The following is a 56248-nucleotide window of genomic DNA, read 5'->3' as shown; positions in this document are numbered from 1 at the left end:
GGAGCGCGGCTTCCTGGTGGCGGCCGGCCTGGAACCGTCGCTGGACTACCTGGAGGGATTCCGGGTCGGGGACGAGGAGATCACGGCATTCGCCCGCGCCCTGCGCCGCCCGGAGAGCGAGCTGGGCTCCCTGTCCGGCCTGCGGTTCGGCGGCGAGGTGCGGGCGGTACCCGAGGGCCGTCTGGTGTTCGCCGGTGAGCCGCTGCTGGAGGTCACCGCGCCGCTGCCGGAGGCCCAGCTCGTCGAGACGTACCTGCTGACGCAGGTCTGCCATCAGACGGCCGTCGCGTCCAAGGCCGCGCGGTGCGTACTCGCCGCCGACGGGCACCCTCTCGTCGACTTCGCGCTGCGGCGCTCCCACGGCCCGGGGGCGGGCTTCCAGGCCGCCCGGCTGGGCGCGCTGGTCGGTTTCGCCGGGACGAGCAACGTGGCGGCGGCGGTCGCTCTGGATGTGCCGGCCTCCGGCACGATGGCCCACTCCTACATCGAGGCCTTCGGCGACGAGGAGGCCGCTTTCAGAGCGTTCGCCCGTGCTCATCCCGGCCCGGTGACCTTCCTCGTCGACACCTTCGACACCGAGACCGGTGTCGAGGTGGCGGCGGACGTGCTGCGGGACATCGGCCCGCCGTCCGGCAGCGGGATCCGGCTGGACAGCGGTGATCTCGGGGCTCTCGCCTTCCGCGCGCGGCGGCGGCTGGACGCGGCCGGCCTGCCCGACGTCCGGATCATCGCCAGTGGTGGCCTCGACGAGTACGCCATGCACGATCTGGTCGCCGGAGGGGCGCCGATCGACGTGTACGCGGTCGGCACCCGGGTCGGTGTGGCAGCGGACGCCCCGTATCTCGACGGGGCGTACAAGCTGGTCTCGTTCGCCGGTCACCCCGTCATGAAATTGTCCGCGTCGAAGGTGACCGCGCCCTGCGCCAAGCAGGTGTTCCGGCGACCGGGGATGCGGGATGTCGTCGGCCTGGCCGAGGAGGAGGAGCCGAAGGGGGCCGAAGGCCTGCTCCGCACGGTCATGCGCGAGGGACGCCGGACCGGTCCGCCGGACCGGCTCGTGGACGCCCGTCGGCGCTTCGAAGCCGACCTCGCGGACCTGCCGCCCGAGGCCGGGGCGATCGTCTCGCCTGCCGCCCCGGTCCCGCTCGTCTCGGACCGCCTCCGGGCTGTGACCGGGCGCGTGCGCGCGGCCATCGAGGCCCGTGGCGCGAAGGCACGGGCGACAGGCCACGGTCGGCATCGGGTGGGCTGAGGTGACGCGCCGTCCGCCGTACGGAGGCGTGAGCGACTACGACGGGTCCTCCCCCGGCGCTTCCGGCGGCCGGGGCACGATTTCGACAGGGCAGTGCGCATGGTGCAGCACCGTATGCCCGACGTGCCCGATGCCCGAGCCCATCTCCATGAGCCGGTGCCGCGCGCCCATCACCAGGAGATCGACCCGGCGCGAGTTCTCGACGAGTGCGGCGGCCGTCCCGCTGTCGGCGTCGACCTCGGTGGACACCGTCAGCGAGGGGTGCGCCCGACGGATCACGTCGGCAAGCGCGTTGGCCCGCGCCTGGCCCTGCCGGGTGACGGCGTCCAATTCCTCGAGCATGGGGACCACGTGCCCCATGGGTGACAAGGGATTCCATGTACTGATCAACAGCAGCGAGGCCCGGCGGGACTCCGCCTCGGACGCTGCTTCCATGACCCAACCGGCGTCCCTCTCGTCCCGCACGGCGGCGGCCACGACCCCCGTGTCCGGACGGTCGAGCTGTCCCCGCACCACGACCACCGGGACAGGGGAACGGGCGGCGAGGGCGAGTCCGACGGAGCCGAGGAGAAGTGCGGGAAAGCCGCCCCGGCCCCTGCTGCCCACGACGACGGTGTCCCCGCTCGCCGCGGCCTCGTGCAGGGCAGCCACGGGGTTCTTGGTGCTGAAATCACGCTCGACCGGCAGGTACGGAAAGCGCTCGTGCACCGTTTCCTCCGCCTCGGCCAGATGAACGCCTCCCACCCTCCGGATGCGCTCCACCGTCTCGAACGAGGCGAAGCGGGCGAGGCGGTCCAGATCTCCCGCATGGACGATCCTGAGCGGGACCCCTCGTCTGTCCGCGGTCCTCGCCGCCCAGAGCGCTGCCGCCCTGGAGGCGGCGGAGCCGTCGATGCCGGCCACGACGGGTCCGAGGGCTGCACCGTGCGCCTGGGCAGATGCCATGGCTCCTCCTTGGATCGCTCCTCCGTCATGGGCAACGCTGCCAGGGGCCGGTGCGCGGGGGCAGGGTCCCACCGGTCCGTGCGAGGACCGAAGGTCCCTCGCCGGCAGGGACGCCCGACGGTCCGGACGGCGGCCCTCGGTTCCACCGGCAGCGGGGCGTCCCGTGGTTCGCACGCACGCGCTCCCGGGTGAGCGGGCCCGGCAGGTCGCGCCCGGCGACCGGCACGTCCTCCCGGAGCGGGCCCGGAGTCGGGTCGCGCGTCACCAGGCATGCCGCATGCGGTCGGGAGAGGCACTCTGGAAGGAGGCGCTCGGCAGGCCCGGGGCACACAGAGGCAAGGGAGATCATGATGTCCGATTCCCCGCACAGCGTCGCCGAGGTGATGACACGCAGTGCGATCGCCGTCGGACAGGACACCCCGTTCAAGGAGATCGTCGCGCGCATGCAGAAATGGCGAGTGAGTGCCGTGCCGGTACTCGAAGGCGACGGACGGGTCATCGGTGTCGTGTCCGAAGCGGACCTTCTGGAGAAGGAGGCCCGCCGTCCGGCCCCCTCCACAGCCGGTGCGAGGGAACGCGCCAAGGCCGCCGGAGCCGTGGCCGCGGACGTCATGTCGCACCCCGCGATCACCGTCCATCCGGATGCGTCGATCCCGGAGGCGGCTCGCATCATGGCCCGCTACCGCGTCAAGCGACTGCCCGTGGTGGACGCCGTGAACCACATCGAGGGTGTGGTCAGCCGCAGCGACCTGCTGAAGGTCTTCCTGCGGGCGGACAAGGACCTGGAAGCTGATGTCAGACGGACGGTGCTCTCCACGCTGCCGGCCGGGAACGACATCGAAGTCAGCGTCGACGAGGGCGTGGTCACCCTGTCCGGCCGGCTCAGCGACCCGTCGCTGGCCCCCCTCCTGGCCCGAGCGGCACAAGGAGTCGAAGGCGTGATCGACAGCCGACTGGCTGTCGCCTGAGTTCTCGTCGCCCCGCGCGGCACCCGGGAGGGAGAAGGGTCGTCCGATGCCGCGTCCCCCCGGGCGGGGAATCCGGGCGGGGAATCCGGGCGGGACAGGCGCATCGTGCTCCGCCGGACGGCAACACCGGCAGCGGCACCGGGTCGAGTCGCCTGGCAGGGCCCTTCGGACCGCATAGGGGGCCGTCCGGACTCTGCCTGTGGCGGGCGCAGGACGAAACCCTGGTATGTGACGGAATTCGTCCGGGAGGAGGAGGTCCATGAAGCACCACACCGTTTCGGACGTCATGACGACCGATGTGGTGGCGGTCGCCCCCGACGCACCGTTCAAGAAGATCGCCCGGATCTTCCACGACCAGGCCGTCTCGGCGGTCGCCGTCGTGGACGAAGGCCACCGGCCGATCGGTGTCGTCTCCGAGGCCGACCTCCTTCGATCGGTGGCGGAGCTCCCCGGCGTCGAGGGCGCATGGCGGGGTGTGCGCCTGCTGTCCCAGGAGCGGGGACTGCCCGAGGCGGAAACCGCAGCCGATCTGATGAGTGCGCCGGTGATCACGGCATCAGCGGACTGGAACCTGACGGAGGCCGCGCGGCACATGCAACTCGAAGGTGTCAAGCGCCTGATCGTGACGAGCAGCGACGGTGGACTCGCGGGTGTCGTCAGTCGCAGAGACCTGCTGCGGCCCTATCTCCGCAGCGACGAGGCGATTCACGGCGAGATCGTCGGTGCGGTGCTCGGCGGCGTGCCGTCGGCAGCGGAGACGATCCGCGTCCAGGTGAGGGACGGTGTCGTGACCGTGAGCGGAGACACCGGTGAACGGGCCGCCGCGGACGTGGCGCGGCTCTGCCGATCGGTCGAGGGGGTCGTCGCCGTCCGTACGTCGCCCGACACAAGCGGTACCGGCCCGCAAGCGGACGTGCCCTCGCGGCGGGAGGGATGACAGCGCGCACGCGGTGACGCGGTGCCCGCAGTCGCACGCCGGGAGGGCACGTCCGGCCTCGGGACCTACGACTCCTCGTCCGCCCGCCGTACGGGGACGGTGCGCCGGGTCCCGGTCCGCTCCTCGGGCATGGGGACGCGGACGGTGAGGATCCCGTCCTGGTAGGAGGCGTCGACGTCCTCGGCGGGGATCGTGGCGGGCAGCCTCACGGTCCTGCGGAACGAGCCGTAGCGGAACTCAGAGTGATCCTTGTCCTCCTCGCTCTCCGTGTGCTCCGCGCTCACCGTCAGCAGATTCTCGTCGACGGTGACGGTGACGTCGTCCGGACCCATTCCGGGCAGCTCGGCGCGCAGGACATAGCCACCGTCGCCACTGGTCACCTCCACGGGGATGGAGTGCGCGGCGCCGCCCGGGCGCCAGCCGGGCAGGCCCGGGAACTCGCGGTTGAACCAGTCGTTGAAATCGGGGAACAGGCTGTGCCTGCGTTCCACCTTGTCTCCGGTCATCGTCTCTCTCCTTGCTCCGGGCGGAGCGGGCTCCGCCGTGAAGATCGGGCCATGACGACCGCCCCTGCGTCCTCACTCCCACTCTCCCGCTCCGCTTCCGGGCGGCGCAGTGCCCTGAGGGCTGTTCAGGAGGGCCGAACAGGCCCTTCTCGGGGAAGCTGACCGGGCCGGCCGAACCTGCCCCCGAGTCCGCCATGATCACTCCTGTGTCGGGCCCGCCCCGTCGGCCGGCGCTCTCCCCCGGATCACGGAACGGCCGGGGAGTGCCGCGGGACGACGGCGACCGGGCACGCCGCGTGGTGCAGGGCGCGGTGGGCGACACGGCCGAGTTCGAGCCCGATGACGCCCTCTCTGCGCTGTGCCCCGACGACGAGCAGGTCGGCGGCTGCGGAGAGTTCGGTCAGTCTCCGGTGGGCGGGGCCCTCGGCCGTTCGCGCGCGCACGGCGACCTGAGGGTGCTCGCGTGCCGCCGTCTCCAGGGCCTTGTCGAGGAACTGCCCGGTCCTGTGCTCGAAGTCGGCGTCGGACTCGTGGGGCAGCAGCGGGTGGCCGGCAGGTGTGAAGCCCGGGCGGCGCCACAGGCGGACGGCTTCGAGGTCCGCGTTCCGTGCCGCCGCCTCGCGGAAGGCGAACCGCACCGCGGGCGAGTCCACGTCGTGGTCCCCGACGCCCAGCACGACTCGGCCGTGGTGCGCGTCGAGGGCCCGCCGGTCACCGCGGACGACGACGGCGGGTCCGTGGGAGCGCGCGGCCACGAGGAGGCCGACGGAGCCGAGCAGGAGTCCGGCAAGTTCTCCGCGTCCGCGGGAGCCGACGACCAGCATCAGCGCACCGTGCCCCGCGCGCAGAAGCGCGCCGGCCGCGTCCTCGGGGACGACGTCGGTCGTCATGGCGAGGCCCGGCGCGCGGCGTCCCGCGCGTTCGGCGGCCGTGCCGACGACGTTCTCGGCGAAGACCTGGCCCGAGGGCCGGTGCGTGGTCAGGGCCGGCGTCACGCCTTCGTACCGCTCCCACAGCGAGGCGTGCAGGATGCGCAGCGGGCAGCCGTGCCGTTTCGCCTCGTCGACTGCCCAGTCCAGTGCCGTGAAACCGGCGTCGGAACCGTCGACGCCCACCACCACTGGCGAGACCATTGCCTCCACCGCCTTCCGCGTCGCTGACGCCCTATCCGTCGTGTGCTCCGTGTCCGTTCCCGTCCCGGTGCGGGAAGTGCTGGACCCGCGCGTCCGGGCCGGGGAAGACCAGCGTCACGTGTCCCGTGTCCGACCACCGGACGTCGTAGGGCGGGGTGCCGTCGGCATGGTGGAGCCCGACGACCTCACCGTCCCGCCCCTCGTCTCCCACGGTGGAACCCCCGACGACCAGCCGGTCGCCGAGCCGGGCCCACAGACCCGCGCGTTCCTTGTCGTCGTGGTGGGTTCCACTGGTCATGGCTCACTCCTGGGCTGGTCGCAACCGCACGGCCGTCACCTTGTACTCGGGGCACGAGGTCGCGGTGTCGGCGTGCCCGGAGGTCAGGGAGTTGACGTGCTCGTCGGGGAAGTGGAAGGCGCAGAAGACCTGTCCGGGGGCGAGGTCGCCGCCCACCCGGGCGGTGAGCCTGGCCTGTCCGTGCCGGCTGTCGACGACGACGGGGGCGCCGTCGCGCACTCCGTGGCGTGCGGCGTCCTCCGGATGGAGATCGAGGTGTCCTTGTGGGTCGAGGCCGAGGTTGGCCCCGCGCCGGGTCATGCTGCCGGAGTTGTAGTGGGCCCAGCGGCGTCCGGTGACGAGCAGCAGCGGGTAGTCGGCGTCCGGTTCCTCGCCCGGGGGCAGATAGGGAGGGGCCGCGAGATGGGCGCGCCCGTCGGATGTGGCGAACGTCCCGGCGTACAGAGTGGCTTCTCCGGGGGCGTCGGGCGAGGGGCAGGGCCAGTGCAGTGCCCCTTCGCGGTCGAGGCGTTCGTGCGAGATCCCGGCGAAGTCGGGGGCCAGGCGCCCGCACTCGGCGAGCGCGGCGGCAGGGGTGCGGCAGCCGAGGTCGGCGCCCATCGCCGCGGCCACCGCGTGAACCACGGCGAAATCGGTGCGCGCGCCGCCGGGCGGCCCGACGGCCGTGCGCACCCGCTGGAACCGGCGGTCGAAGTTGACGAAGGTCCCGTCCTTCTCCAGCCAGGACGCCACGGGGAGGACGACGTCCGCGTGGCGGGCCGTCTCCCCTGCGAAGAGCTCGTCGACGACGACCAGGGGGCAGGCGTCGAGCGCTTCGGCGACCCGGGTGCTGTCCGGGTCGGTGGCGCAGACGTCCTCACCGATGATCCACAGGGCGCGCAGCCGGCCGTCGCGGGCCGCGTCGAACATCGCCGGGATCCGCAGCCCCGGTGTCGTGGGGACGGGGCGGCCCCAGACCGCTTCGGCACGGGCGCGTGCGGCGGGATCGGTGACATGGCCGTAGCCGGGAAGCAGATCGGGCAGCGCACCCATGTCGGACGCTCCCTGGACGTTGTTCTGTCCGCGCAGGGGGGTGATGCCGAATCCCCGTCCGGTGGCGCCCACCGCGCCCCGGAGGATGGGCAGGTTGGCCAGGGCGCGCACACCGTCGGTGCCGTGAAGGTGCTCCGTGACGCCGAGTCCGTAGACGATCGCGGGGTGTTCGGCCCGCCCGTAGTAGCGGGCGGCTGCGACGATGTCGCGGGCCGGGACGCCGGTGATCGCGGCCACCCGGGCGGGCGGGTACTCCGCGAGCAGTGGGGTGAGTTCGTCGAGTCCGGCCGCGCGGTCGCGCAGGAATCCGGGGTCGGTCAGCCCTTCGTCGACGAGCACGTGCGCGAGCCCGTGGAAGAGCGCGACGTTGGTGCCCGGCCGGTTGGGCAGATGGACGTCGGCGTGGCGGGCGAGTCCGACCCCGCGGGGGTCGGCCACGACGAGGACGGCGCCGTCCAGGGCGCGTTGGAGGAGCCGTGCGCCCACGACGGGGTGGGCCTCGACGGGGTTGGCTCCGACGACGAGAAGGCAGTCGGCCTGCTCGACGTCGTCGAAGGAGTCGGTGCCGCCCGCGCGTCCGAAGGAGGCCGTGAGGCCGGCGGCGGACGGGGCGTGGCACAGGCGCGAGCAGTTGTCGACGTTGTTCGTGCCGATGACGGTGCGCACGAACTTCTGGACTAGGTAGTTCTCCTCGTTGGTCGCGCGGGCGGAGGAGATGGCCGCGACGGCGTCGGGGGCACCCTGTCCGACGGCGGCCCGAAGGCCGGAGGCGACGACGCCGAGCGCCTCGTCCCAGCCGACCCTCGTCAGGACTCCGCCCCGGCGCACCAAGGGCTCGGTGAGACGTTCCGACGACGTGAGGTAGCCGTGGGCGAACCGGCCCTTGACGCAGGCGTGCCCCCGGTTGACCGGTCCGTCGCGGGCGGGCAGGACGGCGGCGACCTCGCCCTCGCGGACGACGACGTCGAGGGCGCAGCCGACTCCGCAGTAGCCGCAGGTGGTGCGGACCGGTGCGGGCTCGGGCCGACGGGACGTGAGCCCCGCGGCAGGGCCGGGCTGGGTGATCGCGCCGGTGGGGCAGGTGTCCACGCATCCGCCGCAGGAGACGCAGTCGGACTCCGCCCACGGCCCGCCCGTGCCCGGGGCGGCCACCGTGTCGGCGCCGCGTCCGGTCAGGGTGAGGGCGAAGGTCCCCTGCACGTCGGAGCACATCCGGACGCACCGCCCGCAGGCGATGCAGAGATCCGGATCGAGGCGCACATAAGGGTGGCTGTCGTCGGGTTCGTGTCCCGGGGAGGCGGCGGCGGTGTCCGGATCGATGTCCAGGAGGCGGCAGGTCTCGGCGAGTTCGCTGGGCGATGCCTCCGCCAGGGCGCGCCGCGGCAGCGTCGAGGCGATCAGGGCGACGGCGTCCCGCCACAGCTCCCGCACGTGCTCGTTCCCGGTGTCGACCGTCATGCCGGGTGTGGCGGGTGTGACGCAGGCGGCGACGGTCCGGCCGTCGGCGTCCACCAGGCACGTCCGGCAGAAGCCGGCGGGCGGCAGGCGGTCGTCGTGGCACAGGGTGGGCAGTTCGGCGCCGACCGCACGGACCGCGTCGAGGAGGGTGGCCCCGGCGGGCAGCTCGACCGGCACGCCGTCGACCCGCAGCCGCGTCATCGGTCCCACCCCGCGAGTGCGCTCCCGTAGGCACGGGCGAGGCTGCGGACGGCGGCGGGTACCCGGCGGCCGAAGGCGCACAGGCTCGCCTCGCCCATGAGCCGCACCAGAGGTCCGTACGCCTCTCCCGGTGCCGTACCGGCACGGGCGAGACCGAGCCCGCGGCGGGTGCCCGTCCGGCAGGGGGCACAGGCACCGCAGCTCTCCTCGGCGGCGAATTCCCATACGTGGCGCAGGAGTTCGTAGGGCTCGATTTCGGTGTCGAAGGCGACCATTCCGGCGTGGCCGAGGGCGGCACCGTGCTCCGCGAGGTCCCGCGAGGTGAGGGGGACGTCCAGGTCGTCGCCCGGAAGGAAGCCGCCGAGGGGGCCGCCGATCTGGAGGGCGGCCGGTTCGCGGCCGTCCCCCAGGCCGCCGCCGAGCCGCGTGACGATGTCGGAGACCGGCGTGCCGAGTTCCACCTCGTAGGCGCCCGGCCGGGCGAACCGCTCGGAGAGGCAGACGAGCTTCGTACCCGTCTCGTCCGGGGCACCGCGCCGGGCATAGGCAGCTCCCCCGCGACCGACGATCCAGGGCACGGCCGCCAGCGTCTCCACGTTGTTGACGACCGTGGGCGCGTCCCACAGTCCGTGGTCGGTCGGGTAGGGCGGGCGGGGGCGGGCGCAACCCCGGGCGCCTTCCAGGCGGGCGATGAGCGCTGTCTCCTCCCCCGTGACGTATGATCCCGCGCCCTCGACGATCTCCACGTATGGCCGGGCCCCGGCCTCACCGGGGGTGCGGGCCAGTTCGCCCGCCTCCGCGGCGCGGTGTGCGGCGCGGCGCAGCCTCGCCTGGGCCCGCGGGTACTCCGACCGCACGAGGACGAAGCCGCGTGCGGCACCGCAGGCGTGGCAGGCGAGGGCCAGTCCTTCGAGGACCCGTTCGGGATCCTCCTCCATCAGCAGCCGGTCGGCGTACGACCCGGGGTCGCCCTCGTCGCCGTTGGCGACGACCACCACGTCCGGCATTCCCGCGACGGCATTCCACTTCGCGGCCACCGGGTACCCGGCGCCACCGCGGCCGCGCAGCCCCGAGACGCCGATCTCCCGCCGCACGTCCGCGGCGCCGAGACCGTGCGCTACGCGATGCCACGTCGCCCAGGCGGATGCGCCCGCCACGATGCCCGCGAGCAGGACCGGGTCCCCTGTGGCGTCGGTCGCGGGGATTGCGGGTGCCTGCCGCGGCTCCCGGCCGGTGAGCTGTGCGGCTACGCGGGGGCCGGTGCAGGGGCCCGTGCCGTCGAGCGCGGCGGGACCCGCGTAGCAGTAGCCGAGGCAGCGCACGGTCTGGAGCGAGGTCCGGCCGGATTCGTCCGCCTGTCCGGCTGCCACGCCGAGTGCCTCCTCGATCTCGCCAAGGTGCCGGCCGGAGCGGGCGGCGAAGCAGGCGGTCGCGGTGCACACCCGCACATGGCGTTCTCCGTGCGGGGCGGCGAGGTCCGCGAAGTAGGTAGCCGGTCCCAGTCCGGCGGCGGCCGGCAGCCCGGTCGCGGACGCGACCTCCGGCGCCCACGTCTGCGGCGGTTCGGGGGTACGGGCCCGGTGGCGTTCCAGTGCGGCGGGCAATGAGCCGCCGCGGGCGCCGTTCCGTGCTCGCAGGCTCCGGAACGCGTCGTGACGGCTGCCCGGACGGCCGGGCGTCCCACCGGCCATGTCTCCAGAGTGTCCCGGCGTACTCCCGTCCGCACCCCGGTGCATCTACGGCTCCGCACTGCGCAGGACGCTCAGGCGCCTGCGGTACTCGTCCTCGTCGATGTCACCGCGTGCCAGCCGCTCGCCGAGTATCCGCTCCGGGGTCGCCGGGCGGACCCCTTCGGCACGGCCGGAGCGTTCGGTGTGTTCGGCGGGTCCGGCGGTGCGGTCCAGTGCGCGGAAGACCAGGACGACGGCGGTGATGAGGAGGGCCCAGAAGAGGACGGTCCCGGCCGCCATGGTGAACCAGCCCCAGCCGTTCATGCCGTCTCCGTACCAGAGCATCATGTCCCTCACCCCATTTCCTCCCGGGCGGGACAGTTCCACGGTGCGCTCGCCACGGCTCGGCGCACAGGGCCGGTCGGCCCCCCGGCGGCGGCCGGTCGCCCGTGGGAACGGGGCCATGGGGCCCCGCGACCTGCGTCGCCGGATCCCGTCAGGAGCGCACGAACACGACCGAACCCGTCGCCGCGACGACTCCCCCGGACGTGACGAGGAAACGACTGCCGCCGTGCTCCCAGGCCACGTCGACACGAGCTCCGCGGACCGGGACCCGATGCGTCAGGTCGAGGCGCAGACCGGCCACGGCGGCGGAGGTCCGCCCGCTGGTCAGCAGCACCGCCTGCCGTCCCGCCTCCAGCACCGCCGTCGCGGTCAGCGACGACGGCGCACCCGGCAGCAGCACCGGGTGACCCGGATCGCGCGGGGCGATCACCAGCCTCCCCTGCGCGCCCCTCGCCAGCAGGACGTCTCCCTCGCACCCGGCACCCACGGCAGCCGCCGGCGGATGGAGCAGCCCGGGGAGCGGCACATCGCCTGCCGGGGGCACCTCGGGTACCCGGCCGGCCAGCTTCACGGTGCAGGAGCCGATGGGTACCCCGCCGTGCAGGTATTCGGCCGTCACGCGGAACGCGGCGGCGCCGGTCCCGCTCGCCAGGAGGTCGCTCACACCGATCCGGACCTGCAGGTCCGTGGCGCAGCCGCGCTCCCCGGGCCAGCTCTCGGGGCGCAGTCCGAGGCCGGCCGAGACGGGTTCGCACGGCGGGTGGCCGGCGGGCGCCGGGTACCACCGGGCGAGGGCCAGGGCGATCTGACGGGTGGATTCCAGCATGAGCAGAGGATGGTGCCGCACCACGGGCATGCGGTCGTTGAGCGGATGCAGTCGCGGCCACTGGCAGCGTGCCGCGTAGCTGTGGCTGCCCTGCCGGGCGAAGGACTGGAGGAGCATCGACGACATGGTCGGGAGGCCGAGCGCGTGCCAGCTGGGGGCCGCTTCGCCGTCCGCCGGCCCACGCGCCGCCGGCGCCCCGGTGCCGTCGGGGTGCCCGGGGGCCGGAAGCGTCGTGTCCATTGCCGTACCGTTCATGCGACTCTCCCGCCGAAGGCCCCGGCGGTTTCGACCGCCCACGCCCACTTCACAGGGCGGTCGGCCACCGGATGCGCAGGTCCCCTGTACGGGGGGATCCTTGCCGTCGGACGGTCGCACGCGCCGTGCCGTCGGACCGCACGCCACACGGCCGGTGTGCATCCGCCCGGACGCGGGCCGGTGTAGTGGCTCTTGAAGAGACCCCTGCCCCGTCTCCGTCGGAGGTTCGACGCCATGGCAGCACGCCACGAGGCCCGGCAAGGGGTATCCCGTCGTACCGGCGCCGAGCCGCTCACGGCGCAGGCGCCTCACCGACTGCGCCGCGTCCTGTTCACCCAGCGCTGGACGGACGTCGTGTTCCTGCACTGGGAGGCCGACCCGTTCGAGGTCGCCCGGCTGCTGCCGGCCGGTACGGTTCCCGACCTGCACCACGGCAGGGCCTACGTGGGCCTGGTGTTCTTCCGTATGGAGGACCTCGCCCTGGGCCGCACACCGCCGCTACCCTATCTGGGGAGTTTCGACGAGGTCAACGTGCGCCTGTACAGCCGCGACGCCCTCGGCCGCCGGGGAGTGGTCTTCCGTTCCCTCGACTGCGACCGGCTGCTTCCCGTCCTCGCGGCCCGAGCGGGCTTCGGGCTTCCGTACCGCTGGGCGCGCACCTCGCGCCGCTGGTACGACAGCCGGCTGCTGTACCGCACCCGCCGCCGAGGACACCCGGCCCGGCCCGGCGGGCGGGTGTGGCTGGACGTCGGGCGGGAGGCCGTGCCGCCTGGACCCCTGGACGCCTTCCTCACCTGGCGCTGGGGTCTCCACGCCGGATTCCTGGGGCGCTCCTACTACTTGCCCAACACCCACACCGCTTGGGAGTTCCGGCGGTGCAGCCTGTTGGGCTGGGAGACGTCCCTGGTCGAAGCGGCAGGACTCGGCCCGCCGCTGGGGAACCCGGTCAGCGTCCTGTTCTCACTGGGCGCGTCCGTGCGGTTCGGCACCCCGGAAGTGCTGCCGGCGGGCCACCACGCGTGACGACCCGTGTCCGGCGGCCTTCGCCGCCGGGCCGCGCGGATCACGGCCCCGGCCGGAGAACGCCGCGGTCAGCTCGCGCGCTCGGCGAGGAACGCGCCACCGTCAGCTCGCGCGCTCGGCGAGAAACGCGGCGCTGTCCGTGAGAGTGGTGAGACGGGAGGTGTCCTCGTCCGGAATGGACACTCCGGCCCGTTCGGCGAGGGTCTCGACGAACCGCAGGAAGTCCAGCGAGTCCATGTCGAGTGCCTCTCGGAAGGGCTCGTCGGGTCCGAGGCCGTCCGGCTCGGGGCCGGGGACGACGGCGGCGAGCGATTCTCTGACGAGGGCGAGTGCGTCCGCGTGGTTCACAGGTGCTCCGGGCTCTGGAGTTGACGGTCGACGACGCTGAGGAACCGGGCTCCGACGGACCCGTCGGTCGCCCGGTGGTCAGCGGAGAGGGTGGCTGTCACCACGGGCCGGACTCCGAGCAGCCCGTCCACCGCCCACGGGCGGTCGACGACCCGGCCGAAGCCGACCAGTGCGACCTGCGGAGGGTGGATGACACCGAAAACGGCTTCGGCGCCCTGGTCCCCGAGATTGGTGACCGTGATCGTCGCGCCGGAAACCTCCGAGCCGCGAAGGCGCCCGCCGCGGGCGCGGACGACCACGTCCTTCAGGGCCGCCATGAGGGCGGTGACCTCCAGCGTGTCCGCGTCGTGCAGTGCGGGTGCGACGAGGCCGCCGCCCCGGAGGGAGACGGCGACGCCGACGTGGACGCCGGAGCCCGCCTCGAAGTGGTCGTCGATCCAGAAGCCGTTGAGGTCGGGCACTTCGGCGGCCGCCCGTGCCGTCGCCTTGATCAGCAGTGCTGCCGGAAGGAGGCGTCGGTCCACGGGGCTGTTGCGGTTGTGCTCGTGCAGCCATTCCATGGCGGGGTGCAGGTCGATGGTCGTGGCGAGGTGGTAGTGCGGGATCTCGCGGTTGGCCCGGGTCATGAGGTCAGCGATCGCCCGGCGCATCGGGGTCGGCCGCTCCTCGCGCGTCGGCGTGGGCGCGGTGGGCCGGGGCGCGGTCTCGGTGCGCGGTCCCGCGGCGGCTCTGCGCACGTCACCGGCGCGTATCGCACCGTTCTTGCCCGTCCCTCCGATCTCGGCGAGGTCGACGTCCAGCTCGCCGGCGAGACGGCGGGCCAGGGGTGTCACCTGCCGGCGTGCCGGCGGACGGGCCGCGGCGGAGTCCTCACCGGCCCGCTCGACGTCGTGCCGGGTCACCCGCCCGCCGGGGCCCGAGCCGTGCACCGACGCGAGGTCGACTCCGGCGCGCTCGGCGTCACGGCGGAGGAGAGGCCCCGCTTCCAGGCGATCGGGGGCGACGGGGGGTTCGGGCGCCTCGGCCGGCGGCAGGTCCGGAGCCTTCGCGGCACTGTGCTCGCGCTCGGTTCGCCCCTCGTCGGCAGGGGGCGCGGCTCGCCGTGTACGGCGTGGATTCGCACGGGCCTCCGCCGCCTCGGGTTCGGTCTCGATCGTGGCAAGGACCGTACCGACGGACACCGTCGTACCGGGCTCCACGAGGAGGGCGCCCACGGTGCCCGTCTCGAAGCACTCCACTTCGATGGCCGACTTGGCGGTCTCGACCACGGCGACGGCATCGCCCCTGCCGACGTGGTCGCCGGGATGGACCAGCCACTCCTGCAGCAGGCCCTCCTCCATGTCCGCGCCGAGGGACGGCATCGTGAATTCGGCCATGGTCAGTTCACCGCCCGGTGCACGGCCGCGACGATGTCGGCGGGCTGCGGAAGTGCGGCTTCCTCCAGCTGGCGCGCATAGGGGATGGGCACCTCCGCGCAGCCGACGCGCTCCACCGGGCTGTCCAGGTCGTAGAACGAGTCCTCGGCGACGCGTGCGGACACCTCGGCGCCGATGCCTCCCGTGCGCCATGCCTCGTCGACGACCACGACCCGGTGGGTGCGGGCGGCACTGGCGGCGACGGTCTCCGTGTCGAGGGGGCGAAGGGTGCGCAGATCGACCACGTCCGCCTCGATGCCCTCCTGTGCCAGTGCGTCGGCCGCGCTCAGGGCTTTGGGCAGAGAGCCACCGTAAGTGATCAGGGAGACGTCCGTGCCGGACCTGCGGACGGCGGCCCTGTCCAGTCCGGCCGTGGTGCCGGACCGCGGGAGCGCGCCCTTGGCGTTGTACAGGCTGCCGTGCTCGAAGATCAGCACGGGATCCGGATCGGCGAGCGCGGCGGGCAGCATGTAGCGCGCGTCCTCGACCGTGGCCGGAGTGAGCACCCGGATGCCCGGGATGTGCGCGTACCAGCCCTCCAGGCTGTGGGAGTGCTGTGCGGCGAGCTGCCGGCCAGCGCCCGTGGTCATCCGGATGACCACGGGGACGGGCAGCTGGCCGTTCGACATGTGCAGCAGTGTGGCGGCGTTGTTGAGGATCTGGTCGAGCGCCAGCAGGCTGAAGTTGACGGTCATGATCTCGACGATCGGCCGCATCCCGGCCAGCGCCGCTCCGATGCCCGCGCCGACGAACGCGGACTCCGAGAGGGGTGCGTCACGGACGCGTTCGGGGCCGAACTCCTCCAGCAGGCCGAGGCTGACGCCGAAGCATCCGCCGTAGCGTCCGACGTCCTCGCCGATGAGGAACACGCGTTCGTCCCCGCTCAGTGCCTCGCGCAGGGCGTCCCGCATCGCTTCGCGGTAGGTGGTCACGGCGTCTTCGGGCGGGGCGGTGGTCATGTCAGTTCACCTCCGGCGGACGGCTGGTGACATGGCGGAGGAGGTCCGCGACGGGCTCCTCGGGCGCTGCCTCAGCCGCGGCGACGGCGCTCTCCAGCTCGTCGAGGACGCGCTGTTCCATGGCCGCGAGATCGCCGTCGTCCAGCGCGGTCTCCTGTCGCAGGCGTGCTTGCAGCAGGCCGATGGGGTCCTGTGCCTTCCACCGTTCGATCTCCGCGCGGTCGCGGTAGCGGTCGGGGTCGTACATGGAGTGCGCGCGGAACCGATAGGTGCGGGCCTCGATGAAGTGCGGGCCCGCCCCGCCCCGGATGGCGGTGACGGCCCGGCGCGCGGACGCGGCGACGGCTTCGGCGTCCATCCCGTCCACGGCCCAGGCGACCATGCCGTAGGAGCCGGCGCGTGCGGCGAGGTCGGTCTGGGCCTCGTGCCGGCCGATCGCCGTGCCCATGGCGTAGAGGTTGTTCTCGCAGACCAGCAGGAGCGGGAGCCGCCACAGGGCGGCGAGGTTCGCCGTCTCGTGGAACTCGCCCTCGGCGAAGGCGCCGTCGCCGAAGAAGCAGCAGGTCACACGGTCGAGTCCGCGCATGTGGTCGGCGAGGGCGACGCCCGCGGCGAGCGGCAGTCCTCCGGCGACGATCGCGTTGCCGCCGTAGAAGCGCCGGCTCGCGTCGAACAGATGCATGGAGCCGCCGCGGCCACCGCTGCAGCCGGTCGTCCTGCCGTACATCTCGGCCATGATCGCCTCGGCGGGAACGCCGCGGGCGAGCGCGTGGCCGTGTTCGCGGTAGGTGGCGACGACCGAGTCGTCCGGGCCCAGTGCGTCGTTGACGCCGACGGCGACCGCCTCCTCACCGATGTACAGGTGCACGAAGCCCCGGATCGTGGCGGCACTGTAGAGCTCGACGCACCGCTCCTCGAAGCGCCGGATGCGGAGCATAGACTCCAGCAGGCGGACGCGGTCCGCGTCCGGCCCGGCGTGCGGGCGGGGTCCGGCGGTGGGCGTCTTCTTCCGGGCCGGCTTCTTCGCCGTCTTCTTCGACGGCTTCCTCGGCTCGGCCGTCGTCCGGCTCCGGGTCTCGCGGGTCATGAGGATCCCTCCAGCATGGACAGATCGCCTGTGGGCAGGCCGAGTTCCCTCGCGCGCAGCACGCGGCGCATCACCTTGCCGCTGCGGGTCTTCGGGAGATCCTGGTCGAACGCGATCTCCCGCGGCGCGACCGCGGGGCCCAGCCTGCCGCGGGCGAACGCCAGGAGCTCCCGCTCCAGAGCGGGTGTCGGGTCGACGCCGGGCCGCAGGGAGACGAAGGCCTTGACGATGTCGCCGACGACGGGGTCCGGCCGCCCGATCACCCCCGCCTCGGCGACGGCGGCGTGCTCCATCAGCACGCTCTCCACCTCGAACGGTCCGATCAGGTGTCCCGCCGACTTGATGACGTCGTCGGCGCGCCCGACGAACCAGTACCAGCCCTCCGCGTCCCGCCGGACCACGTCACCGGTCAGATACCAGCCGCCGGCGAACGCGGCCTCGTAGCGCTCCTCCTCGTGGAGGTAGCCGCGGAACATGGACGGCCATCCGGGCCGCAGCGCCAGCTCGCCCTCGGTGTCCGGGCGTTCGACCTCGGTGACCCGGCCGTCGGTGACCCGCGCGCGTCCGTCCTCGCCCCGGACGAGCACCGCCGCCTCGACCCCGGGCAGCGGCCGCCCCATCGAGCCCGGCCTGATCTCGCAGGCCGCGAAGTTCGCGATCATGATGGCGCCCGTCTCGGTCTGCCACCAGTTGTCATGGACCGGGAGACCGAGCACGTCCCGGCCCCAGACGACCGCTTCCGGGTTGAGGGGTTCCCCCACGGAGGCGATCAGCCGCAGAGCGGACAGGTCGTATGCGCGCGGCAGGTCGTAGGGGCCTTCGCGGGGTGTGCTGCGCATGAGCATCCGCAGCGCCGTGGGAGCCGTGTACCAGACGGTGACCCGCTGCCCGCCGAGGATCCGGTACCAGCGCCGCGCGTCGTACTCGCCCTGGTCGACGACGGCTGTCACACCGTGGACGAGCGGGGCGACGATGCCGTACGACATGCCGGTGACCCAGCCCGGGTCCGCGGTGCACCAGTACACGTCGTCCGGGTGCAGGTCGAGCGCGTAGGCGGCCGTGGCGTAGTGCGCGACGACCGCCTCGTGGACGTGGACCGCGCCCTTCGGGCTCCCCGTGGTTCCGCTGGTGTAGTGCAGCAGGGCCATGTCGCCGGGCGAGGTCGGCGGGATGGCGAAGTGCCCGGGGGCGGCGGCCATCAGCATGTCGAGGGACCGCGTGCCGGGCAGGTCCTCGCAGCCGGGGCCGGCGATGAGGAGGTGATCGAGGTGGGTGAGCCGTTCGCGCTGCGCGGCCACCTTGCGGCGGTACAGGGCCGCGGTCGTCACCAGCACGCGGGCGTCGCCGAGTCGCAGTCGCTGTGCCACCGGATCAGGGCCGAAGGCCGTGAAGAGGGGACACAGGACGCTGGTGTTCTTCAGCGTTCCCAGGACCACCGCGTGGAGATCGGGGCCGCGACCGAGCAGGGTGAAGACCCGGTCCCCGCGGCCGATGCCCAGAGAGGACAGCACGTTCGCGAAGCGGGACGACCGGTCGGCGAGGTCGGCGTAGGTCACGGTCGACACGGAGTCGTCGGGCGCCACGCACAGCAGGGCGGCCTTGTCCCCCGCTCCGTCGCGCACATGGCGGTCGACGGCCTCGTAGGCCATGTTGAGCCCACCGCCGGGAAGCCCGGCGAGGGCGGCGCGGGCCCGGTCCCAGGTGAACTCCGACCGGGCTTCGGCGTAGTCGGCCAGATTCGGCGTCACACGTGACGCCGCGGTCTTGGGCAGCGGATCCCAGCGCATCAGTCTGCCTCCCGACGCTCAGCACGATGTGTCCGCCGGACCGACGCCTGCGCTCGTCCGGCACGGGGACCTGTTCTCCCATGGCACCGCTGTTCCTGTGCGGACGGGAGGGCCGAACGGGCCCTACCGCGGACCCTCAGTGCCCAGGACCCGCCACGGGGCCGCAGCCGGTGTTCAGTCCGGTTCCATGTAGGGGCGGCGGAACACGGTGGGCCGTCCCTCGGCTCGGGGGCCGACGGCCGAGAGGGCCCGGACGACCGCGGCCTCCAACGCACCGCTGGTGTCGATGGGTACGGCGGCCGGCCAGGGCGGCTCGGCCTCGGCCATCGCCGCGGCTGTGCCGGGATCGGCGTCCGAGATCCCCGGGGCCCGGTCGGCGAGGCGGGCAGCCGACATCCCGCCCGGTACCCGGCAGTGCAGGGCCACCATGTCCGCGTGAGCCCGTTCGGCCACCTGCCGGGCGGCTTCGCGCTGCCGGGCGTCGGTCCACGAGGCGTCCAGCACCACGGACTCACCGGCCGCGAGCAGGGACGACGCGCGGTCCAGGAGCGCGGAGTACGTCCGCTCCGTCCAGTCGGCGGAGTAGATGCCCTCGCCGAAGCCGGCGGCGGCGGACTGCTCGGCCGGGATGCCCGCGAGTTCCTTGCGCAGTCGGTCACTGCTGAGCAGGGTGACACCGAGACGGTCGGCGAGTGCCCCGGAGAGCGTGGACTTGCCACTGCCCGGAAGACCGCCGACCAGCACCAGGCGCACGGCTGCCGCGTGGAGGTGGCGCAGCGTGGTGGTGATCAGCCGGCCCGCCGCCGCGTCGGCACCGGTGGCGCCCTGCGCGTTCTGGATGAGGGAGACCTTGGCCCGGACGAACGCCCGGTAGGCGACGTAGTGGTGCCAGAGCGAGAGGGGTGCCGGATCTCCCGAGTACTCGCAGTAGGCGGAGAGGAAGTGCGCGGCGGCCTCGGGAGATCCGAGCTGTTCGAGATCCATGGCCAGGAAGGCGGCGTCGTCGAGGCCGTCGACGTATCTCAGCCGGTCGTCGAATTCGAGGCAGTCCAGCACACGAGGGCCGTCGTCGAGACAGAACACGTCCTCGGCGAGCAGGTCGCCATGGCCCTCGACCACCCGTCCCTGCCCGATGCGGGCAAGGAACAGCGGCTCGCGGCCCGCGAGGTAGCGGCGGACCAGACGCTCGATCTCCTCGCAGCCGGGAGGAGGCGCCCCGGCGGTCAGGGAGCGTACCTGCGCGAAGCTCGCCTCCCATCGGGACGAGAGCGCGGCGAGGGTGCCCTGCTCCTCGACGTCTTCGCCCCGAAGGGCCTCCGCGTGACGGCCGGCGAGCAGCCGTGCCACGGCCCGCAGCGCATCGTCGACGGCGGCGCCGTCGCGCACCAGGCGCGCCAGGCGGCGCTCCTGCGGCATCCGGCGCATCACGACACAGGGCTCGGGCACCGCGGCTCCCGGGGCCCGGAACTCCCCGATTCCCAGGTAGACGTCCGGCGCGAAGCGGCGGTTGAGCGCCACCTCCCGCTCGCACGCCTCCCTGCGTGCCTCCACGGTGGAGTAGTCGAGGAATCCGAGGTCGACGGGCTTCTTGACCTTGTAGGCCCTGTCACGGAAGAAGAAGACCACCGCGGTATGGGTCTCCCGTGCCTCCGCGCGGGGGAACTTGTCCGCCTCGGGGCCGGGCGCCGGCGCCCTTGCCCGGTCCGGCCGGCCGGCCGGTGTCGTGGCCGTTCGGCGGGCGCTGATGTCGGTCATGGCGGAGCCCCTTCCGGCTCGTCGGTCTCGGGTTCTCGCTCCGGTCCGACGGCCCGGCGCGACCGCGCGTCCCGCTCGTGGCCCCTCTCCGGCGCGGTGGGTCTCGGTGCACACGAGTCGTCGGCACGCTGCTTCACCCGACGGAGGGCGGCCGCCAGGGCCCGCCCTCCGGGCCGGTGATCCGCTGAGCCACGGAGACCACGCCGTCCACGCTCTTGCACAGTCGCTCGATCACCGGTACCAGCCCCGCGGCGGCGACCGACCCGCTGAGGACGACCTGTCCCTCGCGCACTTCGACGGTGATGTCCGACGGGGTGAGACCGAGCATCTTTTCGAGCACGTCGCCCGTGATCTCCTCGCGGATGGCGTCGTCGCGCCTCAGATAGACGCGCAGGAGATCGCCCCGGCTGACGATGCCCTGCAGCCTGTCCGTCTCGTCCACGACCGGAAGCCGCTTGACGTTCTGCACGGCCATGAGGCGTGCGGCCTCGGCGGCGGTCCACTCCGGGCGCGCGCACACCGCGGGAGCCGACATGAGTTCCTCGGCCCGTGCGCCTTCGGCCTTGGCCGTCTCCGACGGCTCCAGGTGCGGAGGCCGCACCCGGCCGGCCGGATCGGGCAGTGCCGAACTCTTGCGGAGCAGATCCGCCTCGGACACCACGCCCATGGGGCGGTCGAGCTCGTCGACCACGGGGACGGCGGTGACGTCGTTGTCGGCGAGCAGCCTGACGATGTCCTTGAACGTCATGTCGCGTCCGGCTCGAACGACCTGTTTGCTCATGAGCTCCGCGACGGTCCGGTGGTGCATGTCTCGTCTCCGTTCCGATCGGTCAGGAAGCCGCGGTCAGCGTGCAGTGGACGCCCGTCACGCCTTCCACCGAGTGGGCCAGGCGCTCGGCCACGGCGATCAGACGCTTGTCGCTCACGGCACCCGCGAGGGTCACCACGCCCTTGTCGACGGCCACGCGCACATCGTTTCCCTCGTGCCCGAAGAGTGGGGAGACCACCTCACTCCTGATCTCCGCGGCGAGGGTCTCGTCGGGGCGCAGGAAGACCTTCAGCAGGTCCGCGCGGCTCACGATCCCCTCGATGCGCCCGGAGGCGTCGAGCACGGGAAGTCGCTTCAGACGGCGGTGTGCCATGAGTCGCGCGGCTTCCGCCAGCGTCGCCCGGCCGCTGATCGTGACGGCCGGCCTGCTCATGAGGTCGCGAGCGGTCAGGGCGACGGCCTGCTCGGCCGCCCGGGGGTGGCGCATGGTGTCGACCAGCCCGGGGGGCCTGTCGCGGTACTCCTCCTTGTGCAGCAGGTCCGCCTCGGACACCACGCCGATCACCGTGTCCTCGTTCTGCAGCACCGGCAGTGCGGTGACCTTCCAGCGTTCCATGGCCGTGACGATCTCTTTGAACGACGCGTCCGGCGGCACCGCGACGACGCGCCGTGTCATCACATCGCTCACCGTGTACGTAGGGGGAACCATGGGGCATCTCCTTGTTCCGTGCCGGCCGCCCGTCGCGCGGAGGGCCGGTCCCGCTTTCGAGTCTCCGGGCGCCGGCGCCCCGCCGACAGGGCCGACCGGCCCCGACGTGCCGGGCGTCAGGGTCATCGGTGCCGTGTCCACACGGGCTCCACGGCGGCCCACTCGCGCTCCCACGCGGCACAGCACCGCCGGTCCAGAGCCCAGTGGATGGCGGCACGGGTCAAGCCCCAGACCACGACGAAGCCGCTGGGCGCGAGAACGGCGGCAGCTACCGTCGAGGCGGCCACGTCGTACGCGTCCATAGGCGGCTTCACGATATTGCCGCCGGCCTCGTCCACGTAGACCGTGGCCCGGTCACCGGCCCGCTTGTCCATGGAGACCTCGGCCGTACCGGTACGAGCTGCTCCGGCGTCCCGCCAGCGCACCGTCGCGCGGGCGTCGCGGTTCGCCCCGCTGCTGTCCGCCACCGCGTGAGGGTCCTCGAGAAGTCGTGCCGCGACAGGGCGTCGATCGCGTACCTGTTCCTGACGGTTGTGGTCGAAGCCGCTGTGTGCCCAGACTCCGACGATCACCGTGACGAAGGGAAGTCCGACCAACAGCACCACCAGAAGCGCCCGGTCGACCCGCTTCCGTGTGATGTCGAGAGGCCGCACCAGCGGACCGGCGGGGACGTGACGCGGACCATCGGTGGCCATGGGGGCCTCCAGTGTCACCAGGCGGACGCCTCCATGGTGACTCGGCCGCATCCTCCGGCAGCAGGGGACGAAGGTCCCGGGCGGGCAGGCCGACCGGGGCCGGCCCGGCGGGGGTGACCGCGCCGACGGGACCTTCGGTCGGGACCGGGACCCGCCCGGCCCTGCCCGGACGGGAGTCCCGGTGGCAGCGTGGAGCCCGCGCGAGGGCCGCCCGGCGCGCCGGGCGGCGAGCAGACGGCGTCCGGCCGGAAGCGAACGGGGCTGTTCATGAAGTCGGTCTGGCAGTGGAGCTATCGGGGATACGACCCCAAACACCAACGGCTGCGCGAGACCCTGTGCACGCTGGGCAACGGATACTTCGCTGTCAGAGGATCCGTTCCGGAGTGCACGTCCCTTCCCGTCCACTACCCGGGTCTCTACGCGGCCGGCTGCTACAACAGGCTGCGCTCCACCGTCGACGGAAGGACGCTGGAGAACGAGGACCTCGTCAACCTGCCGAACTGGTCGGTCCTGCGGTACCGGCGCCGTCCTGACGGCTCCCCTCCCGGTGACTGGCTCTCGCCCGACCACCGCAGTCTGCGGCACAGCGGCGTCCGGCTCGACCTGCGCGCGGGCGTGCTCACCATGCGGTGGCTGTTCCAGGACGGGCTGGGCCGCAGACTGGCCGTCACGCACACCCGCTTCGTCCACATGGGAACGCCGCACCTGGCCGGTCAGCGCACCACCTTGCGCGCACTGGGCTGGAGCGGGGACATCGAGATCGACGCGGAACTCGACGGGTCGGTCGTCAACGCGGGCGTCGAACGCTACCGCGCTCTCGCGAACGGCCATCTCGTCGATCTGCGGACCGGCGTCACGCCCGAGGACGTGCAGTGGCTCTCCTGCCGCACCTCCCGGTCCCGCATCGCGGTCGGGATGGCCGTGCGTACGGTCGTCGCGGGGGCCGACGTGCGGCACAGCGCGACGGCGACGGGAGTGTCGACGTCGAGCAGGGTCGCCGTCGCGAGGGGCGGGCGGGTGACGGTTACCAAGATCCTCAGCCTGCACACCTCACGGGACCGGCCACCTGCCGATCCGCTGTCGGCGGCTCTCGCCGAGCTGGCCGCGACACCCGGTTTCGACGCGCTGCTCGTCACCCACCGTGCCGCCTGGGACGACCTGTGGAGGGAGGGCGAGGTCGCCGTTCCCGGGGAGGCCGGCCGCATCCTGCATCTGCACCTCTTCCACCTCCTGCAGAGCGTCTCCCCGCACACCACCGGACTCGATGTCGGAGTACCCGCGAGGGGCCTGACCGGTGAGGCCTACCGGGGACATGTCTTCTGGGACGAGGCCTACGTCCTGCCGTATCTGGACCTGCACTTCCCGGGCCTCGCACGCTCACTCGTCCTCTACCGCCACAGACGGCTGCCCCGGGCCTGCGAAGCCGCACGCCGGGCGGGCCACCGGGGGGCGATGTTCCCCTGGCAGAGCGGCAGCGACGGACGGGAGGAGACGCAGCGGCTTCACCTCAACCCGCGCTCCGGCCGGTGGCTGGAGGACCGGTCCAGGCTCCAGCGGCACGTCGGCTCCGCCGTCGCACTCGACGTCTGGCGCTACTGGCAGGCGACGGGCGACGACGACTTCCTCCACGGTCCCGGAGCCGAACTGATGCTCCGCGTCGCACAGTTCTGGTCGAGCCTCGCCGAGTACGACCCGAGCGACGCGCGATACCACATTCGCGGCGTCATGGGTCCCGACGAGTACCACGACGCGTACCCCGGATCACAACGCCCGGGGCTGGACGACAACGCCTACACCAACGTCGCGGCGGCCTGGGTGCTGGGCAGAGCGCTCGACCTGGTCGGCGCGCTCCCGCCCGCGAGGCGGGACGAACTGCTCGGTGGCATGGCGCTCGCCGGCGAGACGGACCGCTGGCAGGATCTGACCCGTCGCCTTCATGTGCCCTTCCACGACGGTGTGATCAGCCAGTTCGCCGGATACGAGCAGCTGCGCGAACTCGACTGGGCGGACTACCGCGCACGCTATGGGGACATCGGACGGCTGGACCGCATCCTGGAGGCCGAGTCGGACTCGGTCAACCGGTACAAGGCCTCCAAACAGGCCGACGCCCTCGTCCTCGGATACTTCTTCACACCGCGGGAGTTGCACGCGGTGTTCGACCGCCTCGGGTGCCCCGTCGACGACGACGTCTGGCGTCGGACGGTCGACTACTACCGTCGGCGCACGAGCCACGGTTCCACCCTGAGCAACCTGGTCCACGGCTGGCTGCTCACCCGCCTGCGGGGGGCGGACGCCTGGGAGTACTGCTCGCAGGCACTGCTCAGCGATGTCGCCGACATCCAGGGCGGCACGACCGCCGAGGGCATCCATCTGGGTGCCATGGCAGGCACGCTGGACCTCGTCCAGCGCGGTCTGACCGGCCTGGAGTGCACCGACACCGCGCTGCGCCTGGACCCCGTGCCGCTGCGGCAGCTTCAGCGGCTGTCGTTCCCGGTCCGCTATCGGGGACACCGCGGGATCAGGCTGCACGTGGTGCGCGGACGCGTCGGGGTGGAGGTGCCCGCCTCGCAGCACGGCCCGCTCGACCTGATCCTCCCGGGTGACCGCCGGGTGACCGTGGAGCCGGGACGAGAGCGCTGGTTCCATCTGCCCGACAGCCCCGATTCCACCGGGCGATGAGGGGTCGCGCGGCCTGCCGAACCGGTCCGAACGGCCCTGTGGCCGCCGTCGCCGGCGTGTGAGGGTGGAAGTCGCACCGGAAGGTCCGGATGCCGGCCCGGAGGGATCGCCATGAGCCAGCGTGCACCCCACCACGTGGTCGGCGACGTGATGACGTCGACCGTCGTCGCCGTCGGACCGGACGCGCTCTTCAAGGAGATCACGGGGGCCATGGAGCAGTGGCGGGTCACCGCCGTGCCCGTCCTGGACGAGCAGGGGCGGGTCGTCGGGGTGGTCTCCGAGGCGGATCTGCTGCACAAGGAGGAGCTGCGCGACAGCGAGGCGACCCTCGTCGGGCAGCGGGAGCACCTGACCGACTGGGCCAAGGCGGGCGGCGTCACGGCGCGGGACCTGATGACGACGCCCGCGGTCACCGTGCCGTCCGACGCCTCGCTCCCCCAGGCCGCGCGCCTGATGGCGCAGCACGCGGTCAAACGTCTGCCGGTGGTGGACGCGCACGGTGTCCTGAAGGGCATCGTCAGCCGCTCGGACCTGCTCAAGATCTTCCTGCGCACCGACGAGGACCTGGCGGCCGAGGTGCGGCGCGAGGTGGTCGACCGCTTCCTGCCCGTCTCCCGCCCCGGCATCGGGGTCACCGTCGACAAGGGGCGCGTCACCCTCACCGGGCCGGTCGCCGACCCCGCGCTCATCCCGGTCGTCGAACGACTCGCACGGGCGGTGGAAGGCGTCGTCGACGTGCGCTGCGACCTCATCGCCCCCACGACCGCCACCGGCCGTGGTGATCGGTGACCTGTGTCCGCCGGCGCCGTCCGGCGCCCGCTTCCGGTCAGGGCCGAACGGTCCTCATGAGGGCCCTTGGGCCCCTCCCCACCGACATGCGCCGCGTGACAGCGTGACGGGTGGAAGCACCTGTCACATCGACGGAGGAGACCGCCATGACGCACACCGTCACCGCCGGCATCGACGGGTCACGTGAGAGTCTGGCGGCGGCCGCGTGGGCCGCCGACGAGGCCGTGATCCGCGACCTTCCTCTGCGACTGATCCACGTCGGAAGCGACCGGGCCGGGCCGCTCACCCGCCACATCGAGCCCGAGGCACGGCGCCGACGGGCGCTCGGTCTGCTCGACGACGCCGCACAGTACGTACGGTCCGGGCGGGCGGGACTGCGAGTGGAGACCGTTCTCCTGTCGGGCGAACCGGTCGAGCAACTGTGCGCGGCAGGTGAGGACGCGGACCTGCTGGTCCTGGGGTCACGAGGCCTGGGCAGCCTCACCGGTTTCGTCACGGGCTCGGTCTCCCTCGCGGTCCTCGCGCACATCCGGCGTCCCGTCGTCCTCGTCAGGGCCCAGCCGTCGCAGGAAGCCGCGGAGGCGGTGTCCCCAGGTGACGAGGTCGTGGTGGGACTCGACCTCCCGGCCGACGGAGACGTGCTGGCCCATGCCTTCGCCCACGCCGACCGCCACGGCAGCGGCCTGCGTGTGGTGCACTCCTGGCAGTTGCCACCGCTGTACGGGCCGGACACCACCGGTGTCATCAACGTCCTGATGGACGAGATCGGCGCCGAGGCCCGCGGCGGTGTACAGGAGGCGCTGGCGCCCTGGACCGAGAAGTATCCCGGCGTGGCGGTCGAGACCAGGTGCCGTCACGGCCTGGCGGCGGACGATCTCGTCGAGGCGTCCGGGAACGCGGCACTCGTCGTCGTCGGCCTCCGGCGCCGCGCCACCACCTGGGGCGTGCACATCGGCCCGGTCGTCCACGCCGTGGTCCACCACACCGCCGCCCCCGTCGCGATCGTGCCCCACGACTGACGGTCGTCCGCGCGGCCGACCGTCGTCACGCCAGACGGTCGTCCGCGCCGGTGCCACCGGCCCGTCGATGCCGAACGAGGCGGATCCGCCGTGCTTCGCGGTCACTCGACGGGCCGTGCTTCGCGGTCACTCGACGGTGAGAATCTCCTCCACCGGCCTGCGCGGGGTGGCGGGCACGGCGGGACCGTATCCGAACCGGAGCAGCATCTGGGGGTACGCCGTCGCGGACCGCGGATCGCGCATCAGCCAGCGCAGCTCGGGCCATTCGAGTGCCTGCGAGTTGAGCGAGGTCGACAGGCCGTCCAAGGTCGCCTGCAGGAGCACACGCTCCATGGCCTGCCCCGCCGCGAGCCAGTCATGGGGACGGTCCCGGCGACTGCCGAGCACGGCCAGGCACGGGGCCCACTCGAACACCGCGCCCTCGCGGTCCCGGCGGGCGTCGTGGCCGGGGAAGGTCCGCACCGGGGCCCGGCCGTCGTAGCGGCGCGGCCCGAGAGACGAGGAGGGGATGCCCTCGAACTCCGTGCCCTCGCGCCCGGCCGTCCAGCGCGCGATCTCCTCGCGCACGCCCGGCGCGAAGCGTTCGGACTGCTCCGCGTCCCACACGGCGTCCAGGAGTTCCTGCACACGCCAGTCGTCCGCGAAGTCCAGTCGAGCGCCCTCGGCCGTGGCCGCGCCGCGCAGTCCTTCCAGCACCGGCTCGGGAACCGTCTCACCGCTGAAGGGGGTCCTGCTCGTGCGTCGGAGCGCGATGGCGCGATGGAGGCCGGCGACGGCGTCCCGTTCCGCGACCGGCTCGAAGGTCACCAGCGCCAGAACTTCCGGGGCGACCTTCTCCGGCCGGGCCCGGACGCGCGCCTCCCACCCCGCGTGCGCCGCGGCGACACGCAGATTGAACAGGGCCGCACCGCAGCCGAGATGCAGTCCGCGGGTCGAGGGGTCGGTGATCGGCATGGTCCGGGTGGGATCCATCCGCAGCGTGAGCAGTCCGCCCTCGCTCTCGTAACGGAACAGCCAGGGCTGGGCATTGTGCATGGAGGGAGCCGCCGCGGCGTCCCGCACCCACGAAGTGACGACGGCCGTGGTGGGCGAACCGGCAACCATCTGTCCCACCTCCCCGGGGCGCGGGCCGGGGTCCTTCGCCCCTGCCAGGTCACCTCTCCAGGGTGCTCCCGCGAGGTGCCGTCCCGGCAGGGGCCGACCAGGTCCGGCCCGGGACCGAAGGACCCCGTCTAGACACGTGGTGGAGCCGGTCAGTCTGCCGACGGCTCGCTTCCGCCCAGGTCGAGCCGGAACGGCGGATAGGTGTCGGTCATCAGCGCCGCGTAGGCCGCCACGCGCAGAACCCAACGGTTCAGCCCGGCGACCAGGGCATGGATGTCACGCGGGTAGGTGCCGGTGAAGGCGAGCGCCACCGCCGCGAACACCGCGGATACGGTGAGGAGACCGGCCGACCACACCCCGGCGTGGACCCCGCCCAGGAAGAAGCCGATCAGGATGTAGTGCGGGAGGGCGAGCAGCCACCACTTGATCAGGACGAGTCCGCGGGAAAGCCGCTCCGGGTAGGCGACGTACAGGGTCGCGCTGTAGTCCGGCACCTCGCCGAGGGAGAACGGCGGGTACCGGTCGGTGGCAAGGGCGCCGTACGAGTAGTAGGACACCCGCCAGGTCCAGCGCAGGACGCCGAGATTGAAGTCGAACAGAGGGCGTGGGTAGCGCTCGGTGAAGAGGATCGCGAAGAAGGCCACCACGGAGGTCACCAGGAAGCCGGCCCACAGGAAGGCCAGGACGATCCAGTGCGGAATCACCAGGATCCACTTCACCAGCCACAGCCATCGCGAGAGCGGCTCGTCCAGGACGGCACGGACCGTGACGGGCTGCTGGGGCGGTGCCGGCATGGTCATCGTGATCAGCTCCTTCGGCTCGGCACGCGCCCAGCGTCGGTCGACGACGGGGGCGGGGTGAAGGGCCGAACGGCACCCCGCGTCCGGAGCACCGGGACCTTCGGTCCCCAGGCGTGCCTGAGCGGCCCTCTTCGCCGAGCGTGGTGCGTGACAGCCTGAAGGCCGGTGCAGTGCCGGAGGAGGGATCCTGATGCGCAACGTTCCCGCAGGCCCGGTGCTCGGAGCGGTCGTCGTCGGTGTCGACGGCTCCGCGCAGGCCAGGGCCGCCGCCCTGTGGGCCGCCGGCGAGGCGGACCGGCGGCGCACGGAACTGCGGATCGTGTACGCGGTCGATCTCGAACGCATCACCCGGGCGGCTTCGCCACGGACCATCGACGAGATCTACCGGGCGGGCCATGATCTGCTCAGGGACACGGTCGAGGTGGTGCGGGCCAGGTATCCCGATCTCGCCGTCGAACGGGAACTGAGCCGCCGGGACTGCGTGCCCGCCCTGTACGAGACCGCCGGTCCGCACGACACCATCGTGGTCGGCAACCGCGGACTCGGCGGGTTCGGCACCCTGATGCTCGGTTCGGTCGGTCTGGACGTCCTGGCGCACGCGCGGCGGCCCGTCGTGATCGTCAGGGGAGAGTCCGCCGGCCGCGTGGAGGCGGTCGTCGTGGCCGCGGTGCGGGACGCGGGCGACGCCGACTGGCTGCGCTTCGCGGCCCGGGAGGCGGAACTGCGCGATGCCTCGTTGAAGCTGCTCAGCGTCTGGAACCCGCTGTCCCGCGTCGGCATCGCCGTCACCATGCTCGACGACATGAACGAGATGGCCCGGGGCGCGGAACGGCATGTCGAAGCGCTCGCCGGCGGTCTGCGCGAGGAGTTCACCGGACTTCCGGTGGCGGTGGAGATCGGCGGCGGCATGTCGGCCGCGGGCACCCTGGTCGAGGCGACCGGGCAGGCGGATCTGCTGGTGCTCGGCGGCAGGCGGCGGCCCCTGGGGTTCGGTCCGACGCTCGGCAGGGTGGCGCACGCGGTGCTCCATCACGCGGACTGCCCGGTCCTGATCGTGCCCCGTGAGAGCGCCCGCGGCGAGGAGGAGCGATGAAGGTCACCGGAACCCGCACCGACATCCTCGTCGGCATCGACCCACGCGACATCTCCGTGCCGGTCCTCGCCTGGGCGGCCGACGAGGCGGAGCGCAGAAACGCTCCGCTGCGGCTCGTGGTGTCCGTACCGCCCCTGCACGACACCCAGCACGTCGACTCCGAGCCGCAGCACATGACGCTCGCATCGCGAGGCACGGCGGCACTGGCACGGGCAGCGGAAACGGTGCGCGCCCTGCACCCGGACCTGACCGTCACCACCGGACTGCTCGACGGCATGCCCGCCCCCATGCTCTGCCGACAGGCGGCCGAATCGGGGCAGCTCGTCGTGCTGGGCTCCCGACGGCTCAGCCGGCCGGAGGAGTGGCTCAGCGCGAGCTCGGTGGCCGTCCCGGTCAGCGCACAGGCCGACTGCCCCGTGGTCGTCGTACGGGAACCCGAGCACACGGCAGCGGACCCCGGCCGTCTGGTCCTCGGCGTCGACGGCAGCCCGGCGTCCCGTGCGGCGGCCGCGTTCGCCTTCGACGAGGCCCGCCTGCGGAAGGCCACGGTGCACGCGCTGTGGGTGTGGCGGCCGCCGGTCGTCGCCCTGCACGGCGAGGACGCCGCCGTGGAGAAGCGGCGGGCCCTGCTCGCGACCACGCTGGCCGGACTGCCGGACGCCTACCCCGACGTCGACCTCGTGCAGGAGGTCCGCCGCGGCCACCCCGTCGAGGAGTTGAGCGAAGCCGCGCGCGACGCCCTGGCGGTCGTCGTCGGACGCCGGGGCCGGGGAGGCTACTCCGGCATGCGCCTCGGGTCGGTCGTCCACGGCCTGCTGCACCGGGCCGAGTGCCCGGTGATCACCGTGCCGACAGCGGGAGGGTGAGCGGCCGAAGGTCCCACGATCCACTGGTCGGCACCGAGCGACGACGCGGGAGAAAGCGTGCCCCGCGACACCACGTCGCACAAGGGTCTCGTGGACACCGGACGACTCCGGTGACGCGAGGGCCCTCCGTCGCCGCATCGCGCCGGACAGGGCACCGGCCGGGTACCGGTCCTCCGCCGCCCTGCACACGGATGCCGCACGAGACAGAGAACCGGAGGCCACGGTGAGAGACCAGGAACCGCTTCCCCGGCGCGAGGCATGGCGAGCCGTGGCGGCGTGCTGCGCGTCCACGGTGCCGCTGCTCGCCCGGCACCGCATCCACCTGCCCAGGGACGGGCTCGGGACCCGGCTGCGCTTCACGGACCGCACTTCGGCCCGGGTGTACCGGGAAACACGCCTCGGCAGCGGGCTGGCGAAGGACCCGTGCGCGCTGGCGGTCATCTTCAGGCTGCGTCTGGTCCGGGGGCGCGCGCACGCGCTGTTCCGCCTGGAGAGCCTGCTGAACACACCGCTGTTCGTCGGCTTCCCCGGATTCACGTCGAAACTGTGGCTGGCCCACGACGAACAGGGCCGGTACCGCGGCCTCTACGAGTGGGACGGAGCGCAGCGCGCGGAAGTCTACGCACGCTCCCTGTGGCGCGTTCTGTCGCTGGTCTGCGTGCCGGGTTCGATCCGGTACGTGGTGGTGCCGGGAGTGCGTCGCGACGACGTCTTCGCCGACCCCGGCGCGGTCGGGGAGATCGCCCCCGGCACCTCGACCGGCACGGAGTGGTGGCGCACACGGTCCGGGAGGTGATGTCAGCCGTGGAAGTCCTCGTCGTCGGCGCCGGTACGACCGGGCTGGCTCTGGCGCTCCAGGCCCACTCCCACGGAGCAGGGGTCCGCGTGGTCGAGAAACGGCCCGAGCCGTTCCGGCCGTCCCGGGCACTGATCCTCCACCCCCGCACGCTGGAGGTTCTGCGCCCGCTCGGCGTCACCGAAGCGCTGCTGGACCTGGCCGACACGGCTCCGACCGCCGACCTCCATCTCGGGTCCCACATCGTCACGGCCGGACTCGGGGACCTGGAGCTGCCCGACACCGCGTTCCCCCACCTCTCGCTCGTGCGGCAGACGGATGTCGAGAGTGTGCTGACCCGGGCGCTCGCCGGCCGGGGCGTGGTGGTGGAGCGGGGCGTCGAACTCGTCTCCGTCCGGGACGAGGGGCGTATGGCACGTGCCGTACTGCGCTCCGCGGACGGCGGTATCGAGGAAGTTCGCAGTCCCTTCGTGGTCGGCTGCGACGGTCCGGCCAGCACGGTGCGCGCCTGCGCCGGTGCCGGCTGGCACGGCCGGCCCTACACCGAGGAAGCGGTTCTCGCCGACATCGACTTCGGCGGCTCCCACGGCGTCGAGGGTGCGCAGGTCTTCGCGGGCCGCGACGGCTTGCTGTTCCTCTTTCCGCTCGGCGAGCAGGCCCCGTGGCGACTGCTCGCCACTCGCGCGTCCGCCGACAGGGCGGGGCGCGACTTCGGGCAGCCCGGGCCGCCTGTTCCGCGCGCCGAGCTCCAGCGCCTGGTGGACGACGCGGGGCTGGGGGCGCACATCGAACATCTCGTGTGGTCCGCCCGGGTGCCGTTGCAATGCCGTCTCGCCAGGAGGTTCCGCAAGGGCCGGCTCTTCCTCGCGGGCGACGCAGCGCACACCTACTCGCCGGCCACGGGCCAGGGCATGAACGCGGGTATCCAGGACGCGGTGAACCTCGGCTGGAAACTCGCCTTCGCGGTGGACCGCCAGGAGCCCCGCACCGGCGTGCTCCTCGACTCCTACGACGGTGAGCGCAGGCCCGCCGCACGGGGAAGGATGCTCCTCACCCACACGGCGTTCTGGGCGGAGGCGTCGACCGGCCGGATCCCTTCCTGGGCGCGGGCGGTCGCCGCTCCCCTTGCCGCGCCCGTCCTCCCCACCGTCCTCGACCGGCGGCGGCTGGTCGCCGAGGCCGTCCGTCTCATCTCCCAGCTGCGCGTGAACTACCGGCGCAGCCCCCTGTCCGTCGACGGCACCCCGCGCCTTCGGGGTGCTCCCCGCCCGGGAGACCGCCTGCCGGACGCGACGGTGAGCACCGGCGGGCCTCCCCGGCGCCTGCACGGACTGCTGGCCCGTCCCGGAGTCCATCTGCTGCTGCAGCGCGACGCGGACATGCCTGTGGACGTGGTGTCTCCTCGGGTCACCGTCCTCCGCCTGACGAACAGCCCCGGCCGCGGGCTGCTGGCCGTCCGGCCGGACGGGCACGTCGGCTTCCGCTGCGGTGGCGCCGATGCTGCGGCACTGAGCGGCTGGCTTTCCCTCGTCGCGGTGGCGGCAGCCGACTGAGCGGGCCCCGAGGCGCCGCACGAGCGGCACGTTCGACGGCAGGCCGAGGCCATGTGCCGTCCCTGCGGGCACCCGTCCGGCCCGGGATCGGGGCCGGACGTCCCCTTCCCCGAGGCCGGGAGCCGCGATGAGATGGAGACCGATCCGGCGGTCGCCGTGCCGGATCCACCGAGGTGTTCCATGAACCGCCCCGCCGTCACAGCGCGACACCGGCCGGCAGCGCCACGCGCCTCCCAGCGCCTCGAAGCCGCACTCCTGGCCGTGACGGCCGCCGCACTCACCGGCGGCGGCATCGCCTGGTTCGCCGGCAGTCGGGAGACCGCCGACCTGCTCTGGGCACTCGGCACCGTGGCAGCCGTCGTCCCCGCGGTGTGGTGGGTACTGGCCGCACTGCGGCGCGGAAGCGCGGGCGTGGACCTGATCGCCGTACTCGCGCTCGGCGGAACCCTGGCCGTGGGCGAGTACCTGGCCGGTGCTCTGATCGGGCTGATGCTCGCCACCGGCCGCACTCTGGAGGGCGCGGCCCAGCGGCGCGCCTCCCACGACCTGCGGGCCCTGCTCGAACACGCGCCGCGCTCGGCGCACCGGCGCACCGGCGCGGGAGTGACGACACTGCCGCTGGGCCAGGTCGCCGTCGACGACCTGCTCGTCGTGCGTCCCGGTGAGGTCGTGCCCGTCGACGGCCGTGTGGAGGGCGCCCCCGCCGTCCTCGACGAGTCGGTGCTCACGGGTGAGCCCGTACACGTCGAGCGGCTCCGCGGCGACGTCGTGCGCAGCGGCGTGGTGAACGCCGGGGCCGCCTTCGAACTGCGTGCCACCGCCACCGAGCGGGACAGCACCTACGCGCGGATCGTGCTGCTGGCCCAGCAGGCCGGCGCCGAGTCCGCGCCCGTCGTACGACTGGCCGACCGCTACGCCGCCTGGTTCCTGCCGCTCTCCGTGGCCGTCGCGGGACTGGCGTGGCTGATCAGCGGTTCCGCCGTCCGGGCGGTCGCCGTCCTGGTCGTCGCCACGCCCTGCCCGCTGCTGCTGGCCGCTCCGGTCGCCATCGTGTCCGGTCTCTCGCGCGCCTCCCGTCTCGGCGTGGTGGTCCGCGACGGTGGAGCCCTGGAGAACCTCGGCCGTGCCCGCACCCTGCTGCTCGACAAGACGGGGACGCTGACACGAGGCCGCCCGCGCGTCCTCGACGTCACCGCCGCCCCCGACCTGAAGCCGGCAGAAGTCCTGCGTCTCGCGGCCTCACTCGACCAGTACTCGCCCCACGTCCTGGCCCAGGCCATTGTCGACACCGCCAGGGAACGCGGGCTGGAGCTGAGCGCTGCGGCGGACGTCACCGAGGAACCCGGCCGGGGCGCCACCGGCACCGTGGAGGGTCATCGCGTGTCCGTCGGACGCCTCGGCCCCGGCCGCGCACACCCCGACTGGGCCAGGGCGGTGGACAACCGCGCCCTCCTCGACGGTGCGGCGGTCGCGTGGCTCACGGTCGACGGTGAGTCGGCCGGGGCCGTCCTGCTGCGCGACCCCCTGCGCCACGACGCCCCGCGCACCCTGCGTCAGCTACGCGCGGCCGGCTTCCGGCGGCTGCTGATGCTCACGGGCGACCGTGCCGCTCCCGCCAAGGAGGTCGCCGCCGTCCTCGGACTGGACGACGTGTGTGCCGAGCTCAGCCCGGCCGACAAGGTCGCCGCCGTCCGCGCCGAACGCGAGCGCACCGTCACCGTGATGGTCGGCGACGGAGTCAACGACGCGCCCGCCCTGGCAGCCGCCGACATCGGTGTCGCCATGGGGGCACGTGGTTCCACCGCCTCTTCCGAGGCGGCGGACGTCGTTCTGACCACCGACCGGGTCGACCGCCTCGCCGCCGCCGTGACGATCGCGCAGCGCGCCCGCCGCATCGCGGTCCAGAGTGCCCTCGGCGGCATGCTGATGTCCCTGGCCGCCATGGCGGCGGCCGCGCTCGGCCTGCTCCCGCCCGCCGCCGGCGCGCTGCTGCAGGAGGGCATCGACGCCGCCGTCATCCTGAACGCTCTCCGCGCCCTTCGCGTCGACCGTGCCGCGGGCCCCGCGGTCACCCCGGCCGCCGAAGCCCTCATCCACCGCTTCGCCGACGAGCACCACGACCTCCAGGACGTCCTCGACGCCGTGCGCGACGCGGCCGACCGTCTCTCCGCAACCCCCGGCGCCCCGGCGCTCGCCGCTGTGGAGGAGGCTCACCGACTGCTCGTGGAACGGCTGCTGCCCCACGAGTACGCCGAGGAACACGAGCTGTATCCCGCGCTCGCCCCCACTCTCGGCGGCCCCGAGGCCACCGCCACGATGAGCCGTGCCCACACCGAGATCGAACGCCTCTCGCGGCGCATCGCCACCCATCTCGAATGGGCCCGCGCCGACGGCGGTCTGGCCGCCGAGCAGCTCGACGACCTGCGTTCCTGCCTCTACGGCCTGAACACCGTGCTGCGGCTGCACTTCACGCAGGAGGAGGAGAACTACTTCTCCCTCGCCCCGTGAGGGCCCGCTCCTCGCCCCGGGAGTGCGCCACCGGACGGCGCAGGCGGCTGCGGGGCGGCTCGCACCGCGGAGCGGTGGCCACTCACTGGAAAGCCGCATGGATCTCCTGCTCGGTGGCCGTGTGGGAGACGACGAGGAGTTCGTCACCGGGGCGCAACCTCTCCGCCGGGTCCGGCACGGTCGGCTGCCCGTCCCGCACGATGGTGGCGACCACCGTGCCCTCGGGCAGGACCACGTCGCCCAGGGCCCGGCCCGCCGTCCGGGACTGCCGGGTGATGGCCGTCTCGATGACCTCGACCCCGGCCTTGCTGAGTCTCAGCAGGGCCACGGTGTCGGTGGCACCGGTGGCCTCCTCGATGAGGGAGATCAGCGGGGTGGCGGAGGGCACGGCGACGTCGACGCCCCAGCGGTCGTCGAACAGCCAGGCGTTGTCGGCTTCGTTGACACGAGCGGCGACGCGTGGCACAGCGAACTGCCTCTTGGCGAGGAGACTGATGACGAGGTTGTCCTCGTCGTCGCCGGTGGTGGCGATGAGGAGATCAGCGGTCAGGGCGCCGGAGCGCTCCAGGAGGGCAGGTTCGCAGGCGTCGCCCGCCATCAGCCGCACCGGGACCCGGCCTTCCAGGGCGGCCAGGCGGTCCTCGTCGGTGTCGACGAGGGTGACGGCGTTGTGGGCGGCGGAGAGCACCTGGGCGATCTGGGTGCCGAGCCGTCCCGCGCCGGCGATGAGTACGTTCACGTTCCCGGCTCCTTGCCGAGGAAGCCGCGCAGCCTGCCGAGCGCCGTCGCGGCGACGGCGACGGTGACGAGGTCGCCCGCCTGCGCGGTTGTGCTGTGCGCGGGGATGAGGGAACGTCCCGCGCGGGTGACCTCGACGACACGGATCTCGCCGTCGACGTCGAACTCGGTCAGCCGCCGGCCGACGAGGTAGGCGGGCACCTCCGAGCGGACCAGCAGGGACTCCCCGTTGCCGAAACTGAGTTCGGGGCTGAGGTGGCGGTGCAGCAGCATCCGGTGGAACTGGTGCACGGTCCAGCGGACTCCGGACACGGTGGGGATGCCGAGGTCGCGGTAGATGTCGGCGCGGCGTGGATCGTGGACGCGGGCGAGGACGATCGGCACGCGGTAGGTGTCCTTCGCCGTACGCGCACTGACGATGTTGCTGTTGTCCCGCGAGGTGACGGCGACGAAGGCGTCCGCGTGCCCGATCCCGGCGTCACGGAGCACGGCGCGGCTGAAGCCGTTGCCCTCGTGGAAGCGGATGCGAGGACTGTCGGGCAGCCGACCGGCGGCCCGGGGGCACCGGTCGACGACCTCGGTCTCGTGCCCCTCCGCGGCGAGGAGAGCGGCGAGGGCGGCACCCACCCGTCCGCAGCCGACGATGACGACCTTCACGGTGGGGCTCCTTCCCGGCGCGCATCGCGTCGGCGCAGCGACGCCTTGCGGATCTCGTCCGCCAGCAGCGGCAGGGTGCCGAGCGCGGCCAGGACGGCCCAGTCCTCGGCGTCGAGCGGAGCGGTGCCGAAGACTGCCTGGAGCGGCGGCAGATAGCTCACCGCGACCATGAGGGCGAGGCCGAAGCCGCCCGCGGCGAGCAGGGCGGGGTTGGAGAACAGGCCCGCCGTCCGGATGCTCTGCCGGTCGGTGCGCACGGCGAGCGCGTTGAAGAACTGGCTGAGCACGATCCCCGCCTGGACCATGGTGATCGCCTCCCGGTAGACGGGAGTGTCCTTGGTGAAGTCGTCGAACGGGATCCCCGATGCGAGGACGTGCCAGAAGAAGACGGCCGTGACGCAGACGGCCTGGATACCGCCGAGGAACAGGACCCGTCCCATCACGGCGGCCGAGAAGAGCCGCTCCCGGCGGGATCGCGGGGGACGGTCCATGACATCGGGCTCAGGGGGCTCGGCGCCCAGGGCCAGGGCCGGAAGAACGTCCGAGCCCAGGTCGATGGCGAGGATCTGCACAGCGCTGATGGGCACCAGCGGAAAGCCCGCGAAGGTGGCCGCCAGAATGGGGACCAGCTCCCCGATGTTGTGGCTGAACAGATAGACGAGGAACTTGCGGATGTTCTGGTAGACGGCCCGGCCGAGCCGGACGGCCGCCGCGATGGAGGCGAACGAATCGTCCAGCAGGACCATCGCGGCCGCCTCTCGGGCCACGTCGGTGCCTCCGGCCCCCATCGCCACACCGATGTCCGCGTGCTTGAGCGCGGGGGCGTCGTTCGCGCCGTCGCCGGTGACCGCCACCACCTCGCCCCGCCGCTGGAAGGCCTCGACCACGCGCATCTTGTGCTCCGGGCTGACGCGGCACAACAGCAGTTCAGACGGTTCGGCGAGCAGTGCGTCGAGCTGTTCGCCGCCCATGGTGTCCAGGCCCGCACCGGTCACCACCACGGGATCCGGCCCCCGCACGATCCCCACCCTGCGGGCCACGGCCTCTCCGGTCAGCGGGTGGTCCCCCGTGACCATGACGATCCGGATACCGGCCCGCCGGCAGGCGGCGACCGCCTCGGTGACCTCCGGCCGAGGCGGGTCCAGCATGCCCACCAGGCCGAGGAGGACCAGACCGGACTCCGCCTCCTGCCGCGTGGGTCGGGGCCCGTCGACCTCGCGTCGGGCGACGGCCAGCACACGCAGTCCCTGGGAGGCCAGTCCGTCGCCCGCCGCCACCACCGCCGCACGGTCCCGCTCGGTCACGGGCTCCCGTCGCCCGTCACGTTCCGCGTGCGTACAGCGCGCCAGCAGTTCGGCAGGGGCTCCCTTGACGCATGCCTGGTGGCCCGTCGCGATCCGGTGGACGGTGGTCATCAGCTTGCGCCGGGAGTCGAAGGGGAACACCGTCACCCGCGGTGCTGCCGCCGCTTCCGCCTCCATGTCCAGACCGGCCTTGGCCGCGACGACCAGCAGCGCGCCCTCGGTCGTGTCGCCCAGCACCCGCCAGCGCTCCCCGGGTCCCGACGGCGGCACCAGCCGCGCGTCGCAGCACAGACCGGCCACCCGCAGCAGCTCACGCACGGGCGCGGCGTCGCCCACCTCCCCGCGCGGGGCGTAGCCCACGCCCGTCACCTCATGAGTGCTCCCGGCCGCCCACACCCGGGTGACGGTCATCTCCGCCTGGGTGAGCGTGCCGGTCTTGTCGGTGCACACCACGGTGGTCGATCCGAGCGCCTCCACCGCGAGCAGCTGCTTGACCAGGGCCTGCCTCCGCGCCATCCTGCGCACGCCGATGGCCAGGGACACCGACAAGGTGGCGGGCAGACCTTCCGGCACCAGGGCGACCATCACCCCCAGCGCGAACACGAACGAGGGCAGAACCGACTCCCCGGCGGGCAGCCGTACAGCGAACATCAGCGCCCCGGTCGCCAGGGCCGCCCCTGCCACCCGGCGGGCCATGACGGCCACCTGGCGCTGCAACGGGGTCCTCTGCCGGGGGGCGGCAGCGGCCAGCCGGTAGATCCGGCCGAACTCGGTGGAGGCGCCCGTGGCGAAGACCACGGCACGCCCGGAGCCGGCGACGACATCGGTCCCCATGAAGACGCAGTTGCGGGCCTCCAACGCGGGCCCGGCCGCCACCGCTTCGGCCGTGCGGCCCGCCGCCTGGCTCTCCCCGGTCAAGGGCGCGTTGTCGACCGCGAGTTCGTGCGCTTCGACCACCCGGCAGTCCGCCGACACGGCGTCCCCGGCCTCCAGCAGCACCACGTCCCCCGGCACCAGCTCGCGGGCGGGCGCGTCCAGCCGTTCCCCGCCCCTCAGCACCCGGCAGGCTTGCGGCACCATCGCCGCCAAGGCCTGCGCCGTACGCTCGGCCGAGTACTCCTGCGCGAAGCCGATGCCCGCGTTCAGCACGACGACGGCCAGAATCGCGACCGCGAGCTGCAGAGTGCCCGCCTCACGCGGCTCCTGAAGTCCGTACGCCAGGAAGGTGATCGCCGAGGCGACCAGCAGGACTACCGCGAAGAGGTCCCTGAACTGTGCGAGCAACTCTCTCCGGACCGGCCGGCGGCGGGGCCGCGGCAGCCGGTTCTCCCCGTACTCCGCCAGCCGCTCGGCCGCCTGTTCGGGTGTGAGCCCGCGCCGCGAGGTGTCCAGCGCGGAGAAGACGTCGGCGGCCGCGAGACGTACGACAGCGGCAGGACGGGAAGCAGCGGGACCACCGCCCGCCGCGGCGCGGGCCGACGCGTGGGTCGTGGTGCGCATCATGCGGGCCCGTGCGGTGCTCCGGCCCTCGCCGCCGGTGTCACCCTACGGATCGTGCGAAGGGCCGCGGGTGAGTCGTCCATCACGGGCTCCAGGGTTGCGGCGGCCGTTCCTCGCCGGCCGCCGTCACGAAACGCGGCATCCTGTCATCCTGCGTCCGCCCGGAGGCCGCCACCAGGGCCGTCCGGGGCAGGGGTGCGGGACGTCCGGGCCGTCCGCCGGGACGGTCACGACGGGGCGGCGGGCGGGCGGCAGTGGGCGAGGAGCCCGAGGCCGAGCAGCGGACAGCGCGGAGCCGACGAGATCGATGCGAGGGCCTCCGGAGACCGGCGCGTCGGCGATGCCGCGGCCGAGAACCAGGATGCCGGGCACGAGCAGGACCTCCCCGGCGAAGACCCACCGCCAGGAGAAGCAGGCCGTCGCGACACATCCGACGACAGGCCCGACCGCGACCGCGACAGCGCCCGCTGCCGCGACAGGACCGTAGGCCGCGGGAGTACGTTCGGTGGCGAAGGCCCACCCGGAACGGTGGCCTGTTCCGGTTCGTCGGACGACGTGCCCCTTGACAGAGCGTACGGATGGCCCTTCGGTGACCTCATCGCCCTTCCCAGGGTGACCTCTGCACGCTTGTCGCGCTTCGGAGCAATCCGGCACCGCCACTCGCTCCGAACGGAAGGCATGGCGATGCACGAGGATCACCGGCCGGCAGTGCACACGTCCTTTCTGCTGCCCCGCGCACGGAACGTGGCAGAGGCGCACAACTGCCCGACCGCGGTGTCCGTCGGCGCGAGCCGCCACAGCGTGCGGGTACCGAGCCGCGCCGTCGCGTGGTGCGAGCGCGCCTTCGCGGCGCGCGTCGCCTTCGACGAGGCCACGCACCACACCACGCTGGGAATGCGCTGTGCGACGTGGCCGCTCTTCAGGATCGACGAGTTCGACGTCGCGGCCCGCACCGGCTTCACCCTGGCGGCACAAGGGCGGGTCACGGCCCTCACCGTCCTGTCCGGAGAAGTCGAATGCACCGTCGGCTCGGAGCGGGCGACCGCGGCCAGGGGTGACGCACTGCTGCTGCGCAGGCCCGGCATGCCGACCACGGGACGGGCCGGTCCGTCCTTCTCCGCCCGCGCGGTCACACTGGCCTGGACTCGTCCGGACCACATCTCCCCGGACCGGTGGGGCACGCGCCGTCCTGACCCGCGGCACGTCGCGACGCCGCGGCACGCGGATCTCTGGGAGGGTGCCGTGCGGCAGGCGATGGGCGTCTTCGACGCAGGCGGGATCGTGGCGTCCACGGCGCTGCACATGCTCCAGGTGACGCTGCTTGCCGCCTTCCCCGTACTCGGCGGTGCAGCGGCAGATGTCATCCCGCCCTGCGGCGGGCGGCCAGCTTCGTGAGCTGTGCTGCGATCTCGTCAGCCCACGCTTCGACTGCCGCCCAGTCCCGGTGATCGCCATAGCGACAACCGAGAAGGCGGAAGAAGACGGCCCCCTTGCGGTCCAGGTGCTCGCGCCGGATCACCCCGGAGAACCGTCGATGCTCGCGAGGGCGGACGAGGTCGACGAGTTCGGCGATACGCGGTTGGACCGCACGGTCCGCGAAACGGCGCACAGGTCCGGGCAGAGCGGCGGACATACCGACGCTGAACATCCACACCGGCCGATCACGCAACTGCCGCACCGCACCACGCACGAGGGCCTCGGCAGGGGGCAGCCAAGCCCCGTTGTGAATCGCGCTTCCCAGCACCAATGCGTCGCACTGGTCGAGCCAGTGCCCGCCGGTCACCTGGTCCAGTGCCCGCACGTCGGCATCATGACCGTGCGTTCTCAGCCGTTCGCCGATCCGCGAAGCGATCTCCTGTGTGGAGTGGTGCGCGGAGGCATGAAGGACCAGCACCTGCACCATGGTTCGTCCGCCCTCTTCGTTTCGGCGCGGACACCACGCATACCGGCGCCGAAGCGGTCAGCCGAGCCCCTGAACAAGCCCGTTGCTTCCACGATACGAAGCCAGGGGCCGTCGCCGAGGGCCCGACGGTCCCCGCGTGACAGCCGTTCGGCCCTCTCCCGGCACCTCTCGTGACGATACGAACGGCTGCGTCGTTCAGGCGAAGAAGCCGCTCCGGAGACGGGAGACCGCCCGGGACAGAAGACGGGAGACGTGCATCTGGGAGATCCCGAGTTCGGCGCCGATCTGGGCCTGGGTCATCTCCTGACCGAACCGCATTCCGATGATCCGGCGGTCCCGCTCGTCGAGCCGGCCGAGGAGGGGGGCCAGCGTGTGCAGGTCCTCGACGGTCTCCAGTGCGGGATCCACCGCACCCATGGCGTCGGAGTAGGGACGGGCGACACCGGCCGGGCCCTCGCCCTCCCCGGGCAGGTCCAGCGGGCCCGCGTTGTAGCCGTTGGAGGCGATCAGGCCGTCGATGACCTCCTGTTCGCTCATCTCCAGATGGCGGGCCATTTCCGCGACGGTCGGCTCACGGTCCAGACGCCCGGCGAGGTCGTCCTTCGCCTTCGCGAGAGTGACACGCAGTTCCTGCAGGCGTCGGGGAACGTGGACGGCCCAGGTCGTGTCGCGGAAGAAACGCTTGATCTCCCCGACGATGTAGGGGATGGCGAAGGTGGTGAACTCGACTTCGCGGGACAGGTCGAAGCGGTCGATCGCCTTGATCAGCCCGATGGTGCCGACTTGGGTGATGTCCTCGTCCATGTCACCGCCCTCACGGCTGCGAAAACGGCGGGCCGCGAAGTGGACGAGGGACAGGTTCATCTCGATGAGCGTGTTGCGCGCGTACTGATGGTCGCGGGTGCCTTCCTCCAGCACCTGGAGACGCTCGAAGAAGACCTTGGACAGGGCTCGGGCGTCCATCGGCGCGACCTTGCCCGCGTCCTCGATCCAGGGCAGCTCCTCCGCCTCCACCGCCCGCTCTCCCGGCGCGCCGGGCGCGATGTCCGCCGCGCTGTCGGCCTTCGGCGCAGAAATCGTTGCCATGTGCTCGCCCCTCACCGGTGGTGCACTCCTGCCGGACCGACGCCTTCCCGCGGACGACGGGGATACGCCCGGCGCACCGTCGCTTCTCCGGCGGGTCCAGCCCCTTTCCCTTCGGCCTGCCCGTATGTGCGCATGCGGCACCGATGCGGGTGACTGTTCGAACACCTTGACGCCGCCTGCCGACCACTCGGCCGCTCGCCCGCAACGGCAGGGAAAGGGCGGGGAACCGGCCCGTGCCGGTCCCCCGTCCTCGCCGGCTCAGCGGCTGCGGAGCCGAGTCAGCGTGTCGTCGAGGTCGGCGCGGCCGGGCCGGTTGTGGGGCAGCTTGGCAAGCATGGCGGCCATGCCGCAGGTGTTGGTGAGGGCGGAGAAGACCAGTCCGGCGGCGATGCCCGCGGAGAGGATCTGGAAGGCCGGGTGGAGGAGGACGCCCAGCAGAAGGCCGAGGAGCACGACGGTGCCGGCGGTGAATCGGACCTGCCGTTCCATGCCCCAGGTGGCGCGGGCGCCGCCCTGAGGGCGCTGGAGGTCGTGGCCCGCGGCGGCCCAGGCGCCCGTGCCGCCGGAGAGCGTGGCGGTGTCGATGCCGTTGTCGGCGAGAACGCGGCAGGCGGTCTCCGAACGGGCGCCCGATGCGCAGACGACCAGGACGTCACCGCGATCGGCGGCGTGGCGGATGTCCGGAAGGGCGTGCCGGATCTGGTCCAGGGGGATGTTGAGGGCACCGGGCACGTGACCGCCGGCGTACTCGCCGGGGGTGCGGACGTCGATGACGGTCAGTTCGTGCAGGCGGGAGCGGGCTTCTCCGGCTCCGAGGGTGAGGGGCGTGGTCACGGCGGATGTCATCCTTTTCTTTCGGCGGGGCCCCGGCAAAGGGGAGTAGATTACCCCTGGGGGTATCCGTGAGGAGTGGTGATGGAGATCGAACTGGCGGGAGCGGAACTGAAATCGGTCCTGAACCGGCTGCGCCGGGCGCAGGGACAGATCTCCGGAGTGATCCGGATGATCGAGGAAGGGCGGGACTGCGAGGAGGTCGTCACGCAGCTGGCGGCGGCTTCCCGGGCCCTCGACCGGGCCGGGTTCGCGATCATCGCCACCGGTCTCCAGCAGTGCATGACGGAGATGGAGGACGGCAGCCGCACCACCGAGGACCGCGACGAGACGCGAGGCCGGCTGGAGAAGCTGTTCCTCTCCCTCGCCTGACGTACCGCCCGTGCGTCGTTCGCACCGGCGGCGCCGCTCGCCCGCGGTCACCGGACGAGGACGTCGACGAGCATCAGCACCGCCACTCCCAGCAGGACGAGGGCGAAGATGCGTTGCAGGGTCTGCCCGGTGATCTTTGCCGCGAGGCGTTTGCCGTCCCACGCGCCCAGGATCGCCGCGCCGGTGAAGGGTGCGATCACCTCCCAGCGGAGGTCCCCGCCGGCCCCCGTCCGCGCGGTGAGCGCGGCCAGCGAGTTGACCGTGATGACGAGAAGACTGGTGCCGACGGCCCGCTTCATCCGCAGCCCCAGGACGCCGACCAGGGCAGGGACGGCGAGGAACCCGCCGCCGACGCCGAGGAATCCCGTCACGGCACCGAGTCCGGCGCCCGCGCCTACCGCTTTGGCGGGGCGCACCCGTTCGGGCGGTGCCGCCACGCCCGGGCGGAGCATCCGCAGTGCGGCCACGGCGGCGACGACCGCGAAGGCTCCTGTGAGCAGTGCCGCGGGAAGACTCCCGGCCACGGCTCCGGCGAGGAACGCGGGCACGATGCCCGCGGCCGCGAAGAGTGCGCCGGTCCTCCAGGCGACGTCTCCGCTCCGGGCATGGGCGTACAGGGCGGTGGCCGAGGTCGCGGTGACGATGATCAGGCTGGCGGTGGTCGCCGACGCCGGGGAGAAACCGAGCAGGTAGATCAGGGCGGGGACCGCGAGGACGCTGCCACCGCCGCCGAGGGCGCCCAGGGCCAGACCGATGACGGCCCCTGCGGCCAGGGCGAGAATCAGGGTGCTCACGTTATCGAGCCGCTGTTCCCGCGCTCGTCGACGACCGGAAATCCGGCGGCGGCCCACGCGTTCATGCCGCCCTGCACGTCCACCGCCTCTGCACCCCGCTCGACGAGCAGCTTCGCGGCCTGCCGCGAGCGGTGACCGCTGCGACAGATCACCACCAGCGGGCGACCCCGCGCGGAAGCCGGCAGTGCGGACCCCGCCGCCAGGCCGGTGAGCGGGGCGTGCACGGCACCGGGAGCGTGCCCGGCCCTCCACTCCGGCCCCTCCCGCACATCCAGCAGGACGGCTTCGGGCCCCTCACCGCCGGTGCGGACGCGCGCCTCGTCCACGGACAGACGCGGGGTGTTTCTGCGGAAGAGGAACATCGTCGAGTTCGCCTCTCTCTCGTTCATGCGGTGTCTCCGGTGGTTCCGGCGTCGGCCGGCGCCGGCTGTCTCAGTCGGTGACGACGGTGAGCCCGGCATCGGCAGCGGCGTCGAAGCCGTCGTCCACGGCCACCACGTGCCGCCCGGAGGCGTCCAGCAGCGAGGCGGCGATGCCCGCGCGCATGCCACCCGCGCAGTGCACCCAGACGGTGCCGTCCGGCACGTCACCGAGCCGACGGTGCAGTTCGTGGATCGGAATGTGGACGGAGCCCGCGATCCGGCCCCCGTCGCGCTCCGATGCGCGGCGGACGTCCACGACCACGATGTCGTCGAGGTTCCGGGCCGCCAGATCCGCGAACGTCGCGCGGGCGAAGGAGGCAGGGGTGTCGCCGTCACGGAGCCACGCCGCGGGCCCGCCGGTCGACGCCGCGGCGGGCCGGTCGATGCCGACCCGGACCAGCTCCCGCTGCGCCGCCGCCAACTGCTCGGCCGTCTCGGCGAGCAGGGTGACGGGCTTGCCCCACGGAATCATCCAGGCCAGGTAGGTCGCGAGCTTCCCGTCCGCCTCGAAGTTGAACGAGCCGGCGACATGGCCGTCCGCGAAGGCGATCCGGCTGCGGAGGTCCACCACCCACTCCCCCGCGGCGAGCCTCGCCGCGATCTCGTCCGGATCGGCGACCGCGGGTGGGGTCAGATCGACGGGATCGGGGCCGGCCGCGTTGGCCGGGCCCATGTGGGCGTAGTAGGCGGGCACGTCCTCCAGGCCGGCGAGAAGTTCGGCGACGAAGGTGTCCACATCCACGGTCAGCGCCGCGTTCGCGGCCTTCTCCTTGCCGATGGTCGTCGCGTCACCGTCAGCCTGGGCGGAGGAGCAGAAGCTGCCGAATCCGTGTGTGGGAAGGACAGCGGTGTCGTCCGGCAGGGCGTCGGCGAGCCGGTGCGCCGAGGCGTGCTGGGCCCGGGCGACCTGTTCGGTCAGGCGCGGCTCCACGAGGTCGGGCCGGCCCACCGTACCGATGAGCAGGGACCCACCCGTGAACGCGGCCACCGGCCGGCCCGATTCACCGAGCACGTACGCGGTGTGGTGCGGCGTGTGACCGGGCGTGGCGACCGCTGTCAGGGTCAGTCCGGTGTCGATGTCGACGGTGTCACCGTCGCGCACCGGGGTCCGGGAGAACGACACGTGCGCGCCGGCCGGCACGAGGTAGTCCGCTCCCACGATCCGGGCCAGCTCCAGGCCGCCGGTGACGTAGTCGTTGTGGATGTGCGTCTCCACCACGTGCGTGATGCGCACGCCCCGTCGCGCGGCGGCGGCGAGCACCTGACCGACGTCCCGCGGCGGGTCGACCGCCACGGCCGCGGACTCGCCGCCGGCGAGGTAGCTGCGGTTGCCGAGCCCCTCCAGATCGATCACCTCAACGAAGAACACCGCGATACTCCTCTCGCTGGAAATTACCCCCGGGGGTATGTCGTCACCGTAACACCTTTACCCCCGGGGGTATATTCCGCGAGTGTCGGCCACCGGCTCGACGGCCCGCTCGAGGCGGTCGCGGAACACGGGGACGGCGGCGGCCCTGCCGCTGCCCGGACTCCCGGAACCCACCACGCCGGACCGCGTCACCTGCTACGGCGCGAGGGAGAAGCAGTCCCGCTTCTCCTGCGTGAAGCGCGAGCCGTCGGTCGGCAGCGGGTGGGTCTCCTCGTCGGCCGCCGACGCCCTGGGCCCCAAGGCATCGGAGAGCCTGTCGGCAGCGTCGCGTACGGCACCGAGGACGTCGCGGAGGTCGTCGTGCCAGGGGGCGAAGCGATGCATGAGCGCTTCGACGGTGTGGGAGGGTACCGGGCGCGCGGGTTGGGTCGATGCCCGGGGCACGCAGGGCTTTGAGGACGACGGCGAGACGGGAGGCACGCGAGAGGCCCGAGACGATGGCGACCAATGCGGCCTGGCAACAGGGGGCAGGGAGTGGCTACGACCAGGAGGGCGACCACGCGGATCGCGGAGCCGCTGATCAGCGTGGCCGGGCCCGGCCAGGACGCGGGACAGTGGGGGGAACCAGGCCGCACAGCGGTCGGCCAACCGAACGGCCGGCGCGGACCCGCCCCGGCCTGCGCCCGTTCGACCTGGAGGCCTGCACCGGTGAGCACTCGCCGGCCGTCTCGCGGTGAAGGCCAGGAGGACCGGTTCGAGCCGTGCGGACACGTCCGCTGTGGTCGGGCGGCTGGGTCGTGATGCGGTGGGAGGCCTGGCGGACCTCGGCCTGCGCCGCGCGGCAGCCGTCGGACCTGGCTGTTCCTCTTCGACTCATCGTGGGGCCGCCGCCAGGCAGCGGCCTCAAGGGCACTGTTCCGGGACCGGATGTCCGATGACGTGCGTGTTGGTCATGGCGGGTCGGTATCGAGATGGAGGGCCAGGCGGGGGCACGCCGCGACGGCTCGGCGGGCGAGGGTGCGCAGGTGCTCCGGGACTCCCGGGTCCCTGATGACGGGGTAGCCCCATTCGTCGAGGTCGATCAGTTCGGGCAGGATTTCGCCGCACAGGCCCTGCCCGGTGCAGGCGATGCGGTCGACGCGCAGCGTCTTGATACGGGTCATCGCCAGGTCTCCGGGGGTACGGCGGGCGGTACGGGGATGGCGGGTGGCTGGTGACCCACACCGGCGCAGGGGCCGCGGGTGAGGTGGAGGTCGACGTCGTCGGCGAATGCGCTCAGGGCGGAGGCGGCGAGCCCGGCGGCGCCGTCGGGGTGGCGGCAGGCGCCCCGGTCCGGCAGCAGACCTGTCCTCCGTCGCAGCCGGTGCAGCAGGTCGGGATCGGCCCGTCCGGCGGCCAGCGCGGAGAAGTCGTCGGCGACGGCGGGCAGTCCGAAGCGGCAGGGACCGCACTGGTCCGTGCTCTGGGCGGCGAGGTAGGCGAGTATGCGTGCCGTCTCGCCGAGACCACAGGCTGTGCGGGGAAGAGCGATGAGAACGCCTGCCCCGGGTGCGGCACCCCACGGGGCCAGGTCGCGCCGGGTGAAGGGGAGGTCCATGCGTTCCGCGGGCAGCCAGGTGCCGGCGAAACCCCCGATCAGGACTGCTCTCAGAGGCTGCGGGCGGGTTTCCTGGCGGTCGAGCACCGTGGCGAGAGGTGTGCCGAGCGCGATCTCCCGGACGCCGGGCACGGCGACGGCGCCGGAGACGGTGACGAGTGCGGTGCCGGGCTCCTCCGGGGTTCCCGTTCTCCGGAACCAGTCAGGTCCGTAGCGGGCGATGAGGGCGAGGTGGGCCAGCGTCTCGGCGTTGTTCACAAGGGTGGGGCGGCGGGCGACGCCGCGTTCGTGGGCACGTGGCGAACCGCCCTGCGGGCGGGCGGGTCCGCCGTTGAGCCAGCGGACCAGCGAAGTCGACTCGCTGGAGACGTAGGCGTGCGGAAGGGCGTGCAGGCGCAGCCGCACTGGGTCGAGGCGAGCGTGCCGTCGTTCGTCCAGGGCATCGCTGACGTGCCGGTACTGGGCGGCGCGGACGCGCGGAAGACACACGTGGACGGTGTCGGCGCCGACGGCGATCGCGGCGAGGACGGCACCGTCGAGGACGAGGTGGGGCGCGGCGGCGAGCAGAACCTGGTCCTTGCGGCTGGCCGGTTCGCTCTCCATGGCGTTGACGACGACCACCGTCCGGCCCCCGCGTCCCGCCACCGCTCGCAGCTTCCGTGCGGTGGGGAACCCGGCGCCGCCACGACCGGTGAGCCCGGCCGACTCGACCATCTCCACCAACGATGTCGACGCCTGGCCGCCTCCCAACGTGGCGAAGGGAGGCTGCCCGTGGCGCTGGAGGTGGTCGGTGAGGCCGGCGGGGTGCCCGGTGGCCCGCCATCCGGCCAGCAGCCGGATGGAGGTGGCGCCGCCGGGCTCAGCCGTGTGTGCGTGGAGCGCGGGCACCGGCGTCGAGGAGGTCATCGTCCGCCTCCGGGCAGGACCGTCGTCGTGGCGGCCTGCTGCGCCCATCCCGGCTGCAGGGGCCCCGTGGCCAGGAAGGCGGTCAGCACCACGGGTAGGGCAATGGTGGCCAGGGCTGCCACCAGGCGCCCGGTGACTCGTCCGGGACCGGCCTTCGCCAGCCGCCAGCACACGGCACCGACCACCGCCACGAGGCAGGCGGCATACAGCCACAGCTGGAGGGGGAGACGGGTGTCGGTGCCGGTCCCGGCGCCGTGGAAGAGAGCGAACGGCCAGGCCGCGTAGGCCAGCCAGTGCACGGCCTTCCAGCGGCGCACGCCGAATCGGCGCCGGAGCGCGCTGGTGACCAGCACCGCGAGCAGCAGGTCGAACGCGGCCGTGCCCAACCCGAGCCAGAGCGGCCGGTAGGAAGCCCCGAACGGCATGACGGACACGGCCCAGCCCAGATGAACGAACGGATCGAGCACCGCGGTCACCACATGGACGGCGAGGAACACGACGGTGAGCAGGGACAGGTTGCGGTGCATCAGCCCGACCTCGAACCTGCCGATCCGTCGCGGCGTGGTGCGTCCACCGGAGGCGATGCCGAGCACAACGGTGGCGGTGAGCAGGATCAGGGCGAGGGTGCCACCCGCGCGGCTGGCGTACCACAGAGGGCTCCCGGTCACCGCGAGCGTCGTCATCGCGGGCGTCGTCATCGCGGGCCTCCGTGAGACGTGCCCCGTGAGCCGGCGGAGTCGGGAGCGCCGGCGTCGAGCGGCCAGCCGCCCACGCGCGTGACGGTCCCGTCGAGAGCGGTCAACCGGGCAGGCAGCCCGGTCGCTCGCAGCCAGTCCGGAGCCCGTTCGCCGAGCACGATCGAAGCCGTGCTCATGGCGTTTGCGTCCAGGCAGGTGGCGGCCGCGACGGTGACCGTGCGCCACACGGGTACGGCGGGGTCTCCTGTGACCGGGTCGACGATGTGGTGCAGGACCCGTCCGCAGCGCCGCCAGGTGCGTACCCGGATGCCCGACGTCGCCAGCGCCCCTCCTGTCACCGCCACGGCAGGACCGCCTTGCGGAACAGGCTGGGCGTGGTCGTCGGCGAGGCCGATCGTCCAGCCGCCCTCAGGGGCAGGTCCTGCTGTCGCCAGGTCACCGCCGAGGCTGACCAGGACTCCGCAGTCGGTCACCCGGCCGATCTGCCGGGCGGCACGGTCAGCGGCCAGGGCCTTGGCAGTGGCGCCGAGGTCGAGGCGGGTGCCGGGAGGCAGCCGCAGTCGGCGGGTACGCGGGTCGAAGGCGATCCGCCGCCAGCCGGGCGCCGGCCGGGCTACGGGTACGGGGCGGACGTCCTCGGGCGAAAGGGAGGCGAAGGAGCGGTCGTAACCCGATGCGATCACCGCGCTGCCCACGGTCGGATCCACAGCGCCGCCGGTGAGGCGGGCAACACGCAGGGCGGACTGCAGGGCTTCGGAGAAGTACTCGCCCACCGTCGTCGTGACGCCCGCGCTCACATTCACACGCGTCAGTTCGGAGTCGGGACGGAAGCGGCTGCACGCGAGGTCGACGGCAGCCAGCTCGGCGCGCAGCACCGCTTCCGCCGTGCGAAGGACGGCCGGGTCGGTGACCAGCAGGACGGCCGCTGTTCCGAGGGCGGGAAACGCGACGCGAGAGGGAGCGACAGCGGAGTCGTGCGGGGTCATGACGCCCCCGTCGTGGTCTGCGGTTGCTGCTGGGTCGCGGCAGGCGGCTGGGCCGGTGGCTGGGGAGCGGGTGGCGTCACGGGGGCACCCTCCTCGTCGTCGTTCTCGTCCTCGTGGGCCGTCGGCGACTCGCTGCGCTCGCCGCCCTGGCCCGCAGTGGCTCCGGTAGAGGCGGGGGGCTTGTTGACGGGTGCGTTCGCCGGCGCGGGGGCGGCCGGTGCACCTGGGAGCAGATGTGTGTAGGCGCCTCCCAGAGCCGCCGCGCCGGCGGCAGCCGTGGCCGCGACCAACACCGTGGTGCGGCGGCTGCGGCGCAGACCGCGGTCGCGTGCGCGCGAGGCGGAGGCGGGTGTCCGCGGGAGGTCGTCGGACGAGGGGGCCATGGCAGCGCTCCCTGGAGGATCGGCGGCCTGGATCGGCTGCGTGCACATCCAGGCTGTGTCGACGGCGCCCAGGAACTCGCTCACGTCGCCTTCAGAACCGGTTAAGATCTTGGCGTCCCGCGCCGCCCGTGGCGCCCTCCCGCCACGCGGGCAGGTCCAGGACGACGGTCAGTCCCGTTCCGGGCGTGTCCTCCAGTCGTGCCGTGCCGCCGTTGACGGTGACCAGTCGGTGCACGATGGCCAGCCCGAGGCCCGTGCCTCGGGCCTCGGGGTTGCCGAACCTGCGGAAGGCGAACGCCTTCGCATCGTCCGTCATGCCGGGTCCGTCGTCTCGCACGACGACCCGAACCCCCTCCCCCACCCTGCCGCGGTCGAGCGTGATCGTTCCGCGTTCGGGCACGGCCTCCACTGCGTTCGCGATCAGGTTGTCGAGAATCTGTTCCAGATGCCCCGCGCCCAGGGCCACGGTCGGTCCCGGCCCCTGCGACACGGCAGTCAGCCGGATACCGCGTTCCTCGGCGACGGGCCCCCATGCCGCAACCCGCTCGGCCACCACCTCGTCAACCGGCACGGCCATCGGACGCGGTGTCGTCTGCTCGGCACGCGCGACAGCCAGCAGCCCGTCGACCATCCGGGACAACCGCGCGATCTCCTCCTGCGCGGCACCCAGCTCGGTCGAGACGTCACCCTCAGCACCGGCGGCCAGGACGTCCAATCGCAGCCGCAGTGCGGCCAGCGGGGTGCGCAACTGATGGGAGACATCGGCGATCACGGCGCGGTGGCCGTGCACAAGGGCCTCCGTGCGGGCCGCCATGGTGTTGAAGGTGGCGGCCAGCCGACGCACTTCCGGCGGACCGGCCTCGACGTCGGCCCGCTCGTCCAGAACCCCCTCGCCCAGTCGCCGGGCACTGGCATCCAGTGTCGACAACGGCCGACTGACCCATCGGGCCAGGCGCACGGACAGCACCGCGGACGCGGCCAGCCCTGCGACACCGATCGCGGCGGACCAGCTCCAGATCGCCGCGATCCGGGCGTCCAGCGGGCCGGCGGAGCGGGCCAGGACGACGGCCCCGGCGGGCCGGCGTACGTCACCGGCCGGTTCTGCGGTCACAAGCCGTCCCCGCGACTGCGGTGGCTCCGCGGGCCGGTGCCCGTCCAGCACTTCGCGTACCATAATTTCCGCTTCCTCGCCCTCAGCCGCCGCACAGGGCGTACGGGCCACCACGCGCCCGGAGGCGTCGTACACGGCGGCGCAGTCCCCGGCCCTCGCCGCGGCGTCCAACTCCTCGCGCATGACGGTGGGCGGCTGGTTGTCGGAGAGGTGCTCCTCGGCCACCGCGGCGATCACCCGCGTGGCCGCCCGCTGACTGTCGCGGAAGGCGACGCGCTCGCGCGCCGTGAGTGACACCGCCAGCGGTACGACCGCCAGCAGCAGCAGCAGGGAGGTGAGCACCAGGAGCGTCCAGGTGATCCGCCGTGTCACGGCTTCTCCCGCGACTCCCTGACGGTCCCCAGCCGGAAGCCCCGGCCGTAAACGGTCTCGACCAGCCCCGGCACGCCGATCTTGCGGCGAAGTGCGGCCACATGAACGTCGAGTACCTTCGTCGGGCCGTACCAGTGGGCGTCCCACGCCCGCTCCAGGATCTGCTGCCGCGTCACCACTCGGCCCGGGTCCACGGCCAGGCATTCCAGGATGCCGAACTCCTTCGGCGTCAGCGCCACCGCACGTCCGTCGACCGTGACCTGCCGGGTGCGCAGGTCCAGCGCCAGCGGCCCGTGGCGCAGGGTCTCCGGCCCGGACGGCCGCCTGCGGCGCAGCACGGCCCTGATCCGCGCCAGCAGCTCGGCCAGCCCGAAAGGCTTGACCAGGTAGTCGTCGGCGCCCTCGTCCAGGGCCACCACCCGGTCGGCCTCCTCTCCGCGCGCGGTCACCGCGATGATCGCGACGTCCGATCGGGCACGCAGCCGCCGACACACCTCCACGCCGTCGATGTCCGGCAAGCCCAGATCCAGCAGGACGACATCGGGTGTCGGCGCCGACAGCGCCTCCCGCCCTGTCCGGACGCCTTCGGCTCCGTACCCGGCCTGCCGAAGGCCACGCACCAAGGACTCCGCGATGCCGCGGTCATCCTCCACGACTAGCACCAATGCCGTGTAGTTAGGGGTGCCGTGGGCGGTGTCAAGGGGCGGGCGTCAGGATGTGGACGCTGATCGTGGCCCTGTAGGTGGTGCGGTCGACGGTGCCTCTTGCGTTGTATCTCGAGATGGCCCGTTTCACGACGCGTGGACGGGTGCGGACACGGCGGTCGGGCATGAGGGCGGCCAGGATTCGGCGGCCTATGGTGCCGACGAGGTCGATCACGGCGCCACTGAACACGCCTGCGGCCTGGATGACCAGATCGCGGGCGGTGTTCAGGGCGATGGAGAAACTCGCCCGGTCGGGGTCGGTCCCGGGCCGGCTGGCGGTGGCGTCCGCCATCGCCAGCCGCAGGACCTGGTAGGTGACCAGCACTGCGAAGACTTCCTGGGCGACACCGGCGGGAGTGCGGGCACGAAGGACCCGACCGCCGAGGATCGTCGACTTGATCTCCAGATAGGTGGTCTCGATTTCCCACCGCTCGTGATACAGCCCGATCAGATCGCCGGCGGGGTGGGTGAAGGGGTCGGTCAGGGTTGTGACCAGCCGGTATGCGCCGGTGCGTCGTCCCTGTGATGTGCTGATGGTGATCTCGCAGCAGACAACACGGACCGGAACGGGTCCGATCCGGGAGAGCCAGGAGCCGTCGGGGAAGCGTCGCAGGACCGGCAGTCTGCGGTTCTCCTTCACCCGGACCAGGACGTGTGCGCTCCTCAAGGTGACTGCTTCGATCAGGGCCTGGACGGCGAAGTTCCGGTCCAGCAGGACGATCATGTCTTCCCGCAGGCTTCGGACCAGGCGTGGAGCGTAGGTGGTCTCACCGTCGGTGGCCGGACCGAATACCGCGTCCATGACGGTTCGGGTTCCGCAGGCGACCAGGATCAGAAGCCGCAGTGAGGGGTATCCCGCGCCGCCATTGTTGCAGCGGTGCCTGGTGAACTCGGCCTGGTTCGCGGGGCTGTCCGGCACTGCCATCAACGTGCCGTCGATGGCGCAGACGAGCAGTCCGTGCCACCGCGTTCCGGCGATCCCGAGTCCCGCGGCCGGTCCACGAAGCAAGTCGAACAGGTGACGCAACGGTCGGGTCCCGAGCCTCTTGCGGGCCTGGGCCAGCGCGCCGGCCGTGGGAGTCGCCGTCGGCAGTCCGTCCAGGCCGGCCGTCAGCCGCTGCCACACCTGCTGCCATCCGAGCCCCGGGAACAATGCCCCGCCCAGCAGCAGATACACCACCACGCGCGAGGGAAGGTCCCGTATCCGCTGCTGGGTTCTGCCGGTATCTGCCAACACCTCATCGACCATCTCGAACGGGACAATCCGTGTCAGCTCGCCGAGATGGCCGGGGGCAAACGCCCCTGCCGCAACCGCTACTTCACGAGAAATGACAGACTTGGCGGCCAACGGAGCTCCTGCTGAACAGTGATCTTGGTCGACACGGTTCTAGCAGGAGCTCCGTCACTTCATCAGCCTGCTTGACAAGCAGCCCAGAGCCCTAACTACACGGCATTGCGACTAGCACCCGCGTCTTCTCCACCTCGCCCCCGGTCCGGGCGTATATAGGGACAACCCGCCTCCCGCGCGTGTAAGACCTGCTGGGCTGACACCATCAGAGTGCGCCGGCTCTACGCGCGGGCGGCAGGGGCCGAACGTCCCCGATCAGCGTCCACGGCGCCCACAGCGACCGGTCCAAGAGCCCCTCACACTCGACAGCACGACGAGCGCGCCCCCATATCAGCGGTCATGGCTCCCGGCCGGCCAGGTGCAGGGCCTGCCCACGGAACTCAACTGCTTCCGAGACCGGCAGTGCTCACCTGTTGGCAGCTAAGGAACTAAGCATTCCCCAGTCTCGTAGCTCCCGTTGAAGACCGGAAGGGCGCCTGCCTCGCTCGAAGGAGACCGGGCCGCGGTTACGAGGCAGGGCTCAGCAGCGGGCCGCGCCGTCCGGGCACTCGGCGAGCAGCAGTCCGAAGACCAGGAAGAGGACAACCGGGACGCTGGACACCGCGGCCATGATCAAGAATCGCCCGCGTACGTCTCGCCGGTCCGCGAGCCGTGCCACCACCAATCCAACTGCGGGCGCGAGCACGGCGGTGAGCAGAGCCAGCAGACCGAACGCCCGACCGGCCTCCCGTCGCATCTCCGGCCATCCCATCGCGTGCGCGATCGCCGGTGCGCACAGAAGGAGCGGAGCCGACACCCACCACCACGACAGCACCCTGACAAGACGATCCGCTCGTGCCGGTGTCCCACCGGAAAGGCCCGCGTTCTCCATGAACGCAAGGTACTGCACTGCCCTCAACAGAGGCCGAGCCGTTGAAGACTGGCGTCACACAGTCCCCGGTGCCGCAGGCGGGCCCGCTACGGAGCAGATGCTCATGGCCGCCGAGAAGCGGAAGGGTATCCCATTGCGCCAGAACGGATCGTCCGGCTGGTCCGGGGGATCGAATCCACCAGGACGTGAGCGGTTCGCGTAGAGCCGCTCCATTGTTCGGATGCCGAGGAAGCAGCTTGGTTCGTGGGTGAGGCCTCTGTCACGGGTGAGTACGAGTCACTGGCCGACTGCTTCGACGACCTGGCGGAGAAGCTGACAAAAATCGGCGGTGCGGAGTATCCGGTTTGCGGAGTGAGCGAAGGACGACTCGTCTGGACGTGACCGACGCTCCCGCAGTCAGTGCGGTGCCGGCAGCGGGTCCAGGGCGTTGCCCACCGTGCAGCCGCCCTCGCCGGGCATGCGCTGAGCCCGGGGTGGCGTCCACACGTCGGTGCTCCCGGGCTCCACACGGGCGAGGACGCAGCTCTGGGGATCGAAGCCGTTTCCTTCGACCGACAGGAGAAGGCCGACCCGTCCGCCGTCTTCCTTCATCTCGGTGCGGACAGCCGGATCCATGTCGAGGGCAGCGACCGCCCGGCGTACCTCGGCCGCCTCGACGCGGCCGTTCTGCGGCACCCGGGGAAGCTGCGTGCGGAGTTGCCCGGTCGGCAGAGGGG

At 72.6% G+C, this 56248-nt stretch carries 52 protein-coding genes and 2 pseudogenes (2 of these 54 cut by a window edge); 14 read left to right on the top strand and 40 right to left on the bottom strand.

Annotated elements, in window-relative coordinates:
- Positions 1–1252, top strand: the 3' portion of a protein-coding gene (locus JE024_RS37640; RefSeq protein ID WP_205378309.1) for a nicotinate phosphoribosyltransferase. The gene continues 113 nt to the left of window position 1, outside the view; 1252 of the gene's 1365 nt are visible here — the last part of the coding sequence; its start codon lies beyond the left edge, outside the window; the stop codon is at positions 1250–1252.
- A 36-nt stretch (positions 1253–1288) separates the two neighbouring features.
- Here JE024_RS37640 and JE024_RS37635 read toward each other — a convergent pair whose 3' ends face one another.
- A complete protein-coding gene (locus JE024_RS37635; RefSeq protein ID WP_205378308.1) occupies positions 1289–2197 on the bottom strand; it encodes a universal stress protein in 909 nt (302 codons plus the stop codon).
- Positions 2198–2547: 350 nt separating this feature from the next.
- Between JE024_RS37635 and JE024_RS37630 the strand changes: the two genes are divergently transcribed.
- On the top strand, positions 2548–3165 hold the full coding sequence (locus JE024_RS37630; protein WP_205378307.1) for a CBS domain-containing protein: 618 nt from the start codon (positions 2548–2550) through the stop codon (positions 3163–3165).
- Positions 3166–3424: 259 nt separating this feature from the next.
- Positions 3425–4102 carry a CBS domain-containing protein gene (locus tag JE024_RS37625; protein ID WP_205378306.1) on the top strand — a complete coding sequence of 226 codons (678 nt, stop codon included), beginning with the start codon at positions 3425–3427 and terminating at the stop codon, positions 4100–4102.
- A 65-nt stretch (positions 4103–4167) separates the two neighbouring features.
- Here JE024_RS37625 and JE024_RS37620 read toward each other — a convergent pair whose 3' ends face one another.
- The 7 genes and pseudogenes from JE024_RS37620 to JE024_RS37590 all read right to left on the bottom strand — a co-directional run bounded on the left by JE024_RS37620 (position 4168) and on the right by JE024_RS37590 (position 11826).
- Positions 4168–4608, bottom strand: coding sequence for an Hsp20/alpha crystallin family protein (locus tag JE024_RS37620; RefSeq protein WP_205378305.1), 441 nt, complete (start codon positions 4606–4608; stop codon positions 4168–4170).
- A 245-nt stretch (positions 4609–4853) separates the two neighbouring features.
- Positions 4854–5741 (bottom strand): universal stress protein, encoded by an 888-nt coding sequence (locus tag JE024_RS37615; protein ID WP_205378304.1) that lies wholly within the window; start codon positions 5739–5741, stop codon positions 4854–4856.
- 67 nt (positions 5742–5808) lie between these two features.
- Positions 5809–5997, bottom strand: a pseudogene (locus JE024_RS37610) (DUF1918 domain-containing protein); the annotation flags it as partial.
- A gap of 45 nt (positions 5998–6042) precedes the next feature.
- Positions 6043–8730 (bottom strand): formate dehydrogenase subunit alpha, encoded by a 2688-nt coding sequence (fdhF, locus tag JE024_RS37605; RefSeq protein WP_205378302.1) that lies wholly within the window; start codon positions 8728–8730, stop codon positions 6043–6045.
- Positions 8727–10421 carry an NAD(P)H-dependent oxidoreductase subunit E gene (locus JE024_RS37600; protein WP_205378301.1) on the bottom strand — a complete coding sequence of 565 codons (1695 nt, stop codon included), beginning with the start codon at positions 10419–10421 and terminating at the stop codon, positions 8727–8729. The genes fdhF and JE024_RS37600 overlap by 4 nt, the downstream gene beginning before the upstream one ends.
- Before the next feature lie 45 nt (positions 10422–10466).
- Positions 10467–10748 (bottom strand): SHOCT domain-containing protein, encoded by a 282-nt coding sequence (locus JE024_RS37595; RefSeq protein WP_205378582.1) that lies wholly within the window; start codon positions 10746–10748, stop codon positions 10467–10469.
- A 148-nt stretch (positions 10749–10896) separates the two neighbouring features.
- A complete protein-coding gene (locus JE024_RS37590) occupies positions 10897–11826 on the bottom strand; it encodes a hypothetical protein (RefSeq protein WP_205378300.1) in 930 nt (309 codons plus the stop codon).
- A gap of 234 nt (positions 11827–12060) precedes the next feature.
- Here JE024_RS37590 and JE024_RS37585 point away from each other — a divergent pair, with 234 nt between their 5' ends.
- Positions 12061–12849 (top strand): YqjF family protein, encoded by a 789-nt coding sequence (locus JE024_RS37585; protein WP_205378299.1) that lies wholly within the window; start codon positions 12061–12063, stop codon positions 12847–12849.
- A 102-nt stretch (positions 12850–12951) separates the two neighbouring features.
- Here JE024_RS37585 and JE024_RS37580 read toward each other — a convergent pair whose 3' ends face one another.
- From JE024_RS37580 to JE024_RS37540, 9 genes are all read right to left on the bottom strand, one after another.
- Positions 12952–13197 (bottom strand): acyl carrier protein, encoded by a 246-nt coding sequence (locus JE024_RS37580; RefSeq protein ID WP_205378298.1) that lies wholly within the window; start codon positions 13195–13197, stop codon positions 12952–12954.
- Positions 13194–14573: a dihydrolipoamide acetyltransferase family protein gene (locus JE024_RS37575; protein WP_205378297.1), complete on the bottom strand. Its 1380-nt coding sequence runs from the start codon at positions 14571–14573 to the stop codon at positions 13194–13196. Before JE024_RS37575 ends, JE024_RS37580 begins: the two co-directional genes overlap by 4 nt.
- Positions 14574–14575: 2 nt before the next feature.
- Positions 14576–15571 (bottom strand): alpha-ketoacid dehydrogenase subunit beta, encoded by a 996-nt coding sequence (locus JE024_RS37570; RefSeq protein WP_205378296.1) that lies wholly within the window; start codon positions 15569–15571, stop codon positions 14576–14578.
- Between the two features lies 1 nt (position 15572).
- The gene (pdhA, locus tag JE024_RS37565) at positions 15573–16664 is read right to left on the bottom strand and encodes a pyruvate dehydrogenase (acetyl-transferring) E1 component subunit alpha (protein ID WP_372449913.1); all 1092 of its coding nucleotides are present in this window, start codon (positions 16662–16664) and stop codon (positions 15573–15575) included.
- A complete protein-coding gene (gene acsA / locus JE024_RS37560; RefSeq protein WP_205378294.1) occupies positions 16655–18445 on the bottom strand; it encodes an acetate--CoA ligase in 1791 nt (596 codons plus the stop codon). Before acsA ends, pdhA begins: the two co-directional genes overlap by 10 nt.
- Positions 18446–18619: 174 nt before the next feature.
- Entirely contained in the window at positions 18620–20200 is a 1581-nt protein-coding gene (locus JE024_RS37555) for a bifunctional aminoglycoside phosphotransferase/ATP-binding protein (RefSeq protein ID WP_205378293.1), read from the bottom strand.
- A gap of 133 nt (positions 20201–20333) precedes the next feature.
- Positions 20334–21008 carry a CBS domain-containing protein gene (locus JE024_RS37550; RefSeq protein ID WP_205378292.1) on the bottom strand — a complete coding sequence of 225 codons (675 nt, stop codon included), beginning with the start codon at positions 21006–21008 and terminating at the stop codon, positions 20334–20336.
- Positions 21009–21030: 22 nt separating this feature from the next.
- Positions 21031–21678, bottom strand: a complete 648-nt coding sequence (locus tag JE024_RS37545) for a CBS domain-containing protein (protein WP_205378291.1) — start codon at positions 21676–21678, stop codon at positions 21031–21033.
- Between the two features lie 122 nt (positions 21679–21800).
- On the bottom strand, positions 21801–22373 hold the full coding sequence (locus tag JE024_RS37540) for an Rv1733c family protein (RefSeq protein ID WP_205378290.1): 573 nt from the start codon (positions 22371–22373) through the stop codon (positions 21801–21803).
- 267 nt (positions 22374–22640) lie between these two features.
- On the opposite strand from JE024_RS37540, the gene JE024_RS37535 reads away from it, so the two are divergent.
- From JE024_RS37535 to JE024_RS37525, 3 genes are all read left to right on the top strand, one after another.
- Complete coding sequence (locus JE024_RS37535; RefSeq protein ID WP_205378289.1) at positions 22641–25052, top strand: glycoside hydrolase family 65 protein; 2412 nt, start codon at positions 22641–22643, stop codon at positions 25050–25052.
- A gap of 111 nt (positions 25053–25163) precedes the next feature.
- Positions 25164–25841 carry a CBS domain-containing protein gene (locus tag JE024_RS37530; protein ID WP_205378288.1) on the top strand — a complete coding sequence of 226 codons (678 nt, stop codon included), beginning with the start codon at positions 25164–25166 and terminating at the stop codon, positions 25839–25841.
- Between the two features lie 146 nt (positions 25842–25987).
- Positions 25988–26860 (top strand): universal stress protein, encoded by an 873-nt coding sequence (locus JE024_RS37525; protein WP_205378287.1) that lies wholly within the window; start codon positions 25988–25990, stop codon positions 26858–26860.
- Between the two features lie 126 nt (positions 26861–26986).
- On the opposite strand, the gene JE024_RS37520 is transcribed toward JE024_RS37525, so the two are convergent.
- Positions 26987–27964, bottom strand: a complete 978-nt coding sequence (locus JE024_RS37520) for an Acg family FMN-binding oxidoreductase (RefSeq protein ID WP_205378286.1) — start codon at positions 27962–27964, stop codon at positions 26987–26989.
- 149 nt (positions 27965–28113) lie between these two features.
- Entirely contained in the window at positions 28114–28764 is a 651-nt protein-coding gene (locus JE024_RS37515) for a DUF4389 domain-containing protein (RefSeq protein WP_205378285.1), read from the bottom strand.
- 190 nt (positions 28765–28954) lie between these two features.
- Here JE024_RS37515 and JE024_RS37510 point away from each other — a divergent pair, with 190 nt between their 5' ends.
- The 5 genes from JE024_RS37510 (at position 28955) to JE024_RS37490 (ending at position 35580) form a co-directional block, all read left to right on the top strand.
- Complete coding sequence (locus tag JE024_RS37510; protein ID WP_205378284.1) at positions 28955–29857, top strand: universal stress protein; 903 nt, start codon at positions 28955–28957, stop codon at positions 29855–29857.
- Positions 29854–30723, top strand: coding sequence for a universal stress protein (locus tag JE024_RS37505; RefSeq protein ID WP_205378283.1), 870 nt, complete (start codon positions 29854–29856; stop codon positions 30721–30723). The genes JE024_RS37510 and JE024_RS37505 overlap by 4 nt, the downstream gene beginning before the upstream one ends.
- 223 nt (positions 30724–30946) lie before the next feature.
- The gene (locus tag JE024_RS37500; RefSeq protein WP_205378282.1) at positions 30947–31519 is read left to right on the top strand and encodes a hypothetical protein; all 573 of its coding nucleotides are present in this window, start codon (positions 30947–30949) and stop codon (positions 31517–31519) included.
- A complete protein-coding gene (locus tag JE024_RS37495) occupies positions 31519–33072 on the top strand; it encodes an FAD-dependent monooxygenase (RefSeq protein WP_244883531.1) in 1554 nt (517 codons plus the stop codon). Before JE024_RS37500 ends, JE024_RS37495 begins: the two co-directional genes overlap by 1 nt.
- A 180-nt stretch (positions 33073–33252) precedes the next feature.
- Positions 33253–35580, top strand: a complete 2328-nt coding sequence (locus JE024_RS37490; RefSeq protein ID WP_205378280.1) for a heavy metal translocating P-type ATPase — start codon at positions 33253–33255, stop codon at positions 35578–35580.
- Positions 35581–35662: 82 nt separating this feature from the next.
- Here the strand turns inward: JE024_RS37490 and JE024_RS37485 are convergent, their stop codons facing one another.
- The 3 genes from JE024_RS37485 to JE024_RS37475 are packed head-to-tail and all read right to left on the bottom strand — an operon-like array spanning position 35663 to position 39782.
- Positions 35663–36319 carry a potassium channel family protein gene (locus JE024_RS37485; RefSeq protein ID WP_205378279.1) on the bottom strand — a complete coding sequence of 219 codons (657 nt, stop codon included), beginning with the start codon at positions 36317–36319 and terminating at the stop codon, positions 35663–35665.
- The gene (locus tag JE024_RS37480; RefSeq protein WP_205378278.1) at positions 36316–36975 is read right to left on the bottom strand and encodes a potassium channel family protein; all 660 of its coding nucleotides are present in this window, start codon (positions 36973–36975) and stop codon (positions 36316–36318) included. The genes JE024_RS37485 and JE024_RS37480 overlap by 4 nt, the downstream gene beginning before the upstream one ends.
- The gene (locus tag JE024_RS37475) at positions 36972–39782 is read right to left on the bottom strand and encodes a cation-translocating P-type ATPase (RefSeq protein WP_205378277.1); all 2811 of its coding nucleotides are present in this window, start codon (positions 39780–39782) and stop codon (positions 36972–36974) included. Before JE024_RS37475 ends, JE024_RS37480 begins: the two co-directional genes overlap by 4 nt.
- Positions 39783–40487: 705 nt before the next feature.
- Between JE024_RS37475 and JE024_RS37470 the strand changes: the two genes are divergently transcribed.
- Complete coding sequence (locus JE024_RS37470) at positions 40488–41174, top strand: hypothetical protein (protein ID WP_205378276.1); 687 nt, start codon at positions 40488–40490, stop codon at positions 41172–41174.
- On the opposite strand, the gene JE024_RS37465 is transcribed toward JE024_RS37470, so the two are convergent.
- The 3 genes from JE024_RS37465 to JE024_RS37455 form a co-directional block, all read right to left on the bottom strand.
- The gene (locus tag JE024_RS37465; RefSeq protein WP_205378275.1) at positions 41140–41682 is read right to left on the bottom strand and encodes a flavodoxin domain-containing protein; all 543 of its coding nucleotides are present in this window, start codon (positions 41680–41682) and stop codon (positions 41140–41142) included. The two genes, JE024_RS37470 and JE024_RS37465, sit on opposite strands and share 35 nt — an antisense overlap.
- 195 nt (positions 41683–41877) lie before the next feature.
- The gene (locus JE024_RS37460) at positions 41878–42768 is read right to left on the bottom strand and encodes a SigB/SigF/SigG family RNA polymerase sigma factor (protein WP_205378274.1); all 891 of its coding nucleotides are present in this window, start codon (positions 42766–42768) and stop codon (positions 41878–41880) included.
- Between the two features lie 258 nt (positions 42769–43026).
- Complete coding sequence (locus JE024_RS37455) at positions 43027–43602, bottom strand: rhodanese-like domain-containing protein (protein ID WP_205378273.1); 576 nt, start codon at positions 43600–43602, stop codon at positions 43027–43029.
- An 81-nt stretch (positions 43603–43683) separates the two neighbouring features.
- Here JE024_RS37455 and JE024_RS37450 point away from each other — a divergent pair, with 81 nt between their 5' ends.
- Entirely contained in the window at positions 43684–43971 is a 288-nt protein-coding gene (locus tag JE024_RS37450; protein ID WP_205378272.1) for a metal-sensitive transcriptional regulator, read from the top strand.
- 47 nt (positions 43972–44018) lie between these two features.
- Here the strand turns inward: JE024_RS37450 and JE024_RS37445 are convergent, their stop codons facing one another.
- The 15 genes and pseudogenes from JE024_RS37445 to JE024_RS37380 form a co-directional block, all read right to left on the bottom strand.
- On the bottom strand, positions 44019–44765 hold the full coding sequence (locus JE024_RS37445) for a sulfite exporter TauE/SafE family protein (protein WP_205378271.1): 747 nt from the start codon (positions 44763–44765) through the stop codon (positions 44019–44021).
- Entirely contained in the window at positions 44762–45127 is a 366-nt protein-coding gene (locus tag JE024_RS37440; RefSeq protein ID WP_205378581.1) for a rhodanese-like domain-containing protein, read from the bottom strand. The genes JE024_RS37445 and JE024_RS37440 overlap by 4 nt, the downstream gene beginning before the upstream one ends.
- A 70-nt stretch (positions 45128–45197) precedes the next feature.
- Positions 45198–46556, bottom strand: a complete 1359-nt coding sequence (locus tag JE024_RS37435; RefSeq protein WP_205378270.1) for an MBL fold metallo-hydrolase — start codon at positions 46554–46556, stop codon at positions 45198–45200.
- A 195-nt stretch (positions 46557–46751) separates the two neighbouring features.
- Positions 46752–46940, bottom strand: coding sequence for a hypothetical protein (locus JE024_RS37430; protein ID WP_205378269.1), 189 nt, complete (start codon positions 46938–46940; stop codon positions 46752–46754).
- 67 nt (positions 46941–47007) lie between these two features.
- Positions 47008–47222 (bottom strand): annotated as a pseudogene (locus JE024_RS41555) (heavy metal translocating P-type ATPase); the annotation flags it as partial.
- Positions 47223–47506: 284 nt separating this feature from the next.
- Complete coding sequence (locus JE024_RS37425; protein WP_205378268.1) at positions 47507–47719, bottom strand: ferredoxin; 213 nt, start codon at positions 47717–47719, stop codon at positions 47507–47509.
- Positions 47716–49059, bottom strand: coding sequence for an NADH-ubiquinone oxidoreductase-F iron-sulfur binding region domain-containing protein (locus tag JE024_RS37420; protein WP_205378267.1), 1344 nt, complete (start codon positions 49057–49059; stop codon positions 47716–47718). The genes JE024_RS37425 and JE024_RS37420 overlap by 4 nt, the downstream gene beginning before the upstream one ends.
- Positions 49056–49757, bottom strand: a complete 702-nt coding sequence (locus tag JE024_RS37415; RefSeq protein ID WP_244883529.1) for a ferric reductase-like transmembrane domain-containing protein — start codon at positions 49755–49757, stop codon at positions 49056–49058. Before JE024_RS37415 ends, JE024_RS37420 begins: the two co-directional genes overlap by 4 nt.
- A complete protein-coding gene (locus JE024_RS37410; RefSeq protein WP_205378266.1) occupies positions 49754–50743 on the bottom strand; it encodes an FAD:protein FMN transferase in 990 nt (329 codons plus the stop codon). The genes JE024_RS37415 and JE024_RS37410 overlap by 4 nt, the downstream gene beginning before the upstream one ends.
- Positions 50740–51210, bottom strand: coding sequence for a hypothetical protein (locus tag JE024_RS37405; RefSeq protein WP_244883527.1), 471 nt, complete (start codon positions 51208–51210; stop codon positions 50740–50742). The genes JE024_RS37410 and JE024_RS37405 overlap by 4 nt, the downstream gene beginning before the upstream one ends.
- Before the next feature lie 7 nt (positions 51211–51217).
- Positions 51218–52609 carry a sensor histidine kinase gene (locus JE024_RS37400; RefSeq protein WP_205378265.1) on the bottom strand — a complete coding sequence of 464 codons (1392 nt, stop codon included), beginning with the start codon at positions 52607–52609 and terminating at the stop codon, positions 51218–51220.
- A complete protein-coding gene (locus tag JE024_RS37395; RefSeq protein ID WP_205378264.1) occupies positions 52606–53271 on the bottom strand; it encodes a response regulator transcription factor in 666 nt (221 codons plus the stop codon). The genes JE024_RS37400 and JE024_RS37395 overlap by 4 nt, the downstream gene beginning before the upstream one ends.
- 34 nt (positions 53272–53305) lie before the next feature.
- Positions 53306–54661, bottom strand: a complete 1356-nt coding sequence (locus JE024_RS37390) for an IS4 family transposase (protein ID WP_280521544.1) — start codon at positions 54659–54661, stop codon at positions 53306–53308.
- A 520-nt stretch (positions 54662–55181) separates the two neighbouring features.
- Positions 55182–55532 carry a hypothetical protein gene (locus JE024_RS37385; RefSeq protein WP_205378263.1) on the bottom strand — a complete coding sequence of 117 codons (351 nt, stop codon included), beginning with the start codon at positions 55530–55532 and terminating at the stop codon, positions 55182–55184.
- A gap of 396 nt (positions 55533–55928) precedes the next feature.
- Positions 55929–56248, bottom strand: the 3' portion of a protein-coding gene (locus JE024_RS37380; RefSeq protein WP_205378262.1) for a translation initiation factor IF-2. Its footprint extends 415 nt past the window's final position; only the last 320 of its 735 coding nucleotides appear in the window; the start codon falls outside the window, past its right edge — the gene reads right to left on this strand; it ends in the stop codon at positions 55929–55931.

The organism is Streptomyces zhihengii, assembly GCF_016919245.1.
Classification (GTDB): Bacteria; Actinomycetota; Actinomycetes; order Streptomycetales; family Streptomycetaceae; genus Streptomyces; species Streptomyces zhihengii.
The sequence above is the reverse complement of the archived record's forward strand: the minus strand, read 5'-3'. Positions and strand labels throughout refer to the sequence as shown.

Bases quoted from the DNA above. Each gene is read 5' to 3' on its own strand.
- JE024_RS37595 (WP_205378582.1), bottom strand. From the start codon at position 10,748: ATGATGCTCTGGTACGGAGACGGCATGAACGGCTGGGGCTGGTTCACC.
- JE024_RS37530 (WP_205378288.1), top strand. From the start codon at position 25,164: ATGAGCCAGCGTGCACCCCACCACGTGGTCGGCGACGTGATGACGTCG.
- JE024_RS37490 (WP_205378280.1), top strand. From the start codon at position 33,253: ATGAACCGCCCCGCCGTCACAGCGCGACACCGGCCGGCAGCGCCACGC.
- JE024_RS37535 (WP_205378289.1), top strand. From the start codon at position 22,641: ATGAAGTCGGTCTGGCAGTGGAGCTATCGGGGATACGACCCCAAACAC.
- JE024_RS37625 (WP_205378306.1), top strand. From the start codon at position 3,425: ATGAAGCACCACACCGTTTCGGACGTCATGACGACCGATGTGGTGGCG.
- JE024_RS37510 (WP_205378284.1), top strand. From the start codon at position 28,955: ATGCGCAACGTTCCCGCAGGCCCGGTGCTCGGAGCGGTCGTCGTCGGT.
- JE024_RS37630 (WP_205378307.1), top strand. From the start codon at position 2,548: ATGTCCGATTCCCCGCACAGCGTCGCCGAGGTGATGACACGCAGTGCG.
- JE024_RS37525 (WP_205378287.1), top strand. From the start codon at position 25,988: ATGACGCACACCGTCACCGCCGGCATCGACGGGTCACGTGAGAGTCTG.
- JE024_RS37615 (WP_205378304.1), bottom strand. From the start codon at position 5,741: ATGGTCTCGCCAGTGGTGGTGGGCGTCGACGGTTCCGACGCCGGTTTC.
- JE024_RS37465 (WP_205378275.1), bottom strand. From the start codon at position 41,682: ATGGTGCAGGTGCTGGTCCTTCATGCCTCCGCGCACCACTCCACACAG.
- JE024_RS37515 (WP_205378285.1), bottom strand. From the start codon at position 28,764: ATGACCATGCCGGCACCGCCCCAGCAGCCCGTCACGGTCCGTGCCGTC.
- JE024_RS37505 (WP_205378283.1), top strand. From the start codon at position 29,854: ATGAAGGTCACCGGAACCCGCACCGACATCCTCGTCGGCATCGACCCA.
- JE024_RS37475 (WP_205378277.1), bottom strand. From the start codon at position 39,782: ATGATGCGCACCACGACCCACGCGTCGGCCCGCGCCGCGGCGGGCGGT.
- JE024_RS37555 (WP_205378293.1), bottom strand. From the start codon at position 20,200: ATGACCGACATCAGCGCCCGCCGAACGGCCACGACACCGGCCGGCCGG.
- JE024_RS37520 (WP_205378286.1), bottom strand. From the start codon at position 27,964: ATGGTTGCCGGTTCGCCCACCACGGCCGTCGTCACTTCGTGGGTGCGG.
- JE024_RS37575 (WP_205378297.1), bottom strand. From the start codon at position 14,573: ATGGCCGAATTCACGATGCCGTCCCTCGGCGCGGACATGGAGGAGGGC.
- JE024_RS37440 (WP_205378581.1), bottom strand. From the start codon at position 45,127: ATGTTCCTCTTCCGCAGAAACACCCCGCGTCTGTCCGTGGACGAGGCG.
- JE024_RS37495 (WP_244883531.1), top strand. From the start codon at position 31,519: ATGTCAGCCGTGGAAGTCCTCGTCGTCGGCGCCGGTACGACCGGGCTG.
- JE024_RS37545 (WP_205378291.1), bottom strand. From the start codon at position 21,678: ATGGTTCCCCCTACGTACACGGTGAGCGATGTGATGACACGGCGCGTC.
- JE024_RS37620 (WP_205378305.1), bottom strand. From the start codon at position 4,608: ATGACCGGAGACAAGGTGGAACGCAGGCACAGCCTGTTCCCCGATTTC.
- JE024_RS37570 (WP_205378296.1), bottom strand. From the start codon at position 15,571: ATGACCACCGCCCCGCCCGAAGACGCCGTGACCACCTACCGCGAAGCG.
- JE024_RS37450 (WP_205378272.1), top strand. From the start codon at position 43,684: ATGGAGATCGAACTGGCGGGAGCGGAACTGAAATCGGTCCTGAACCGG.
- JE024_RS37635 (WP_205378308.1), bottom strand. From the start codon at position 2,197: ATGGCATCTGCCCAGGCGCACGGTGCAGCCCTCGGACCCGTCGTGGCC.
- JE024_RS37550 (WP_205378292.1), bottom strand. From the start codon at position 21,008: ATGCACCACCGGACCGTCGCGGAGCTCATGAGCAAACAGGTCGTTCGA.
- JE024_RS37430 (WP_205378269.1), bottom strand. From the start codon at position 46,940: ATGCATCGCTTCGCCCCCTGGCACGACGACCTCCGCGACGTCCTCGGT.
- JE024_RS37410 (WP_205378266.1), bottom strand. From the start codon at position 50,743: ATGACCCCGCACGACTCCGCTGTCGCTCCCTCTCGCGTCGCGTTTCCC.
- JE024_RS37415 (WP_244883529.1), bottom strand. From the start codon at position 49,757: ATGACGACGCCCGCGATGACGACGCTCGCGGTGACCGGGAGCCCTCTG.
- acsA (WP_205378294.1), bottom strand. From the start codon at position 18,445: ATGCGCTGGGATCCGCTGCCCAAGACCGCGGCGTCACGTGTGACGCCG.
- JE024_RS37600 (WP_205378301.1), bottom strand. From the start codon at position 10,421: ATGGCCGGTGGGACGCCCGGCCGTCCGGGCAGCCGTCACGACGCGTTC.
- JE024_RS37460 (WP_205378274.1), bottom strand. From the start codon at position 42,768: ATGGCAACGATTTCTGCGCCGAAGGCCGACAGCGCGGCGGACATCGCG.
- JE024_RS37385 (WP_205378263.1), bottom strand. From the start codon at position 55,532: ATGGAGAACGCGGGCCTTTCCGGTGGGACACCGGCACGAGCGGATCGT.
- JE024_RS37585 (WP_205378299.1), top strand. From the start codon at position 12,061: ATGGCAGCACGCCACGAGGCCCGGCAAGGGGTATCCCGTCGTACCGGC.
- JE024_RS37425 (WP_205378268.1), bottom strand. From the start codon at position 47,719: ATGACCCGTATCAAGACGCTGCGCGTCGACCGCATCGCCTGCACCGGG.
- JE024_RS37540 (WP_205378290.1), bottom strand. From the start codon at position 22,373: ATGGCCACCGATGGTCCGCGTCACGTCCCCGCCGGTCCGCTGGTGCGG.
- JE024_RS37420 (WP_205378267.1), bottom strand. From the start codon at position 49,059: ATGACCTCCTCGACGCCGGTGCCCGCGCTCCACGCACACACGGCTGAG.
- fdhF (WP_205378302.1), bottom strand. From the start codon at position 8,730: ATGACGCGGCTGCGGGTCGACGGCGTGCCGGTCGAGCTGCCCGCCGGG.
- JE024_RS37590 (WP_205378300.1), bottom strand. From the start codon at position 11,826: ATGAACGGTACGGCAATGGACACGACGCTTCCGGCCCCCGGGCACCCC.